Annotated in this window: 61 protein-coding genes (1 of these 61 running past the window's edge); 20 read left to right on the top strand and 41 right to left on the bottom strand. The window is 32.9% G+C overall.

Annotated elements, in window-relative coordinates; translation table 11 throughout:
- Window positions 1-1,166, top strand: the 3' portion of a protein-coding gene (locus B3C18_RS10085; protein WP_291146253.1) for a GH3 auxin-responsive promoter family protein. The gene continues 343 nt to the left of window position 1, outside the view; 1,166 of the gene's 1,509 nt are visible here — the last part of the coding sequence; the start codon falls outside the window, past its left edge; its stop codon occupies window positions 1,164-1,166.
- 548 nt (window positions 1,167-1,714) lie between these two features.
- Here B3C18_RS10085 and serB read toward each other — a convergent pair.
- The 7 genes from serB to B3C18_RS10050 form a co-directional block, all read right to left on the bottom strand.
- Window positions 1,715-2,944, bottom strand: coding sequence for a phosphoserine phosphatase SerB (serB, locus tag B3C18_RS10080; protein ID WP_291146251.1), 1,230 nt, complete (start codon window positions 2,942-2,944; stop codon window positions 1,715-1,717).
- Window positions 2,945-3,102: 158 nt separating this feature from the next.
- Entirely contained in the window at window positions 3,103-3,540 is a 438-nt protein-coding gene (locus B3C18_RS10075) for a VOC family protein (protein ID WP_291146249.1), read from the bottom strand.
- 105 nt (window positions 3,541-3,645) lie between these two features.
- Complete coding sequence (locus B3C18_RS10070; protein ID WP_291146247.1) at window positions 3,646-4,089, bottom strand: SRPBCC domain-containing protein; 444 nt, start codon at window positions 4,087-4,089, stop codon at window positions 3,646-3,648.
- A gap of 2 nt (window positions 4,090-4,091) precedes the next feature.
- On the bottom strand, window positions 4,092-4,499 hold the full coding sequence (locus B3C18_RS10065) for a VOC family protein (RefSeq protein WP_053471608.1): 408 nt from the start codon (window positions 4,497-4,499) through the stop codon (window positions 4,092-4,094).
- 117 nt (window positions 4,500-4,616) lie between these two features.
- The gene (locus B3C18_RS10060) at window positions 4,617-5,021 is read right to left on the bottom strand and encodes an SRPBCC family protein (RefSeq protein ID WP_291146244.1); all 405 of its coding nucleotides are present in this window, start codon (window positions 5,019-5,021) and stop codon (window positions 4,617-4,619) included.
- Window positions 5,022-5,046: 25 nt separating this feature from the next.
- Window positions 5,047-5,454 carry an SRPBCC domain-containing protein gene (locus B3C18_RS10055; protein WP_291146242.1) on the bottom strand — a complete coding sequence of 136 codons (408 nt, stop codon included), beginning with the start codon at window positions 5,452-5,454 and terminating at the stop codon, window positions 5,047-5,049.
- 13 nt (window positions 5,455-5,467) lie between these two features.
- Entirely contained in the window at window positions 5,468-5,878 is a 411-nt protein-coding gene (locus tag B3C18_RS10050) for a VOC family protein (protein WP_291146240.1), read from the bottom strand.
- Between the two features lie 143 nt (window positions 5,879-6,021).
- On the opposite strand from B3C18_RS10050, the gene B3C18_RS10045 reads away from it, so the two are divergent.
- Window positions 6,022-6,987, top strand: coding sequence for a GlxA family transcriptional regulator (locus tag B3C18_RS10045; protein ID WP_291146238.1), 966 nt, complete (start codon window positions 6,022-6,024; stop codon window positions 6,985-6,987).
- A 152-nt stretch (window positions 6,988-7,139) separates the two neighbouring features.
- On the opposite strand, the gene B3C18_RS10040 is transcribed toward B3C18_RS10045, so the two are convergent.
- The 7 genes from B3C18_RS10040 to B3C18_RS10010 all read right to left on the bottom strand — a co-directional run bounded on the left by B3C18_RS10040 (window position 7,140) and on the right by B3C18_RS10010 (window position 13,945).
- Complete coding sequence (locus B3C18_RS10040) at window positions 7,140-7,793, bottom strand: murein L,D-transpeptidase catalytic domain-containing protein (protein ID WP_291146236.1); 654 nt, start codon at window positions 7,791-7,793, stop codon at window positions 7,140-7,142.
- Between the two features lie 132 nt (window positions 7,794-7,925).
- Window positions 7,926-9,158, bottom strand: a complete 1,233-nt coding sequence (clpX, locus tag B3C18_RS10035) for an ATP-dependent Clp protease ATP-binding subunit ClpX (RefSeq protein ID WP_073489066.1) — start codon at window positions 9,156-9,158, stop codon at window positions 7,926-7,928.
- Between the two features lie 170 nt (window positions 9,159-9,328).
- Entirely contained in the window at window positions 9,329-10,003 is a 675-nt protein-coding gene (gene clpP, locus B3C18_RS10030) for an ATP-dependent Clp endopeptidase proteolytic subunit ClpP (RefSeq protein WP_291146232.1), read from the bottom strand.
- 227 nt (window positions 10,004-10,230) lie between these two features.
- Window positions 10,231-11,553 carry a trigger factor gene (locus B3C18_RS10025; protein WP_291146230.1) on the bottom strand — a complete coding sequence of 441 codons (1,323 nt, stop codon included), beginning with the start codon at window positions 11,551-11,553 and terminating at the stop codon, window positions 10,231-10,233.
- Between the two features lie 116 nt (window positions 11,554-11,669).
- The gene (locus tag B3C18_RS10020) at window positions 11,670-12,014 is read right to left on the bottom strand and encodes a phage holin family protein (protein WP_291146227.1); all 345 of its coding nucleotides are present in this window, start codon (window positions 12,012-12,014) and stop codon (window positions 11,670-11,672) included.
- 90 nt (window positions 12,015-12,104) lie between these two features.
- Window positions 12,105-13,034, bottom strand: a complete 930-nt coding sequence (locus B3C18_RS10015; protein ID WP_291146225.1) for a sterol desaturase family protein — start codon at window positions 13,032-13,034, stop codon at window positions 12,105-12,107.
- Window positions 13,035-13,180: 146 nt separating this feature from the next.
- On the bottom strand, window positions 13,181-13,945 hold the full coding sequence (locus B3C18_RS10010) for an alpha/beta fold hydrolase (RefSeq protein WP_291146223.1): 765 nt from the start codon (window positions 13,943-13,945) through the stop codon (window positions 13,181-13,183).
- 220 nt (window positions 13,946-14,165) lie between these two features.
- Between B3C18_RS10010 and B3C18_RS10005 the strand changes: the two genes are divergently transcribed.
- Window positions 14,166-15,521 carry a hypothetical protein gene (locus tag B3C18_RS10005; RefSeq protein WP_291146221.1) on the top strand — a complete coding sequence of 452 codons (1,356 nt, stop codon included), beginning with the start codon at window positions 14,166-14,168 and terminating at the stop codon, window positions 15,519-15,521.
- A gap of 48 nt (window positions 15,522-15,569) precedes the next feature.
- Here the strand turns inward: B3C18_RS10005 and B3C18_RS10000 are convergent, their stop codons facing one another.
- From B3C18_RS10000 to B3C18_RS09990, 3 genes are all read right to left on the bottom strand, one after another.
- A complete protein-coding gene (locus tag B3C18_RS10000; RefSeq protein WP_291146219.1) occupies window positions 15,570-16,424 on the bottom strand; it encodes a DUF4249 domain-containing protein in 855 nt (284 codons plus the stop codon).
- A 2-nt stretch (window positions 16,425-16,426) separates the two neighbouring features.
- Window positions 16,427-18,700 carry a TonB-dependent receptor plug domain-containing protein gene (locus tag B3C18_RS09995; RefSeq protein WP_291146217.1) on the bottom strand — a complete coding sequence of 758 codons (2,274 nt, stop codon included), beginning with the start codon at window positions 18,698-18,700 and terminating at the stop codon, window positions 16,427-16,429.
- A gap of 78 nt (window positions 18,701-18,778) precedes the next feature.
- Window positions 18,779-19,492, bottom strand: coding sequence for a pyridoxine 5'-phosphate synthase (locus B3C18_RS09990; RefSeq protein ID WP_053471624.1), 714 nt, complete (start codon window positions 19,490-19,492; stop codon window positions 18,779-18,781).
- Window positions 19,493-19,608: 116 nt separating this feature from the next.
- Between B3C18_RS09990 and B3C18_RS09985 the strand changes: the two genes are divergently transcribed.
- The 8 genes from B3C18_RS09985 (at window position 19,609) to murI (ending at window position 28,069) form a co-directional block, all read left to right on the top strand.
- The gene (locus B3C18_RS09985) at window positions 19,609-20,268 is read left to right on the top strand and encodes a CBS domain-containing protein (RefSeq protein ID WP_056204554.1); all 660 of its coding nucleotides are present in this window, start codon (window positions 19,609-19,611) and stop codon (window positions 20,266-20,268) included.
- 91 nt (window positions 20,269-20,359) lie between these two features.
- Complete coding sequence (locus B3C18_RS09980) at window positions 20,360-21,244, top strand: NAD kinase (RefSeq protein ID WP_291146213.1); 885 nt, start codon at window positions 20,360-20,362, stop codon at window positions 21,242-21,244.
- A gap of 173 nt (window positions 21,245-21,417) precedes the next feature.
- Window positions 21,418-22,107, top strand: coding sequence for a DUF6089 family protein (locus B3C18_RS09975; RefSeq protein ID WP_291146211.1), 690 nt, complete (start codon window positions 21,418-21,420; stop codon window positions 22,105-22,107).
- A 5-nt stretch (window positions 22,108-22,112) separates the two neighbouring features.
- Entirely contained in the window at window positions 22,113-22,853 is a 741-nt protein-coding gene (locus B3C18_RS09970; RefSeq protein ID WP_053471628.1) for an isoprenyl transferase, read from the top strand.
- A complete protein-coding gene (locus B3C18_RS09965; protein WP_291146209.1) occupies window positions 22,786-25,542 on the top strand; it encodes a BamA/OMP85 family outer membrane protein in 2,757 nt (918 codons plus the stop codon). The genes B3C18_RS09970 and B3C18_RS09965 overlap by 68 nt, the downstream gene beginning before the upstream one ends.
- A gap of 59 nt (window positions 25,543-25,601) precedes the next feature.
- Window positions 25,602-26,627 carry an OmpH family outer membrane protein gene (locus tag B3C18_RS09960; protein WP_291146207.1) on the top strand — a complete coding sequence of 342 codons (1,026 nt, stop codon included), beginning with the start codon at window positions 25,602-25,604 and terminating at the stop codon, window positions 26,625-26,627.
- A gap of 13 nt (window positions 26,628-26,640) precedes the next feature.
- Window positions 26,641-27,144: an OmpH family outer membrane protein gene (locus tag B3C18_RS09955; protein ID WP_177178064.1), complete on the top strand. Its 504-nt coding sequence runs from the start codon at window positions 26,641-26,643 to the stop codon at window positions 27,142-27,144.
- A gap of 148 nt (window positions 27,145-27,292) precedes the next feature.
- A complete protein-coding gene (murI, locus tag B3C18_RS09950; RefSeq protein WP_291146204.1) occupies window positions 27,293-28,069 on the top strand; it encodes a glutamate racemase in 777 nt (258 codons plus the stop codon).
- On the opposite strand, the gene B3C18_RS09945 is transcribed toward murI, so the two are convergent.
- On the bottom strand, window positions 28,070-29,308 hold the full coding sequence (locus tag B3C18_RS09945; protein WP_291146202.1) for an aromatic hydrocarbon degradation protein: 1,239 nt from the start codon (window positions 29,306-29,308) through the stop codon (window positions 28,070-28,072).
- A complete protein-coding gene (locus B3C18_RS09940) occupies window positions 29,309-30,637 on the bottom strand; it encodes a DUF4270 family protein (protein WP_291146200.1) in 1,329 nt (442 codons plus the stop codon).
- Between the two features lie 281 nt (window positions 30,638-30,918).
- On the opposite strand from B3C18_RS09940, the gene B3C18_RS09935 reads away from it, so the two are divergent.
- The 5 genes from B3C18_RS09935 (at window position 30,919) to B3C18_RS09915 (ending at window position 34,979) form a co-directional block, all read left to right on the top strand.
- The gene (locus B3C18_RS09935) at window positions 30,919-31,710 is read left to right on the top strand and encodes a DUF6268 family outer membrane beta-barrel protein (protein ID WP_291146198.1); all 792 of its coding nucleotides are present in this window, start codon (window positions 30,919-30,921) and stop codon (window positions 31,708-31,710) included.
- Between the two features lie 16 nt (window positions 31,711-31,726).
- A complete protein-coding gene (locus B3C18_RS09930; RefSeq protein WP_053471635.1) occupies window positions 31,727-32,734 on the top strand; it encodes a Kelch repeat-containing protein in 1,008 nt (335 codons plus the stop codon).
- On the top strand, window positions 32,724-33,053 hold the full coding sequence (locus tag B3C18_RS09925) for a DUF4907 domain-containing protein (protein ID WP_291146195.1): 330 nt from the start codon (window positions 32,724-32,726) through the stop codon (window positions 33,051-33,053). The genes B3C18_RS09930 and B3C18_RS09925 overlap by 11 nt, the downstream gene beginning before the upstream one ends.
- Window positions 33,054-34,145: a sensor histidine kinase gene (locus B3C18_RS09920; protein WP_053471637.1), complete on the top strand. Its 1,092-nt coding sequence runs from the start codon at window positions 33,054-33,056 to the stop codon at window positions 34,143-34,145. It begins immediately after the preceding gene.
- 117 nt (window positions 34,146-34,262) lie between these two features.
- Entirely contained in the window at window positions 34,263-34,979 is a 717-nt protein-coding gene (locus tag B3C18_RS09915) for a LytR/AlgR family response regulator transcription factor (protein ID WP_291146191.1), read from the top strand.
- Between the two features lie 108 nt (window positions 34,980-35,087).
- Here B3C18_RS09915 and B3C18_RS09910 read toward each other — a convergent pair whose 3' ends face one another.
- Window positions 35,088-35,600, bottom strand: coding sequence for a gamma carbonic anhydrase family protein (locus tag B3C18_RS09910; protein WP_056204513.1), 513 nt, complete (start codon window positions 35,598-35,600; stop codon window positions 35,088-35,090).
- 9 nt (window positions 35,601-35,609) lie between these two features.
- Window positions 35,610-36,599, bottom strand: a complete 990-nt coding sequence (locus tag B3C18_RS09905; protein WP_291146188.1) for a PorP/SprF family type IX secretion system membrane protein — start codon at window positions 36,597-36,599, stop codon at window positions 35,610-35,612.
- A gap of 143 nt (window positions 36,600-36,742) precedes the next feature.
- On the opposite strand from B3C18_RS09905, the gene B3C18_RS09900 reads away from it, so the two are divergent.
- The 3 genes from B3C18_RS09900 (at window position 36,743) to B3C18_RS09890 (ending at window position 39,008) form a co-directional block, all read left to right on the top strand.
- Complete coding sequence (locus B3C18_RS09900) at window positions 36,743-37,642, top strand: NifU family protein (protein WP_291146186.1); 900 nt, start codon at window positions 36,743-36,745, stop codon at window positions 37,640-37,642.
- 134 nt (window positions 37,643-37,776) lie between these two features.
- Complete coding sequence (locus B3C18_RS09895; protein WP_291146184.1) at window positions 37,777-38,103, top strand: YtxH domain-containing protein; 327 nt, start codon at window positions 37,777-37,779, stop codon at window positions 38,101-38,103.
- A gap of 92 nt (window positions 38,104-38,195) precedes the next feature.
- Window positions 38,196-39,008 (top strand): mechanosensitive ion channel family protein, encoded by an 813-nt coding sequence (locus B3C18_RS09890; protein ID WP_073489015.1) that lies wholly within the window; start codon window positions 38,196-38,198, stop codon window positions 39,006-39,008.
- A gap of 8 nt (window positions 39,009-39,016) precedes the next feature.
- Here B3C18_RS09890 and tsaB read toward each other — a convergent pair whose 3' ends face one another.
- From tsaB to B3C18_RS09850, 8 genes are all read right to left on the bottom strand, one after another.
- Window positions 39,017-39,691, bottom strand: a complete 675-nt coding sequence (tsaB, locus tag B3C18_RS09885) for a tRNA (adenosine(37)-N6)-threonylcarbamoyltransferase complex dimerization subunit type 1 TsaB (protein ID WP_291146181.1) — start codon at window positions 39,689-39,691, stop codon at window positions 39,017-39,019.
- Between the two features lie 25 nt (window positions 39,692-39,716).
- Entirely contained in the window at window positions 39,717-39,971 is a 255-nt protein-coding gene (locus B3C18_RS09880; protein WP_291146179.1) for a hypothetical protein, read from the bottom strand.
- 9 nt (window positions 39,972-39,980) lie between these two features.
- Window positions 39,981-41,270: an efflux RND transporter periplasmic adaptor subunit gene (locus tag B3C18_RS09875; protein ID WP_291146177.1), complete on the bottom strand. Its 1,290-nt coding sequence runs from the start codon at window positions 41,268-41,270 to the stop codon at window positions 39,981-39,983.
- A 6-nt stretch (window positions 41,271-41,276) separates the two neighbouring features.
- Entirely contained in the window at window positions 41,277-42,665 is a 1,389-nt protein-coding gene (locus tag B3C18_RS09870) for a TolC family protein (protein WP_291146175.1), read from the bottom strand.
- A gap of 81 nt (window positions 42,666-42,746) precedes the next feature.
- Window positions 42,747-43,865: an efflux RND transporter periplasmic adaptor subunit gene (locus B3C18_RS09865; protein WP_291146173.1), complete on the bottom strand. Its 1,119-nt coding sequence runs from the start codon at window positions 43,863-43,865 to the stop codon at window positions 42,747-42,749.
- Window positions 43,866-43,907: 42 nt separating this feature from the next.
- The gene (locus B3C18_RS09860; RefSeq protein ID WP_291146171.1) at window positions 43,908-45,173 is read right to left on the bottom strand and encodes an ABC transporter permease; all 1,266 of its coding nucleotides are present in this window, start codon (window positions 45,171-45,173) and stop codon (window positions 43,908-43,910) included.
- Window positions 45,174-45,175: 2 nt separating this feature from the next.
- The gene (locus B3C18_RS09855) at window positions 45,176-46,420 is read right to left on the bottom strand and encodes an ABC transporter permease (RefSeq protein ID WP_291146169.1); all 1,245 of its coding nucleotides are present in this window, start codon (window positions 46,418-46,420) and stop codon (window positions 45,176-45,178) included.
- A complete protein-coding gene (locus B3C18_RS09850; protein ID WP_053471651.1) occupies window positions 46,413-47,114 on the bottom strand; it encodes an ABC transporter ATP-binding protein in 702 nt (233 codons plus the stop codon). The genes B3C18_RS09855 and B3C18_RS09850 overlap by 8 nt, the downstream gene beginning before the upstream one ends.
- A gap of 178 nt (window positions 47,115-47,292) precedes the next feature.
- Here B3C18_RS09850 and B3C18_RS09845 point away from each other — a divergent pair, with 178 nt between their 5' ends.
- Complete coding sequence (locus tag B3C18_RS09845; protein ID WP_291146166.1) at window positions 47,293-48,699, top strand: DUF4403 family protein; 1,407 nt, start codon at window positions 47,293-47,295, stop codon at window positions 48,697-48,699.
- A gap of 28 nt (window positions 48,700-48,727) precedes the next feature.
- Here B3C18_RS09845 and B3C18_RS09840 read toward each other — a convergent pair whose 3' ends face one another.
- The 12 genes from B3C18_RS09840 to B3C18_RS09785 form a co-directional block, all read right to left on the bottom strand.
- Window positions 48,728-48,967 carry a hypothetical protein gene (locus B3C18_RS09840; RefSeq protein ID WP_349680571.1) on the bottom strand — a complete coding sequence of 80 codons (240 nt, stop codon included), beginning with the start codon at window positions 48,965-48,967 and terminating at the stop codon, window positions 48,728-48,730.
- Window positions 48,968-49,022: 55 nt separating this feature from the next.
- The gene (locus B3C18_RS09835) at window positions 49,023-49,604 is read right to left on the bottom strand and encodes a DUF420 domain-containing protein (RefSeq protein WP_291146162.1); all 582 of its coding nucleotides are present in this window, start codon (window positions 49,602-49,604) and stop codon (window positions 49,023-49,025) included.
- A gap of 3 nt (window positions 49,605-49,607) precedes the next feature.
- The gene (locus tag B3C18_RS09830) at window positions 49,608-50,294 is read right to left on the bottom strand and encodes an SCO family protein (RefSeq protein ID WP_291146160.1); all 687 of its coding nucleotides are present in this window, start codon (window positions 50,292-50,294) and stop codon (window positions 49,608-49,610) included.
- Between the two features lie 11 nt (window positions 50,295-50,305).
- Window positions 50,306-50,965, bottom strand: coding sequence for a hypothetical protein (locus B3C18_RS09825; protein ID WP_291146158.1), 660 nt, complete (start codon window positions 50,963-50,965; stop codon window positions 50,306-50,308).
- A 78-nt stretch (window positions 50,966-51,043) separates the two neighbouring features.
- A complete protein-coding gene (locus tag B3C18_RS09820) occupies window positions 51,044-51,394 on the bottom strand; it encodes a cytochrome C oxidase subunit IV family protein (protein WP_291146156.1) in 351 nt (116 codons plus the stop codon).
- Between the two features lie 18 nt (window positions 51,395-51,412).
- Entirely contained in the window at window positions 51,413-52,399 is a 987-nt protein-coding gene (locus tag B3C18_RS09815) for a cytochrome c oxidase subunit 3 (RefSeq protein WP_073488986.1), read from the bottom strand.
- 42 nt (window positions 52,400-52,441) lie between these two features.
- Window positions 52,442-53,029, bottom strand: coding sequence for a cytochrome c oxidase subunit 3 (locus B3C18_RS09810; RefSeq protein WP_291146153.1), 588 nt, complete (start codon window positions 53,027-53,029; stop codon window positions 52,442-52,444).
- Between the two features lie 2 nt (window positions 53,030-53,031).
- Window positions 53,032-53,934: a heme o synthase gene (cyoE, locus tag B3C18_RS09805; protein ID WP_291146150.1), complete on the bottom strand. Its 903-nt coding sequence runs from the start codon at window positions 53,932-53,934 to the stop codon at window positions 53,032-53,034.
- A gap of 158 nt (window positions 53,935-54,092) precedes the next feature.
- Window positions 54,093-56,207, bottom strand: coding sequence for an energy transducer TonB (locus B3C18_RS09800; protein WP_291146147.1), 2,115 nt, complete (start codon window positions 56,205-56,207; stop codon window positions 54,093-54,095).
- A gap of 19 nt (window positions 56,208-56,226) precedes the next feature.
- Window positions 56,227-56,970: a deoxyribose-phosphate aldolase gene (gene deoC / locus B3C18_RS09795; protein ID WP_291146144.1), complete on the bottom strand. Its 744-nt coding sequence runs from the start codon at window positions 56,968-56,970 to the stop codon at window positions 56,227-56,229.
- Between the two features lie 114 nt (window positions 56,971-57,084).
- Complete coding sequence (locus tag B3C18_RS09790; RefSeq protein ID WP_291146140.1) at window positions 57,085-57,468, bottom strand: VanZ family protein; 384 nt, start codon at window positions 57,466-57,468, stop codon at window positions 57,085-57,087.
- Window positions 57,461-57,671, bottom strand: a 211-nt coding sequence (locus B3C18_RS09785) for a glycine cleavage system protein H (RefSeq protein ID WP_414655346.1), incomplete at its 5' end; no start/stop codon positions are given. The genes B3C18_RS09790 and B3C18_RS09785, both read right to left, overlap by 8 nt.

The following is a 57,671-nucleotide window of genomic DNA, read 5'->3' as shown; positions in this document are numbered from 1 at the left end:
GCAGCGAAGCTCTTGAAGATTGCCATTATAAGGGAAGTAAGGATTTACTTTGTTTGTATTTGAATAATAATGAAGATTCTGAATTGTTTTTAGGTAAGAGTTTACGCTTAGGCGGAAGTTCTCAGATTTACGAAAACAACAATACTTTTTTTGGCGATTTGTCGGCAATTTTAATTGAGAATATGCCTATTTGGGCCGAATTCAGCAGTACGCCAAGCAGTAAAACTTCGTTAATGAGCGAATGGGAAACTAAAATCGCTGCGATTATTAATGAAACCAAAAATGAAAATGTAACGAGTTTTGCCGGAGTTCCGTCATGGATGCTGGTTTTAATGAATAAAGTTCTGGAAAATACGGGTAAACAAAGTTTATTAGAACTTTGGCCAAACCTTGAAGTTTATTTTCACGGCGGTGTGAGTTTTTCTCCTTATAAAGAACAATACAAGAAAATTTTACCAAGCAAAGATTTTAAATACTACGAAATCTATAATGCGTCTGAAGGCTTTTTTGCGATTCAGGATTTAAACAATTCAAGTGATTTATTGCTGATGCTGGATTACGGAATTTTCTATGAATTTATTCCGATGGATACTTTTGGAGCTGCAGATCAAAAAGTGATTCGTTTGGCCGACGTTGAATTGAATAAAAACTATGCAATTGTAATTACCACAAATTCTGGTTTATGGCGTTATTTAATTGGCGATACGGTTCGTTTTACCTCATTGAATCCCTATAGAATTAGAGTTACGGGAAGAACCAAACATCATATTAATGTTTTTGGGGAAGAATTAATGGTCGAAAACACAGATCAGGCCATTGCGAAAGCCTGCCAAATTACTCAAACCGAAGTTATCGATTATACGGTTGCTCCTATTTTTATGCAGGATAAAGAAAAAGGTGCGCACGAATGGATGATCGAATTTAAGCAAAAACCTGCCGATGTTGGTCTTTTCCAAAAGGTTCTGGATGAAACCTTGCAGACTTTAAATTCTGATTATGAAGCGAAACGTTACAACAATATGACTTTAAATCCTTTGGTGATTAACGTAGCGCGCGAGAACTTGTTTTATGATTGGTTGAAAGAAAGAGATAAATTGGGCGGACAGCATAAAATTCCTAGGCTTTCTAATCAGAGGGATTATTTGGAGCAGTTGAAGGAGATGTAAATTTAAAAAAATTGGCACACAGATGACGCGGATTCACTTTGTGAAAACACGGATTGGCACGAATTTCAATATAGATTCTACAAATTTTCAATAGCCCCTAGCTTTAGCTAGGGGTTTATAATTTATACCAAAGCCAGGCTTTAGCCGAATTCTACGTTATAAATAATTTGGCTAAAGCCTTACTCTTTGTCAATTCTTATTCCTCCAGCTAAAGCTGGAGGCAATTGATCTTAATTTATTTTCTCTTTAAAAATGTTTTTTCTGCTGAGTTGCATGAGGGATAGAAGTGGAAATCCTTTTTGTTTTTTCTTTAAAAACAAAAAGATTGGAACGGATAGCCCGACCCGGAGGGGCATGCCATTATTAAGACTCTAAGGTTTTCCCAATATACTCACTATAGACGAAGTGTAAAAGCACGCAGATTAAACGGATTCGCTTTGCGAAAACGCAGATTTACACAGATTTTTTTCATTTTGTCAGGCTGAGCGAAGTCGAAGCCCTTTTCGACATGAAAGCCCTTAGACTTCGCTCAGGGTGACAAACTAGTATTACATCATATCGATATATCTGTCGTGGTATCCTAGTAAATATAAAACACCATCAAGTCCTAAACTTGAAATTGAGGTTGAAGCACTTTCTTTTACTTTTGGTTTTGCGTGGAAAGCGATTCCTAGACCTGCTAAGTTTAACATTGGTAAATCGTTTGCTCCGTCACCAACTGCAATAGTTTGGTTAATGTGAATTCCTTCTTTTTCAGCAATTGCTTTTAAGTATTCTGCTTTCTTTTGTCCGTCTACGATATCGCCTAGATATTTTCCGGTTAATTTACCGTCTTTGATTTCTAATTGATTGGCGTGAACGTAATCGATACCCAATTCTTTTTGAAGATAATCTCCAAAATAGGTAAATCCTCCTGAAAGAATTGCGGTTTTATATCCGTAATATTTTAAGGCCTTCATTAAACGATGCGCACCTTGTGTAATTGGTAAATTTTTGGCAACATTTTGTAAAACGTCTTCGCTCAAACCTTCCAGCAAAGCCATACGCTGTTTGAAGCTTTCGTTGAAATCAATTTCACCATTCATCGCCGATTCTGTAATAGCTCTTACCTGAGGCCCTACTCCGTTTAGTTCTGCCAATTCGTCGATAACTTCGGTTTGGATTAAAGTAGAGTCCATATCGAAGCAAACTAAACGACGGTTTCTTCTGTAAATATTATCTTCCTGAAAAGAAATATCAACGTCTAAGGTTCTTGAAATTTCCATAAAACTTGCCGTCATGACAATTTTATTTACAATTTCGCCTGTTACAGATAACTGAATACATGAACGTGGATATTCTTCTTTTTCTACAATTGAAGTTCTTCCCGTTAAACGTATAATAGAATCGATATTCAAATTTTGATCTGACATTATTTTAGTAACTGCCGCTAATTGAGAAGCCGCCAGTTTTTCGCCTAAAATATTGATGATGTATCGCTGTTTAGATTGTGATTTTACCCATTTCTCATAATCTTCGATAGAGATTGGAATAAACTTTACCTTAATTTCTAATTCATACGCTTTAAACAGCAAATCTTTTAAAACTGGTCCTGAAGATGAACCCGCTTCGATTTCGAATAAAATACCTAAAGATAATGTATCATGAATGTCGGCCTGGCCAATATCTAAAATATTAGCATCGTATGCCGCCAAAACAGCTGTTAATCCTGCTGTCACCCCTATTTTATCGTGTCCTGAAACTTTTAATAAAATAATCTCTTTATCTTCTATTGCCATTTTATCTTTATTATTTAACGAGCGACAAAAATCGGCAATCTCTTGGTGATAAAAAAGAATAATCATTGTTTTTTTTGCAAAGAAAAAGCGCATATTCATGCGCTTTCCTAAGTAATTTAACAATTATGCTCCGCTATTAGAATAACGTAACTTTTTAATTATTTGTTTTGCATATTTTCATCAAAATTTACCATCCAGTTTATACCGAATTTATCTTTGAACATTCCGAAATAAGCACCCCAAAAAGTTTTATTTAAAGGCATTTCGATTTTACCTCCAGCCGAAAGTCCGTTAAAAATTCGGTCTGCTTCTTCTGTACTATCTGTATTAATTGAAACTGAAAAATTTTCTCCAAAAGGTAAATCTCCAAATCTTGTAGAACTGTCACTTCCCATTAAAATCGTATTTCCAATTGGAAGGGAAACGTGCATAATTCTCTCTGCATCTTCTGCCGTAACTTCGTCACAGCCTTCTTCTTTTGGCATTTCTTTAAATTTTCCGATATAAGGAAATTCTCCGCCAAAAACGGATTTATAAAATAGGAATGCTTCTTCGCAATTTCCGTTAAATAATAAATAAGGGTTTACTGTTGCCATGATATTTTTTTAATTGTGAGTTGTTAATTAATAAATTTTTAATGTCTTCTCTTTGTTTTTTTGTTTGTTTCTATTCTCTTTCTTCTATAATCTTTTTTCTTTCTTCTATTTCCCTTCTTCCGAAAGTTCTTTTACTACTTCAAGACCTCTAGGAAAAACATCTTTAAAATAGTCAACATATTTTTCGCCCGAATCGTTACGAGCAATCAAATCTGTAAATTCACCATCTGGAATTAATCGATAGGTTTCCATTGCACCGCTCCATTTTTTTGTTTCTTCATCGAGAGGCAGTTCTTTAAAGTCTTTTATCTCGCCTAGATGTTTAAAAGCCATATACTCGTTTGGCGTTTTTGTTTCAATTATACTATACATTCCTTCTCCGCTTGGTGTCATAAAATGTATTTTATCACCTTCATTCCAAGTACTTATGGTATGAGATCCTTCGCAAAAAACACTTGTCCATTTTCTATAGGTTTCGTCCTCCCATAAAACATCCCAAACTTTTTGAGCCGGGGCTTTAATTCTAATTTTAAATTCTAAAGTTTCCATAATTAAGATAGTTTAGTAAAATCCATAAATAAAACATTCCAGCGATGTCCGTCTATATCGGCAAAACCAAAGCCGTACATCCATCCCTGACTTTCGGCTGGAGAAGAAAAAATAGTTCCTCCTGCATCCTGAACTTTTTGAGCCAGTTCATCAACTTCTTCTTTACTTTCGGCATCAATCGAAATTAAAATTTCAGAGCTTGCTTTTGTGTCGGTAATTTTGTTTTGCGAAAAACCTTCAAAAAGTGATTCTTCAAACAGCATTACTACAAAATGTGATTCACCCACAACCATGCAGGTTGAACTTGGTGTATCGTGCTGCTCATTAAAAGAGAAGCCTATTTTCCAGAAAAAATCTTTTGCTTTTGCCACGCTTTTCACCGGCAGATTTAACCATATTTGTTTCGTCATTCTTTGATATTTTCGTTAAACATTTTTTTAAAGTTGCTAAGGTTCTGAGTTTCTAAGATGCTAAGATTTTTTTACTTTGAACCTATGTTGCTTTGAACCTCTGTACCTAATAAAGAATCAATTATTCTCTACATAATTTTTAAAGTTGTCCAAAATTGCCTGCCAGCCTCCGCGCTGCATTTCTTCTGGATTTTGAGTTTCCGGGTCGAAGCTTTCTGTTACTTCTACTCCATCTAAAGTTTCTTTGAAGGTAATTTCAACTTTTCTTCCGTCGGCCATAACATATTTTATCGTTTTGTTTGGTTCTACGAAAGTATATTCTCCTTCAAAATCAAAACTCATGCTTCCGTCTTTTGCGGCCATTGTTGATTTGAATTTTCCGCCTTGCTTTACATCATTTTCAGCATAAGGCGTATGCCAGTCCGGAGAAGCAAAACTCCATTTTGTAATATGTTCCGGTAGTGTCCAAAAATCCCAAACTTTATTTATTGGCGCTTTGATTGTATTCTGTACTGTTATCATTATTTATATATTTAAAAATTATACTTTATTCAACACTTTCAACATATTTTTTAAAATTGTCAATTACGTTCTGACACCATTGTTTCTGCATACTTTCAGAATCTTCTTTATTTGGTTCAAATACTTCTGCAATTTTTATTTTATCACCTTGTTCTTCAAAATGAATACTTCCGGTTCTGTTATCCAAAAGCTTATATTCTATTAATCGAAACTTTTCTATTTTGGTATATTCTCCTTCAAAATCAAAACCTGCACTTTTATCTTTAGCAGCCATTTCATATTTAAATTTACCATTTACCTGTAAATCATTTTCTGCATAAGGCGTGTGCCATTCATCAAAAGCATAATTCCAGTTTTGAATATGTTTTGGAGAAATCCAGAAATCCCAGACTTTATCTATAGAGGCGTTAATTGTATTTTGAACTGTAATCATTTTTCTTTACTAATTACATCTGATCCGGAATCTGACTTTCATCCATATAGAAAACTTCCCAATGATGTCCGTCTAAGTCCAGAAAAGTTTTTTGGTACATCCATCCATAATCCTGTTCTCTTTTATAATCAGTTCCACCGGCTTTAACTGCTTTCTCAATCATTTCATCAACTTCTTTTCGTGATTCTAAAGAAATAGAAATAAGGGCTTCGCTGGTTGTATGAGAATTGCAAATCTTTTTATCTGTAAAAGTTTGATAAAACTCTTCTACCAAAATCATGAGATAGATATTTTTACCAATAATTATACAAGCTCCTTTATCATTTGTAAATTTCGGATTCGTAGGAAAACCTAATTCATTATAAAATTTTATCGCTTTATCTAGCTCTTTTACAGCCAGATTTAAATACATTTTCGTTTCCATAATATATAAAGTTACAATTTATTTAAAACAAATTTAGAATTTTAGAATGGCCTTTATGATACATTAAAAGTCAACTTTAGGGGCATTTAAGACATTTTTATTACTTTTGTTGTAAAGCCAATCCTCCAAAAAACCACAAAATCATGAGCAAGAAAGTAGGTTTGATCGTTCCTCACGACTATAAATTATTAAGTATAGCCGCAATTTTAGAAGTTTTTGAAACCGCAAATAAATTAAGTCCGACAACTGACAAACCATTTGAAATTATGGTTTTTCAATTGGCAGAACAAATCAATCAGGAACGTTTGTTTGGATATGAAGTTAATACAATCGAAAATTCTGATATCCTTTTAGAGCTCATTTTGATTCCGGCTTTTACGACAGATAATATGAGTGAAATGATTGCGAAGAATAAAAATTTTATTCCGTGGTTACAGAAACAACATCAGGCAGGAGCCGAATTGGCAAGTTTTTGTACGGGAGCATTTTTGTTTGCTGCTTCGGGATTATTGAATGAAAAACTGGCAACAACCCATGTCGATGCTTGCAGCGCTTTTACCAAAGCTTTCCCTATGGTGAAATTAAAACCCGAGGAAACTTTAACAGCTGACGGAAGTTTGTATACCAGTGGCGGATCGACCTCAACGTTTCATTTATTGATTCTTTTGGTTCAGAAATATTGCGGCAACGAAATTGCAGTACAAATTGCCAAGATTTTCTCAATTGATTTAAACCGATACAAACAGAGTTATTTTAGCACTTTTAGACCGAATCATTTGCATAATGATACTTTGGTTGCGATGTTACAGCAAAAAATTGAAAGTCAATATCACAGCATCGAAAAACTGGAAGAAATTACCAAAGATATTCCAACGAGTGCTAGAAACATGACACGTCGTTTTAAACAAGTAACGGGGATTCCTCCAATTGAATATCTACAGAATATTAGGGTTGAGAGTTCAAAGAAATATTTGGAACAAACACAGCTTTCGATTTCAGAAATCATCGAAAAAACCGGATATAACGATCCAAAAGCTTTTAGAAAAGTGTTTTATAAAATGGTGGGCATGAAACCTATTGAATATCGAGAGAAGTTTAGGGTGCAGTAGTTTTAGAAGCAGAAATTTCGTTTTTCAAAATAACCTTCAGTCCTGCTCTACACTCTATCTTTTGTGGTGAACCCCACCACAAAAGGATGCCGTTTCGATCAGGGCTATTTATAACATTTTTATTTTCATTAGAAAAAATGTCTTTTTGAAAACTACGATTTAATAATCCACATCAGGACTTTTTTATTCGTTTTTAGAAGTTCGTCGATTTCTTTCATGCTTTCGTTTGAAACTGCTGGACAGCCCCAGCCTTCCGGCGTTCCTTCGGGATAAACTTCGTTTTCAGGAACTGCTTCCCAGGAATGTAAAACTATGGCACGGTTTCTAGCATTTGAATTCGTTTTGTCTTTTCCTTGTAAAATATAATTGACTTTTATTCCCCATTGACTTACTCCTCGGTCTAAAATGACATATTTACCCAGCGAGGAACAATGCGAATCGAATTCATTACTAATCTGCGGTTTTTCTTTAGTTACTGTTCCGCCCCATCTATTATCGCCGCAGCCGTGACTTACCATAGATGATTTTACAACTAGGTTTTTCTTGAAATCATAAATAAAGAATCTCTTTAAACCTGAATGCAATCCTAGATCGATTAGAATAAATTTATCTTTATTCAAGTTATTTTGAAGGCAATATTGTTTTGCTTCTTTATAAAATTTGCTGTAATCAACTTCAACACGAGGTTTCTCTTTTTCAATTACTTCTATTTTGTTTTCTTTTTCAGAAACCAACATTTCTTTTTTATCTTTTTGATTACAAGATAAAATCAAAGCCAAACCAATTACAAAAATCATATTTTTCATGCTCACAATTTACACAAAATCCGAAACGGAAATCTTACTTTAAAAGTATAAAAAAACCTGCTCAAATAAATGAACAGGTTTAAAAGTGAAACTTTGTCAAAGTTTTGAACTTTGACAAAGTTATTTGGAGGTTTAAGAAGCAATTTCCATTCGCTTCAATAAGTTTTTGCTTAAAGTATGTTCTGCATAATCCTTGTCGATTAATAAAACTTTATCGTCAGAACTTGGCAGTTCGTACATTGCATCTGTCAAGATTGCTTCACAAAGTGAACGTAATCCACGTGCTCCTAATTTGTATTCTAATGCTTTGTCTACAATAAAGTCTAAAGCTTCATCTGTAATTGTAAACTCAACTTCATCCATTAAGAATAATTTCTGATATTGTTTTACCAATGCATTTTTAGGCTGCGTCAAAATAGCACGAAGTGTTTCTTTATCTAAAGGATCCATGTGTGTTAATACCGGTAAACGACCAATGATCTCCGGAATCAAACCAAAATCTTTAATGTCTTTTGGAATAATATATTGAAGCAAGTTATTTTTATCGATATTATCTACATTTTTAGAAGTAGAATATCCAACAGCCTGACGGTTTAAACGTTTAGAAATAATACGTTCTACTCCATCAAAAGCTCCTCCTGCAATAAACAGGATGTTTTGTGTATTTACCTCAACAAATTTTTGGTCCGGGTGTTTACGTCCTCCTTTTGGCGGTACGTTTACAACTGTTCCTTCTAATAATTTTAATAAAGCCTGTTGTACACCTTCACCAGAAACGTCACGTGTTATGGATGGATTATCGCTCTTACGGGCAATTTTATCAATTTCATCAATAAATACGATTCCTCTTTCTGCTTTGGTTACATCATAATCGGCAGCTTGTAAAAGACGTGTTAAAATACTTTCAACATCCTCTCCTACATAACCAGCTTCTGTTAATACTGTTGCATCAACAATAGCCAAAGGAACGTCTAACATTTTTGCGATTGTTTTAGCAACCAATGTTTTTCCTGTTCCGGTTTGACCCACCATAATGATGTTACTTTTTTCAATCTCTACTTCATCGTCTAATTGCTGCTGCATTAAACGTTTGTAGTGATTGTAAACCGCAACCGACATTACTTTTTTTGTCTGGTCCTGACCAATAACGTATTGATCCAGGAAAGCTCTGATTTCTTTTGGTTTCTTTAAAATTAAATCGCCAACAAGTTTCGCGCTTCCACTTGATTTTAATTCTTCTAGAACAATTCCGTGTGCCTGTTCAATACACTTATCGCAAATATGTGCATTAATACCAGCAATTAATAAATTAGTTTCTGGCTTTTTTCTTCCACAAAACGAACATTCTAATACTACTTTTGCCATTCTTTATTTAAGTTACTAAGCTGCAAAGATACTAAGTTTCTAAGCTTTTTTTATCTAAAACTTTAAAACTTAACGCCTTTACAGCTTAATATTTGATTTTTATTTTGATTTTAAATTACAAAGAACACTTAGATTATCAGCGTCTTAGCAACTTAGAAGCTTAAAAAAAATTAGCTTCTTCTTAATACTTCATCAATCATTCCGTATTCTTTTGCTTCTTCAGCGATCATCCAGTAATCACGCTCACTGTCTTTGTGAACTCTTTCGAAAGTCTGTCCTGAATGCTGAGAAATAATGTTGTATAATTCATCTTTTAATTTCAACATTTCACGTAAGTTGATTTCCATGTCTGTTGCAACACCTTGTGCTCCTCCAGATGGCTGGTGAATCATTACTCGTGAATGTGGCAAAGCCGAACGTTTTCCTGCTGCTCCTGCACATAATAAAACTGCGCCCATAGAAGCTGCCATTCCTGTACAAATTGTAGCTACGTCTGGTTTAATAAATTGCATTGTGTCATAAATTCCCAATCCCGCGTAAACGCTTCCTCCTGGAGAATTTAAATAAATCTGGATATCTTTTGATGCATCAGCACTTTCTAAAAATAATAACTGAGCCTGAACGATATTAGCGATTTGGTCGTCGATACCAGTTCCTAAAAAGATAATTCTGTCCATCATTAATCTTGAAAAAACGTCTAATTGAGAAATGTTCAACTGACGTTCTTCAATAATATATGGAGTCATATTCGTTGGGTTCATCGCAGCTATGATTTTGTCATAGTACATAGCGTTTACTCCTTGGTGCTTTGTAGCAAATTTTTTGAATTCTTTACCGTAGTTCATATGTATCTGTTCTAAGTTTACTTTATTTAATATATTATTCTCCATCAAAGGTTGTACCTATTTCTAAAGAATGTCAATTTGTCTTCTTTTTGTTTTGTTTCATGTTTCAAGTTAATTTAGTTTCAAGTTCTGCGGCTAACATGAAACCTGAAACAAGATAAACCTGAAACAAAAAAAGAGCGTCGGCAGAAAACTGCCGACGCTCAAATATAATTATTTTTCAGAAATTATTCTCCGTAAGAAGCTGCAATAAATTCTTCGTAAGTAACTTCTTTAGTTGTTGGATTTGCTTTCTCTTTGAATAAATCTAACAATTTAGCTGCTACAACTTGCTCAGAAAGTCTTTTCACTTCTTCTTGGTTAGATAAAACTCTAGCCACGATTCCCTGAACTTCTTCATCAGTTGGGTTTGTTTGTCCAAATTGAGCCATTTGTTGTCTGATAGCACCTGTAGTAAACTCTTTCAAGTCTTCAAAAGTAATTTGAATGTTACTTTGAGCCATTGCTTTTCCTTCAATTAATTGAAAACGTAAACCTTTTTCAGATCTTGCGTATTCAACTTCAGCTTCTTCTGCAGAAAGTTTTTTCTCTCCAACAGTTTGTAACCATTTTTTAAGGAATTCAGAAGGTAAATCAAATTTTGTGTTTTCGATTAAGAAATCCTGAACGTCTAATAATAATTTTTGGTCAGCTTGCTGTGCGAATTGAGCTTCAGCATCTTCTTTAATTTTAGCTTTTAAGTCTTCTAAAGAAGCTACTTTTCCTTCACCAAAAAGTTTATCAAATAAATCTTGGTTTAATTCTGCTAATTCAGCACCGTTGATAGCCTCGATTGTAAAGTTTACTTCGATATCTAAACCGTGAACGTCATCATGAGATACTTTTAAGTAATCCATTAATTGGTGATCGTCTTCAAATAAACCTTTTGTACTTACTTTAACAACATCTCCAACTTTTTTACCGATGAATTTATCTCCAGCTTTTTTGTTGAATGTAGAAACAGAAATTGTAGTTGTATTGCTGATACCTTTTTCTTCGTTTGTAAAAGTTCCAGTTAAATCAGAGTCAGCATCTACTTTATCCTGAGGAATTGCTTTTCCAAATTGTTTTTGGATACGTTCTACTTGTCCGTCGATTAATTTATCATCAGCAGTAACGATATATTTTACGATATTGTTTTTAGCCTCTAAATCAATTTCGAAGTTTGGCACTAAACCAATTTCGTATTCAAAAGTTAATTCTTCTGCATCCCAGTCAAGGTTTTCGTTTTCTTTAGCAAGAGGAGTTCCTAAAAGGTTTAATCTTTCAGATTGAACAAAACGCTCTAAAGCCAAATCAACTACTTTTTTAATTTCTTCCTGCTTAATTGCTTTTCCGTATTGTTTTTCAACAAGATCTTTAGGAACTTGTCCTTTTCTAAAACCTTTTACGGTAGCCAATGGCATTTTTTCGTTTATTCTTTTTGCTACCTGACCTTTATAATCCATGTGAACAACTGTCAATACAATTGTTTCATTCACAGCGTCTGTTGCTACTCTTTTAATATCCATCTTCTTCTTTAATTTACATAATAAAATTGGGTTGCAAAATTATAAAATTTTTGCAACCCAACCAAGTTTTTAATCTATTGTATTTGAAGCAGTTTTAATGTGCTTTTAATTTTGATTTATTTATCGTCTCCTAATATTTTGTAAGTAATTGACTGAAGTATTGACAAAATAATACTGAAAAATAATGCTGTCCAAAATGATTCGACCTTAAAGCCTCCAACAATATAAGTACAAAATATAATAATTATGGCATTGATAACCAGTAAAAATAACCCCAGCGTAATAACTGTAACCGGCAGCGTTAGTACAACCAGAATTGGTTTTATAAAAAGATTTAATAATCCTAAAACCACTGCTACTATTACTGCTGTCCCAAAACTGGCAACATAAACTCCGGGTAAAAAATTTGCGATCAACAAGACTAAAGCTGCAGTGACAAGAAGTCTTAGTATTAATTTCATAACTTTTTCTTTTAAAATTTTAATAAAAGTAATGATTTTTTGTCTAACCATATATTTATTCAGAATGGTTTTCTGAATTGAAACTTCAGATTAGTTTAACATACTATTTTGCTTCAATTCATATTCTCTTTGATAATCTTTTACTGTTTTTCCTTGTCCGTTTGGTTTCCAGCCGGGAGCATAAAACATATACTTCAATCGGTTTTGCCAGCCGATGTTAGGCTGTTTTATATCTTTCCACATTTTTTTCCATTCGTAGAATAAAAGTTCAAAAGCACTATCTTCTTTTCGCTTTGGGTAAATTCCAAATTTTACGGGTATTTCTCGTTCTTCTTTCTGAAAAGTTCCAAATATTCTATCCCAAATTATTAATGCCATTCCCATGTTTTTGTCTAAGTATTTGATATTTCTGGCATGATGCACCCGATGATGTGATGGTGTCACTAAAACCCATTCTAAAATACCCATACTTTTTACACTTTGAGTATGTACCAAAGTTCCATAAACCTGAAACAATGCATAAGCCGCCATAATATGCCAAGGGTTAAAACCTAGAAAAGCCAAAGGAGAAAAATACAAATAACGATAAAGTGGCTGGAAAACAGGCGACCTGAATCCGGTAGAAATATTATAGTATTCTGAACTGTGATGCGTAATATGTACGGACCAAAAGAAACGGGATTTATGATCTACAACATGCAATACATAATATGCGAAATCCTGCAGTAAGAAAACAGCAGCCCAGTAATACCAAATGTGTATATTGCAAGAAAAAATACGGTGTTGAAAAAAGAAAAACATAACCCCAAAAGCAAATGATTTCATTATAAAATCTAATGCAAAATTAAGCACCGCAAATGTAACATTTACAAAAACGTCTTTTTTAGTATAAAGGTTCTTTTTACCAAAATGACTAAAGAGCATTTCGACAAAAATCAAAAGTGCAAAAAATGGAGAAGAATATAAATAAATTAACCCTAAACCACTTTCGTCAAATAAATTATAAAAATTGAAATCCATTAAATTATAAACATTAAAATTCAAAATGCAAATTTATGAATTTTAATGTTTATACGTAAGTTAATTCTTATTTTTTAACTTTATCTAACTATAATGTATCTTGTCAATTTACCTAATATTAATAAAAGTCTAAAACCTTATAACAATTACTCTTTCAAAAACTCGGTTGTCAGTTCAAAAAACATTTTAGGATTTTCGGCATGAAGCCAGTGTCCTGCGCCCGGAATAGTTTCTAGTTTAAAATTCGGAAACTGTTTTCTTATTTCATCTAAATCTGCATCTAAGATATATCCAGATTCTCCGCCTCTAATAAACAAGGTGGGATTATTAAAAACTAAATTTTCTGCCAAAGGTTTCCCAATAGCATCGAGGTTATTATTAAAAACTTCCAAATTAAAACGGAAAGCAAGTTGTCCCGGTTCTTTCCAATATAAATTTTTCAATAAAAACTGGCGTGTTCCAAAATCAGAAACATATTGAGCAACGATTGCTTCAACATCATTTCGGCTTGGTTTTACAGAAAAATCAACTGCATTTAAACCTGCTAAAATATCCTGATGGTGCTGTTTGTAAAATTTCGGACCAATATCTGCCACAATTAATTTATCTACAAGATCAGAATGTGTTGTTGCAAAAAGCATAGCCACTTTTCCACCCATTGAATGCCCCAGAATATCAATTCTTGTCAGATTATTTGCCTGGCAATATTCATATACATCCTGAACCATTGCTTCATAACTCCATTCGTCTGAATGAAAGCTTCGTCCGTGATTTCTTAAATCTAAAATATGAACCTGAAATCCGGCTTCGACATATTGTCCTGCCAGAGTTTTCCAATTATCAGACATTCCAAGAAATCCATGCATGATGATAAATGGTTTTCCTTCGCCTTCTATTTTTGAGTAAAGCATTAAATTTTTATTTTAAAATTCTTCTACAAATGTAAAAAACTTATCTATTAATCTGTAACAGAATGTGTTCTTCATGGTATTTTTTGCAAATAAATTAATAGAAAAAAGTTTACGTTTTTACGGTTTCCCGTAAGGATTAAATAAATCGAAAGTGTATATTCGCATTTTAAAAATCAAAACCAAAACATTGATTTAAATCCAATTAATTAATACCACCTTTATGATTAAAAAATTCCTTTTATTATCATTAGTTGCTTCGCAGCTTATGGTTTCATGTTCAAGCGACGAAAGCAATGATGAAGAAACTAAACCTGAAACAGAATTATCATTAGAAGAGCAAATTGCTGCAATTGTTAAACAGCCTTATTCTAAATTAACTCCTGGTGAGCAAAAATTAAAATTAGAAGCTGAAGCTAATCAAATGCTTACTGAACTAGACAAAACGAAAAGTTCTGGAGCTATTGAAGCATTAGAAAATTTATCAAGATTGTTAGGTGTTGATCAAATTGAGCTTTTTGATGGAAAAGATGATAATGGCATTGAAGACATTTTAACTGTTTCTGGTGTATATGGTGTTTATACATGGAATAATACCAACAAAAAGTGGGTAAAAACAGCTTCAACTACAGAGCTGAAATTTGTTTTCCCAGCTAAAGAATCTCAAACTGCAAACAATGCTGTTTTTACTTCTAAAAGTGTTTCATCTGACATAAAAGTAAAATTCGCCACTAATTATTATGACGGAGAAGAAATAACAGACCATTTCTTTCTTCCACTTTCTGCTGATGCAGTTTTAACAATTGACAATGCACAAGCGGCTGTATTTACACAAACTGCAAAATATGCAAACGGAAAAGAAATCCCTACTGATTTTGCATACAAAATGACTTTAAATGATGGTTACACTTGGGAAATGAGTGGTGTTAAAGCAGCACAAAATACCTCAAAAGCATCTCTTACTTACAACGGAAAAACTCTAATTAACTTTAATGCAGGAAGTAACGCTGAAATCGACAAATTACTTGCTAATGAAGAACTTACTCAATATAGAGGTAAAGCAAATGGTTTATTCCAATTAATGGATAATTTTCTTGTTGTTGCCGATATGGATTTAGTTACTGAAGCAGCAGATCAGGCAGCATTAGAAAAAAATGTAGTACACCCTGCTTATCCTGATTATCAAAACCCTAAAACTGATTTTAAAGCTTATTACGTAGCAAAAAATGTATATGAGAAAAAATACTCTGAAGGAAGTGCTGTCAATTTTAATAAAAATATAAAATTGGTTTTAGTTTCTAAAAAAGACGGAACTAAAATAGCGGATATTATACAACATTCTGCAGAGGATTACAGCTATTATGCTAACATACCTGTATGGACAGTTGACCAATGGAATCCTGACGGTCACTGGACTTATAACGAAGAGTTTAAAGTACAATACTATGGTGAAGCTTATTATTTAAAATTCAATGATAATACTGAAGTATCTATGAGTACTTACTTCTCTGAAGGATTTGACACATTCCAAACTAAATTTGAAGACTTTATTAGTGCTTTTAATAAAGAAGAAAAATAGTTTTAAAAAAATATAATTTAAAGCCGATTTGAAATATTCAAATCGGCTTTATTTTTTTGGAGATGTTCTGACTATGATGGTACTTTGTCCATATCCTGCCCAAATACCAATTCCACCTTTTATATTCGATTTTAAACTTGTGTTTGAGGGATAAATAGGATTTTTGCTGTTTACGATTTCGTTTTGCCAGCTGTTCCAGAAATCCAATGCTTCTTTGGTTTGAGTTCGTAGTTTTACATAAATAACATCTCCATCAGCAAAATAAGGGGTGAATTTTGTTTTAGGAAACAACAAAACCCCTCTGTTTATCTGAACAGAAACCGAAGAACTTTCGAAGTTTTTATCGTCTAAATTACCATAAAATGAAGGCACAAAAATAGGTTCTTCACCATCAATTTTTGTAGCGATTTGGTAATAGTTTTTTTCGGCTGACGGATCATCGAATTTTACAAAAATATAACCCGTTGTATCTATTGCATTCTTCTTTATATATTCTGCGCTTTTAAGCGGCACTGATTTTGGAATGGATGTTACAGCTTCGACAACACGATTTAGGTATTCAATTTTAATCGAATATTCTTTTCCTGCTTCTCCTTTTAATGTTGAACCGAAATATACAAATGGAGGAATTCTGTTTTTATCATTTTTTACCCTTAAAACTTCTGAATTCTGACCATCAGAAATTGTAATTTTTGCAGATCGAATTACATGATTTAAAACATTTGTAGAATCAATAACATCTGTAACCGGAATACTGCTCGACAGCAAAACATTGGCAAAATCACCTTCTTCAATCCAGCCTTCAACCACTATTTTTGATTCCAGGCTTTTTTGCTCACTAAAGTCATCTTTTGAACAACTTGTTAGTACTAAAACAAAAAGAAATAGTATATATTTTTTCATCTTTAAAATTTAAATCTCCAGCTAACAGAAGGAAGAATTCTATATAAAACCTTTTTTTCCTGTTTTACCACAACTTTGCTTTTATCTTCGTTTACTTCTACATCTAAAACAACATAAACCGGGTTTGATATATTGAATGCATTGTAAATAGAAAAGTTTAAAGCACTTTCTTTTTTAGCCGTTTTTATAAAATAATAATTGGCAGAAAGATCAGTTCTAATATAATCTGGCATTTGCGCATTATTATATCCTGAATATTCTTTAACAGGATTGTTGTTAATGAAGTACCATGAAGTTGGCATCGTGAATCGATTTCCGGAACCAAATATTTGAGTAACTCCAAAATTCCATTTTGAGTTTAAATCATACATTCCAACTACAGAAAGATTATGGCGTCTGTCATATTTCGCAAAATATGTTTTCCCATTATTCAATTCATCAAAATTTCGATCAGACCAACTTAATGTGTAGCTCAGCCAGCCCGTAAATTTTCCGTTGCTTTTTTTCAGCATCATTTCAAATCCGTACGCTTTTCCTTCTCCCACATACAAATCATTTTTCAACGTTGTAATTTCATTAAACTGCGTTATTCCATACGGATATTCAAGCAGATTTTTCATCGAACGATAAAATCCGCCAAATGAAGAAGAAAAATTTCTGGTAATATTTTGATTGGAACCAACAGCAAATTCATTAGACGATTGCGGTTTTATTCCATCAGAACTCGCAATCCAAAAATCAGTTGGAATTCCTACGCTTGAAGTTGTTATCAAACTCAAATATTGATATTGTCGATTATATGAAGCATAAAATGAATATTTTTCATTCGCATAATAATTCAACACAGCGCGGGGTTGAAAATGTAAATAAGAGTCTGACCCAGAAGTATAATAATTAATTCGAAGTCCTAAATCGGCCGTTACGTTTTCAAATAACTTAGGTTTTGCGTTTACAAAAATCGCTGCTTCATTGGCATTAATTATTCTTTGGGAATAATTATCAAGTGTTGTCAGGTTTTCTACGTTCACTTTTTGAGGCTGCAAATTGTGATAAACATATTGCAATCCTGACTCAAATGGAACATTATGAATTGAAAATCGTACGGCATTTGTAAACCCAAAATCTTTTACAAAAGAAGAAACTCCAAATTGAATTGTCGCCTGTTCCATACTTAAATCATTAGAATAATGACTAAAATAAACGGAATTAGACATGCTTACTTTTGAAGAAAATGTTGTGGTTAAAGATGGGGAAACTGTAAAATTGCTCCATTTTAAATTCGTGTGCAGTGCCAGATTCTCATCTTTTATTTTCAATTCATCTCCGCTAAAAAAAGCGTCTAATGAAAATAGGTTCTTTTTAGAAATTTGAGATACAAAAGTAAAATTCGCATCAGAGAAACCATATTTCATATCCTGAACATCATTGCTATCTGAACCAGATTTTAATATTGGGCCTACAACTTCATCTATATAAGTTTTTCTTCCAGAGATATAAAATCCTGTTTTATCATTTAAAGGAACTGCCAATGTTACTTGCGATGCCAAAATTCCGGCATTTCCCTGAATAGAAAATTCTGACGGTAATTTTTTATTAGTATTTAAAACTGTTGTCGAACTCAATCGTCCGCCATATTTTGCATTCGAACTTGATTTGTCAAATTCTACATCCTTAATATGATCTGCGTTGTAAAAAGGAAAAATCCCAAGTAAATGAGACATTCCATAAATGGGTGCTTCGTTATATAAAATGGCATTATGTCCGGGATCACCACCGCGAACATATAAATAACCATTTGCATCTCCAGAATTTTGTACTCCCGGTGTCAGCTGCAAAAGTTTTATAATATCTGTAGTTCCTAAAAGTGTTGGAACAGCGTTTAATTCTTTTAAATTAAAAGAAAGTTTGCCGCCAGATAAAGTTTTGATTCCGCTTTTTTTATCATTTGAAATAATTACTTCTTTTAAAAGCGAAATATCTTTTTCTAAAACAATAGAAAATGTGGTGTCTTTTTGAAGATTGCAATAAATAGTTTTTGGCGTAAAATCTTGATGGCTAATTTTTATAACCAAATTTCCTGAAGGAATATTTTCTGAAAAATTACCTAAAGTATCTGTAATAGTCTGCAGCTGTTTTTTGTTTATCTCAAAAGAGATATTTGCACCAATTAAGTTTTGGTTTTCGGATGATTTTACATTTCCTGATATCCTAACATTTGACTGTGCAAAAAGGTTGGAAAAGGATAATAGTAAAAAAAGAATAATAGATTTCGACACTTAATTTTAATAAGAAAAGTGCGAAAATAAACAATTATAACCCAATTACATCAGGTTATAATTGTTTTAATTTTAATCTTACTTCAATTTATTCAAATACATATTCACAACATTATCTAAACCAAGATAAAGTGCTTCTGAAATTAAAGCGTGACCAATAGAAACCTCTAATAATCCCGGAATATTTTGTTTAAAAAACTGAATATTATCTAAACTCAAATCGTGTCCCGCATTAATTCCCAAACCTAATTCGTTTGCTAATTCTGCAGCTTTTACATACGGATCGATTCCGTTTTTGTTTCCCAAATCATATTGATGCGCAAAAGCTTCAGTATACAATTCGATTCTGTCCGTTCCTGTTTTTTTAGCTCCTTCGATAATTTCTAAAACCGGATCAACAAAAATGGATGTTCTGATTCCGTTTCTTTGAAATTCCTGAATAACTTCGGTTAAATAATCTTGATTTTTAATGGTATCCCAACCTGCAGAAGATGTAATAGCACCAATTGCATCTGGAACTAAAGTAACCTGATCTGGTTTGCATTCTAAAACTAAATCAATAAAATTATGCTGCGGATTTCCTTCAATATTATATTCGGTAGTAACAATTGCTTTTAAATCGCGCGCATCCTGATAGCGAATATGGCGCTCATCCGGACGAGGATGTATGGTAATTCCCTGCCCTCCAAAACGCTGAATATCGACAGCAACTTTTAATAAATCAGGTACATTTCCGCCTCTTGCATTTCGCAGCGTTGCAATTTTATTGATATTAACACTTAACTTTGTCATATAAATAGATAATTAATTCAAGTAACACTATATTTGTTACGACAAAAATACAAAGTAAAACGCAGCAGTTTTTGGTATTTTTTGATTATTTTGCATCAAATATCTTCGATTGATTTATGACAGAAATTACAAACTATATCACAAATGATTTCAGAGCGATTGATAGTCAGGAAACGATAGCCTCGATTCAGGACTTTTTTATCGATGTAAATTTTTCTCATTTCCCGATTTTAGAAGATGGGATTTTCATTGGAAGTATTTCTTCTGATGATGTTGAAACGTTTGATACCGATAAAAAAGCTATTGACTACAAATATACTTTAGAACGTTTTTTTGCCAGAAAATCAATGATCTGGCTGGATGTTCTGGAAGTCTTCGCAAAAAATCACACTAATATTATTCCAATTCTTGATGAGAATAATAGTTACATAGGCTATTATGAAATGGAAGATATTATGAAGTTTTTTCAGGAAACGCCATTTTTAAAGGAACAAGGAGGAATTATTATTGTTCAAAAAGGACTGCTGGATTATTCGATGAGCGAAGTAACGCAAATTGTAGAAAGCAATAATGGTAAAATTTTAGGCTGTTTTGTTTCTGAAGCTGATATCGAAAATGTTCAAATTACTATCAAAATAGGTTTGGGAGCCATGAATGAAATTATTCAGACGTATAGAAGATATGGTTATGAAATTATTTCAGAGCATCAGGAAGATACCTATATTAATAGCTTAAAAGAACGCTCTGATTATTTAGACAAGTATCTTAATATTTAAATTAGAAAATTGATCAATGAGAAAATTAGAAAATGTTCTCAACTAATAAATTATCAAATTAACACATTTCCTCATTATCTAATTAAGAAGAATGAAAATAGCCATTTACGGACAATATTATCAAAACAGTACCGAACCTATTATAAAAGACATTTTCTCGTTTTTCAATTCCAATAATGTAGAAATGGTAATTGAAGAAAATTTTCTGGATATGCTTTACGATAAGCAGCTTGTAAAAAAGGAATATCAAACTTTTTCTCCAAGTACTACTTTAGATAATAGTTTTGAAATGCTTATTAGTATTGGAGGAGATGGAACAATTTTGAGAGCTGCGGCTTTTGTTCGTAATTCAGGTATTCCTTTATTAGGTATAAATGCAGGAAGATTAGGATTTCTTGCCAAAGTTCAAAAAGAAAATATTGACAGTTTATTGCAATTTGTCATCGATCAAAACTATACAACTTCTGAAAGAACTTTACTGGGTATATCCTGCGAACCTAAAAATGATGCATTCGCAGAACTTAATTTTGCTATGAACGAGGTTACAGTGAGCAGAAAAGATACCACTTCGATGATTACTGTTGATACTTATTTAAACAATGAATATTTAAATTCTTACTGGGCAGATGGTTTGATCATTTCTACTCCAACAGGATCTACAGGATATTCATTAAGCTGCGGAGGACCTATTTTAACTCCAGATGTAAAAAGTTTAGTAATTACGCCAATTGCTCCCCATAATTTAACCGCCAGACCACTTGTTATACCAGACGATACTGAAATTACTTTGCGCGTAACAGGAAGAGAAGACCAATATTTGGTTTCCTTAGATTCCAGAATTTCTTCGGTAAAAAACGAATCGGTTCTTAAGATTAAAAAAACAGATTATAAAATAAAAATGGTTGAAATACCGGGCGAAACTTTCTTAAAAACCTTAAGAAACAAACTGCTCTGGGGAGAAGACAAGAGAAATTAAACTCTTTTCTCCTTCATCACTATACGATAATACCACATTTTCTCGTTCTGCATATAGCGAATCATCATTAAATTGCTCAAAATCATAATGTAAATTGAAAAAAAAGCACATTTATCTAAAGGAACTTTGATTCGTATTGATAATTATTATATTTGCACGCAATTTTGAATTAAATGAAGAAAATTTTTAATTTATTGTTATGTTTTTTCCCTTTTATTACACTTAATGCTCAAATCAATGAGCTTGGTGTTTTTATTGGCGGAAGTAACTTTGTTGGTGATGTTGGAAGTACAACTTACATTAACCCAAATAAACCGGCTTTTGGTATTTTGTACAAATGGAACAAAAGTCCAAGACATTCTTATCGTTTCTCTTATACACAATCTAATATTCTTGGAAATGATGCAGATTCAGACGAAACAAGCCGCAGCAACAGAGGATATCGTTTTGAAAACGAGGTAAAAGAATTTTCTGCTGGTTTAGAATTTAATTTTTTCGATTTTAATCTTCATGATTATCACACAAAAATTACTCCTTATATATATTCAGGTTTAAGCTTTTTTATTTATGATGGCTTATACCGTAATATCAACAGCATTAATACAACGCAAAAGATCAATTCAAATTCATTTGCAATACCCATAACACTCGGAATCAAATCAAATGTAACTCCTCATTTTATTATAGGTGCCGAAGTTGGAGCTCGATATACTTTTACCGACAATATTGACGGCAGTAATCCTGATACCAGCAATGAAAACATTTTAAAATTCGGAAATTTAAATAATAAAGACTGGTATGTCTTTTCAGGTATTACTTTAACTTATACCTTTGGACAAAAACCTTGCTACTGCGCAGAATAATAAAAATGAATTTACTAGACTCTATAGATCAATCAAACTTACCAAAACATCTGGCCATTATTATGGACGGAAACGGGCGCTGGGCTAAACAACAAGGCTTTTTAAGAGCTTTTGGACATGAAAACGGCACCAAATCTGTAAAAAAAACAATTACAACTTGTGCCAAACTAGGTATTGAGTACTTAACCTTGTATGCTTTTTCTACAGAAAACTGGAATCGTCCTAAACTTGAAGTTGAGGCGTTAATGAAAATATTGATCAATTCCTTAAAAAAAGAGCTAGTTACACTTCAAGAAAACAATATCAGACTTAATGCTATTGGAAATCTTGATAAATTACCAAAATCGGCACAAAAGGAACTTTTAGACGTAATTGAGAAGACCAAAAACAACACCAGACTAACGTTAACCCTTGCTTTAAGCTATGGTTCCAGAGAGGAATTGGTAAATGCTGTTAGAGTGATTAGTGATAAAGTTAAAAATAATATAATTTCAATAGACACTATTGACGATTCAATTATAAATGAGCATCTTTACACGCAAAATTTACCTGACGTAGATTTATTAATACGAACAAGTGGAGAACATAGAATAAGTAATTTTCTGTTGTGGCAGATTGCCTATGCTGAATTATATTTTACTAATGTCTTGTGGCCAGACTTTAAAGATCAAGATTTATATGAGGCTATTATTAGTTATCAAAAAAGAGAACGTAGATTTGGAAAAACCAGTGAACAAATTAAATAATTTTTTAGTGTTACAAAAAAGAATACCACAAATAATCTGTACCCTTTTACTATTGGGTAGTTTTTCACAAGTTAAAGCTCAAGATAGAGTTCCTTTTGACCAAGGAAAAAAATATATTCTGGCTAAAGTTTCTGTTGTTGGTAAAATAAGCTTCAATGAGCAGACTGTTGTTACTTTCTCAGGCCTTCAGGTAGGTCATGAAATAACAGTTCCCGGTGAAGAAATCACTGGCGCTATCAAAAAATTAGGTAAACTAGGTCTTTTCGACGAGATCTCTTTTTATATTAATAAGGTACAAAATGACAGTATTTATTTAGATTTAAATATTGTTGAACTTCCAAAATTAAATGAAGTTAAAATCACCGGCGTTAAGAAAAGTAAAATCGAAGGATTAATTAAGGATAACAATTTAACTAAAAATAAAATTGTAAACGAAAACTTAATTACGACTACAAAAAATTACATCGAAAACAAGTATAAAAAAGACGGCTTTTACAATACAAAAGTTACCATTACTACCACTCCTGACAGTACTGCAGGAAATCAGGTAAACATGCTTGTTAGAGTAGATAAAGGAGATAAAGTTAAAATCAAAAGTATTGATTTTACAGGAAATCAACAGCTTAGCGATACAAAACTAAGAGCTGCCATGAAGGATACGAAACAGAAAAACCTGCTTCGTGTTTTCAAAGCGTCTAAATTTATTCCTGAAAAATACAAAACTGACTTAGAAAAAGTTATCGCTACTTACAAAGAAAAAGGATATCGTGATGCACGTATTATTTATGACTCTGTTACTTATATCAAAGACAAAAATATGCTTGCGATAAAAATTAATGTAGAAGAAGGAAATAAATATTACTTCGGAAATATTAAGTTTTTAGGTAATACCGTTTATTCAGATCAGCAGTTAAACCGTTATTTAGGTATCAAAAAAGGGGAAACTTATAATGGTGTTTTACTAGAAAAAAGAATCGCTGATAACACAAAACCTGACGGAGAAGATATCACGAACTTATACCAAAACAACGGTTATTTATTTTCTAAGATTAATGCTGTAGAGGTAAAAACTGTAAACGATACAATTGATTTTGAGATTAGAATTACAGAAGGTCCTATCGCTTATTTCAATAAAATATATGTTACTGGAAATGACAAAACAAATGACCACGTTATTTACCGTGAGTTAAGAACTAAGCCAGGAAACAAATACAGCAAAGAAGAATTAGTTAGAACTATTCGTGAAATTGGTCAATTAGGTTTCTTTGATCCGGAGGCTATTAAACCAGAATTTAGAAACGTTGATCCTGCCGCAGGAACTGTTGATATCGAATACCAATTAGTAGAAAAAGGATCTAGCCAGGTTGAGCTTCAAGGAGGTTACGGCGGAGGAGGTTTCATTGGAACTTTAGGTTTATCTTTCAACAACTTCTCGGCAAGAAAATTATTTGATAAAGATGCTTACAAACCACTTCCTATGGGAGACGGGCAAAAAGTAGCACTTCGTTTACAAGGAAGTACTTATTTCCAAACGTACAGTTTATCATTCTCTGAACCATGGTTTGGAGGTAAAAAACCAGTACAGTTTAGTTCTTCTATTTCATACAGTAAACAGTTCAATAACAATTATGTAACCAGAACTGTAGATAGAAGCCAAAGTTTTAATATTTTTACAGTACAAGTTGGTTTAGCGAAGCGTTTAACGGTGCCGGATGATTATTTCGTTCTTTCACAATCTGTAAGTTATCAGCATTATGACTTAAACAATTACTATACAGGGTTGTTTACATTTGGTAACGGAGCATCAAGAAACCTTGCTTATACTATAGGACTTTCAAGAAGTAATAAAGGGGTTAACCCAATATTCCCAACTTATGGTTCTGAATTTAGTATCTCTGCAAAAGTTACACCTCCTTATTCATTATTTAACGGGGTTAATTACGGAGATTTAGGAAATCAAAAAGAATATAAAGTACAATATACCGGAGAGGCAAAAACTGGTCCAGACGGACAGCCTATAAATCCTGGTGATTATATGAAAGCTGAAACTATCAACGGATCTTCTCAATATGTGAGTGTAGGATCTGATTATAAGAGCGCTGACACTGATGCTGCAAAGGTCGATCAAAAGAAATATAACTGGTTAGAATACTATAAAGTAAAATTTAAAGCGGACTGGTATACTAAAGTGTATGGAAAATTAGTTTTAAGAACATTAACAGAATTTGGTTTCTTAGGAGCTTATGATCAATCAAGAGGTGTTGTTCCGTTTGAGCGTTTCTATTTAGGAGGAGATGGAATGGCAAACTATTCTATGGATGGTAGAGAAACAATACAATTAAGAGGTTATCCGAACAACTCGCTGACACCTGTTAATTCATTAGGACAACAGATTGGAGCTACTGTTTATAACAAATTCTCGATGGAATTACGTTATCCTATTACATTAAAATCGTCTGCATCGATTTATGCATTGACGTTTTTAGAAGCAGGTTCGTCTTATCCAACGTTTAGAGATTATAACCCGTTTGATTTAAATCGTTCTGCTGGTGCTGGTTTACGTGTATTCATGCCTGCATTTGGATTATTAGGAATTGATTTCGGTTACGGTTTTGATGCTCTTCCAGGGTCTGTTACAAACAAGGCAAATGGCTGGGAAACACATTTTATTATTGGTCAACAATTTTAGTGCGGGTTTTAGTACAAATTTTAATACCTTTGGCTAAAAATTCAAAATAAAGTAATGTTATGAAACAACGGTTTTTATTTATATTTTTAGTCTTGATTGCAGTAAATACAAGTCAGGCTCAAGGTAAGACGACTAGAATCGGCTACATTGATATGGAATATATTTTGGAAAATGTTTCTGATTACAAAGAAGCAAAATCACAATTAGAGCTAAAAGCTCAAAAGTGGAAACAAGAAATAGAAGCCAAAAAATTAAACATCAATACGCTTAAAGAAAATCTTAAGGCTGAAAAAGCTTTATTAACTAAAGAGTTAATTGATGAAAGAGAAACTGAAATTAAATTTCAGGAAAACGAAATGCTGGAGTATCAACAAAAGCAATTTGGCGCTGACGGAAATTTAATGAGACAGAAATCAGCTTTAGCAAAACCAATTCAGGATCAGGTTTTTACAGCCGTTCAGGATATTGCAGAAGCTAAAAATTATGATTTCATTTTTGATAAATCGTCAGATTTGACAATGCTTTTTAGCAATAAAAGGTTCGATATTAGTGATCAGGTACTGCGTATTTTAAACAGAACTGAGAAAAGAGAACAATTGACTAAAAAACAATTGAAAGATCAGGAAGCTAAGGAAAGTAAAGAAAACGCAATTGATGAAAATCCGGCAATGGCAGATCGTCAAAAAGCCTTGGATGAAAAGAAAACTGCGAGAGAAAAACTGATTGAAGACAGAAGACTTGAGCAGGAAGCTAAGAAAAAAGAATACGACGACAGAAGAAAAGCAATTCAGGCAGAGCGAGAAGCTAAAAAAAATGGCACGGTTTCTGAACCAGCAAAAACAACCGAAGCAGCAAAAACAACTGAAACGGCTAAACCTGGAGAAACAGCTAAACCTGCTGCAACAACAACTACTGACCCAGCAGCTACAGAGCCGGCAGTAGATAAAGCGGCAGAAAGACAAAAGCTTTACGAACAGCGTAAAAAAGAATTAGAAGAGAGAAGAAAAAAAATACTCGAAGAACGAGAAGCGGCTAAAAAAGCAAAAGAGGCCGAAACACAAAAAACAAATACGACCAATAATTAATTAATTTTTTAAAATGATGAAACAAATCAAAACTTTACTAATTGCTGCAATACTTATTTTAGGAGCAAGTAATACAATGAACGCACAGGCGAAGGTTGCCCATGTTGATGTTAGCGAGATTATGTCGAAAATGCCTGCTATGTTAGATGCTCAAAATCAACTGCAAAAATTAAGTGGGACATATGATGCTGAATACAAAAAAATGGTTGACGAATACCAAACTAAAATTAAAAAGTACGAAGCTGAAGCTGCAACTGTAACTGAAGCTGTAAACGGAGATCGTTCTAAAGAAGTTCAGGATATGCAAAAAAGAATTGTTGATTACAGAGACAATGCTCAAAAAGAACTTCAACAAAAAGAAACTGATATCGTAAAACCTTTAATGGAAAAAGTAAGAGCTTCTATCCAAAAAGTTGGTAAAGCTAAAGGTTTCCAATATGTTTTAGATGGTTCTACTCTTTTATTAGCTGATGGTCCAAACATTACTGCTGACGTGAAAAAAGACTTAGGATTCTAATAAACGAATTCCTTTAATTAAACTGCTTAAATTTTTAAAATTTAAGCAGTTTTTTTTTACATTTATTTAAAATTAAAATTCATTAATATTTCCAGATTTCTACTAAATTGGAATATATTTTTATTTCAAAAAATACTAATTTTGTATTATGACAAACAATAATCCTATAGGCGTTTTCGACTCTGGTATTGGAGGAACTTCAATCTGGAAAGAAATTCACGATTTACTTCCAAACGAAAAAACAATTTATTTAGCCGATAGCAAAAATGCTCCCTACGGCCAAAAAACAAAAGAAGAGATTGTTGCCTTAAGTAAAAAAAATGTAGAGTTTTTACTTGAAAATAATTGCAAATTAATTGTCGTTGCGTGTAATACTGCAACAACAAATGCAATTTGGGAACTTCGTAATGATTATGATGTACCGTTTATAGGAATTGAACCTGCAATAAAACCTGCTGCCAATAATTCTAAAACACAAGTTATTGGAATTCTGGCTACAAAAGGAACCTTAAACAGTGAACTGTTTAATAAAACGGCAGAGATGTTTCAGCATACTACAATTATTGAGCAGGTTGGTTACGGTCTGGTTAAATTAATTGAAGATGGTAATTTATATTCTCCGGAAATGACTCAGTTATTAGAGGAATATTTACAGCCTATGATCGATGCCAATATTGATTATCTTGTTTTAGGCTGCAGTCATTATCCTTATTTAATTCCGCAGATTAAAAAGATACTTCCTGACCACATTCAAATCATAGATTCTGGAGAGGCAGTAGCAAGACAAACACAAAATATTTTGCGTGAAAAAGTCGGTTTTACTGACACTCCAAAAAGCGAACCTATATTTTATGTCAATTCAAATCCTGCAGTTTTAAAATCTATTTTAGAAGATAAATATCCGGTAATTGAAAAAGAATTTTAATTAATCAAACTTTCGTTTCACAAACCAAATTCCATCTAAAGATAAATTAAGGGTTATCTTATGATAATTTTCTTTTATAAGATTCTCTGATACTCTACCTCTTTGCCCATAGGAATATGAAATATTTAAAGCAGAAGAAGTGTTTTCGATTGGCAGATTAATTCCGACTGATATTGAGGCATTGTTAACTCTTTTTCCGTCAACTTCAAGATAACCGGTATCAAAATTTGCTCCAGCAGAATAGGTTATCCTATCCCAATATTTCCGCATATTTCTATTGGCATTAAAATAAGAAAATCCAAGGGCAAATCTGTCCTGATTTACAAAATCTCCATAAAGATCAGACTGTCTGGTATCATTCCACAAACTTTTTTCGTAATCCAAAGTCATGTTCAAAACATTCTTAAATCGTTTGCTAATCCCTACTCCTATTTCTAAAGGCATATAATAATCATCCACATCCGAAGCTGCTTCAGACTCAATAACATTAATAACTCCATCTGTAGACGTTTGAACAGATTGAACTTTTGAGCCTTTAATTTGTGCCGGAAGTTTAAAAGTTGTTCCAATTGTCAATGTGGAATCGATTTTATACTGCGTTCCTAAAGTAGCACGAAATCCGTTGTAATCTGTTTTTTTATGAACATTAGTAATTGAATTCAAAATCGTAAAGGTACGGTCGTCTGTAATATTTCCAAATAACAAAGCGGCAGTAGCTCCAACCGTCAGTTTTTTACCAAAACGATATCCATACGAGAAATCGAAGTCATTTAGTCCTCCAGAACCCGTGGCGGATAAATTATACGATTCCTGGCTATCGGCAATAGGCAGTAAAAGATTTGAAATTTTATACGTAGAACTCGAATACGGTTTAAGCGCAATACTAAACCCAGAATTCTTAGTTACCGGAAAAGCAAAAGCCAAATGCGAAAACTGAAAATTATTTCGTTTCTCTGTTTTGGTTTTACTCTGATAAGTTGTTCCAATGGCTTTTCCTCCAACATCAAGCATAAAATGATTTAAAGACATAAAACCTAAAGACGCCGGATTTAGATTATTGATAAAACCTTCTGATGGCAAAGCAATTCCGGAAGATCCAATCAATGAAATCGCACCAAAATCGGCATCATACACACTTCCTAAACCATACAATGAATAGGGAGAACTCGAAATACTTTGAGAAAATGAAGTCAGCGCCATTAAAATGAAGCAGCTTACAAAAATTATTTTCTTTTTCATTTAATAGGAGAGGTAATAAATTTTTATTAGAATTTTATTTTCGGGATGTTTTTGATCTCCTAAAACAAGTCGGTTAACTGATTTAGAAATTCCGGGCAATGTTAATATCAGGGATGATCTTGAATCTGATGCTTTTAGCATTTCTTTCTGAAGAAAACTGCCTAGTGGAATGGTATAACCTATATTTTCATTAAACTCATCGCTTTTCTGGCTCAAAGTTCCATAAACTGCAGTTCCTGCAGCATTAAGCAAACTGCCGCTAATTCTGTTTAAATTATCGCCTACATATACTTTTAAAGAATCCGCCAGAGGGTATTTATCAGAATAAGAATTGTTTACAGGTTTTATAAACATTTGAGCGTCGACAATGGCTCCGTTACTTGAAATATTTTTAAGCTGTTTTATATTCGGGAAATCAATGCGGCAGGCAACTCCGGTTCCGGACTGAATAAAACCTTGTTTGTTGGTTAAGGAACTTGAAAGTTTACTGGTCGAAATGGGGAGATTTTGAATTATAGTTCCTGTTTTATCGAGCGATATAGAATTAAACTGTGTGGAAGTATTTGACATCAAAAAATCGATAAAAAAAGAATCGGCATCGGCGTCGCCCTGGTATTTTGAATAATACAATCGAACTTTGCTGGTAGTAGTGTGAAAACCTATTACACTTGATGAATTAGAACTTGAAGGAACAAGCACTAATCCTTTTAAGTATTCAGTAAGATTATCCAAACCAGTGATTTCTCTCTTTTTAATTTTTTGAAAAAAGGCTTCTCCAAAATCCTTATTCATTTTAATATTAATAGAATCTTTTTCTATTGGGCGGGGTTTGTACGAAACAGTGCCCAGACTTTCGTCGCTGTAAGTTAAGGTTGAATTATTATAAAAACTATCATCGTCTTTATTTGGTTTTACTTTTTGGGTTAATCGATGAATATCAAATTTTTGAACCTGAGTAGTATCTCCGTAATAATAGTTATCATATTTTAAAATCATGGAGATAGAATCAAAAACAAAATTTACAGTCTCTGTATCTGAACCTGAATTATTCAAGGCATAAGAACTTGCAGAAAGCTGGAAATAACTGTTTGATTTTACTTTTCCTAAAATAGGATCATCATAATTCCCAATTAAAATACGGCTTTGTCCCGAAGTAATAAGCGAATCGAAATTTATGGTAGACATTTCGACCGTGAGCGTGTCGATCATCACCACTTTATTATTTATAGCCAAATAATCTGAACCTACAACAAAGTTTCCTGCATCAGTATCTGTACCGCAGGAAAATATAGTAAAAGCAAAAACCAACATTAATAAAAACTTGCCCATAATCAATTTTTTGAGCAAATATAAAATGCAGTCTTCTGCACCACACTATAACATATACAGTCACGTGTTTTTAGACTATCAACGGCGAAAAAACATCTACAATGGAATATCGCAAATAAATATTTCATTCGACCTTAAAAAAGGCTGTTTTGTCTATCAAAAAGAGTCATACATATATCTTCTTTTTTTTAAAACCTTCTCCAACCTACTTTTGAACCAATAAATAAGTAATGAAAATAAGGTTTATAATTTGTTCGGTTTTTTTAGTGTCATTTCTAAATATGAATGCGCAGGAAAATTTTTCGGTGCACCTGAATTTAAAAACAGAGCCTACTGACAAAATTGATTTTACTGAAACAAGTATTGGTGTTTCGTTCAGCAAAAAAATAAGTTCAAAAAGCCTGATTACAAATACGCTGGAATATTCGAATTTGAATGTAAACTATGATTTAGGTCATTATGAATCTTTTGAAGATTTAGACAAGCTGCAGCTGATTAAGAACGAATTTGAATTTTCGCAGGAAATTTCAAATTCAACAAAACTGAATTTTTCGGTTACGCCAACATTCAGTTTTCAAGAAAATTTAGGTTTTTCTGATTTTACACTTTTAGGAAGTTTTGAAATAAAACAGGAATTAAATTCAAAAATGACTTTAAGCGTTGGAGCGGCCCGAACTAGTGTTTTTGGAAATCCAAAATTTCTGCCTTCAGCATCTTTAAATTATAAAGTAAATGACAACGCTAATGTGCTGATTGGTTTTCCGGATTCAAGGATTTCGTATTCGAATAACATACGCAACAAGTTTAGTTTAAGTAACAGCTTCAACGGAAGTTTTTACAATTTAAATGTTCAGAATGAAATAGATAAAAATGCTGCAAAAGCAACTTTATCACAAATGACAACCTCATTTGAATATGAGAGAAATGTCGATAAAAACTGGTTTTTAAATTTTAAAGCCGGATATGATTTTGACAAAAAATACAAATTAACCGACGGTGATAATCATACTGTTTATGATTTCAACATAAGTAACGGTTACATTTTAGGAATTGGGATCAAATACAAACAATAAATAAATTTTAAACACTATGAATAATCTAAAAAAAGGAATATTATTCGCAACCCTGCTTTCGAGCCTCTTTTTTATAAGCTGCAGCAATGATGACGATGATGATGATTTAGTAGGTAACTGGATTAAAAAATCAGCGTTTGACGGTCCTGCAAGATCTAGTGCAACAAGTTTTGTAATTGGAGATTTTGCTTATGTAGCAACGGGTTATACCGGAGATGAATATTTAAAAGATTTATGGGCTTACAACTCAACTGGAGATTACTGGGAGCAAAAAGCTAATTTCGGAGGTGTTGCCAGAAGTTCGGCATCAAGTTTTACGCTAAATAATAAAGGTTATGTGGGACTTGGTTATGATGGAACTAATAAACTAAAGGATTTCTATCAATATGATCCATCAAGCAACAGCTGGACTCAAAAAGCTGATTTTGCAGGAACAGGACGTTATGCTGCCGTTGGTTTTCAGGCTGGCGGAAAAGCTTATTTTGGAACTGGTTATGATGGAAATTATTTAAAAGATTTTTATCAATATGATGATCAGGCCAATACGTGGACACTTGTAAACGGATTTAGTGGTAATAAAAGACGTAACGCAACTGTGTTTGTAATTTCAGATAAAGCTTATTTGGTTACCGGAGTTAACAATGGTGTTTATCAGGAAGATTTTTGGGAATTTGATCCTGCAACTGATGTATGGACAAGAAAAAGAGATATCGATAAAGATACTGATGATGATTACACTTGGAATGATGAATATGCTATTACAAGATCTAATGCTTCTAGTTTTTCAATGAACGGTTTAGGATATGTTGTGGGCGGTGAAAACATCAAAACGGTTTGGGAATACAATCCTTCAACAGATCTTTGGGAAGAAAGAACAGCTATGGAAGGTGCTACAAGAACTGATGCTGTTGGCTTTACAATTAACAATCGCGGTTTTTATATGTTAGGAAGAGTGGGTTCTACTTACTTTGACGATGCATGGGAATTTAGACCTCAAGATGAACAAAGCGACGATGACAATTAATACTAAACAATTCTTCTGGAGTAAAATCCAGAAGAATTTATTGCTTTTGATTCTGCTTTTACAAATTGTTTCCTGTACAAAAAAGGAAGTTTTTAAAACCGAATCATTTAAAACAAATACAGGCTGGGGATATTCGATTTCTTATAAAGATAAAATCATAATTAAACAATCTATCATTCCTGTAATAAATGATAATAAAAGTTTTTCAACAGAAAAAGATGCCTTAAAAACAGCCCATTTTGTGGTTGAAAAACTCAAACAAAACTTATCTCCAACGGTAACCAAAAATGAATTAATTTTATTAAAAATAAAATTATAAATGACACTAGATACCATTAAAAATACAAATTCAAATAAAATACTATTCCATTTTATGATTTGGATTTTCTTTATTCTAACATCGCTGATTCAATTTTATGAAAGTCCCTTTAGAATCAATAATGATTTCTATGTACAATGGGCTACGGGAATTTTGTTATTTTATCTGAACTATTTTTACTTGGTACCTGCCCTTCTTTTACAAAAAAAGTATTGGAAATATTTTCTGTTCATTTTTATTCTTATTGCTGTCTTCATGATTATCAGGATTCATTATTTTATTCCTGAGTTCAGACATATGAGAACAAGAATGATTCCGCCCGAAGCAATTAACCTGTATAAGCAAAGAGGCAGAGTAATGATGGCACCGGCGAGACAGCCGTTGTTTTTTAAAATTGGCCCATCTTTTTTCTATATTCTAATTATTACCATAAGCGCCGTTATTAGAACACTGACAGAGTTTTATAATAATCAGCAAAACAAATTAATCGCCGAAACACACAGAACGAATACAGAATTGATATATCTGCGTAAGCAAACCAATCCGCATTTTTTATTCAATTCCTTAAACAGTATTTATTCTCTGGCACATAAGAAATCTGATTTGGTCCCTGATGCCATCGTAACCTTATCTGAATTAATGCGCTATATGCTCTACGAAACAGATAACAAAACGGTGGCTTTAGAAAAAGAAATCAATTACATCCAGAATTATATTGAACTGCAAAAACTCAGACTGAATAATATTGAAGACATTGTAATAAATGTTCACGGCAATACTAAAAACAAGTTTATTGAACCTTTGCTTTTAATTTCTTTTGTAGAAAATGCTTTTAAGTACGGAACCGATTACAAAGGGGCTACGCATGTAAAGATTAAGATATTCATTTCTGAAAATGATCTGGATTTTTGGATTGAAAATACTATTGAAAATTATGAAAAAGATCCTGACAATTCTGGTATCGGACTTATAAATATTCAAAGCCGATTAGATTTACTTTATCCAAACGCACACGAACTAACTATTAATCAGGACAATCATTTTTACAGAGTTCATTTAAGTCTAAAATTAGACGAAATAAAAACCACATAAACGTTAAATTGATACTGGGATTAATTCCGTATTTTTATGATAATTTTAAAACTTAATTCATTGGTTTAAAACTACTTTTGACTGCCAAAACAAATTTAAAAACTTAATTTTCAACAGATGAAATGTGTAATTATAGATGATGAACCTTTAGCAGTTGAACTATTAGAAGATTTTGTCAAGAAGGTAGATTCGCTTGAATTGGTCAGCACTTTTAATAATGCGATCGATGCCGTTTCGTTTATCAATCAAAATAATATTGATTTGATTTTTCTTGATATTCAAATGCCGCATTTCTCCGGAATTGACTTTTTAAATACAATCGAAAAAAAGCCTTTGGTAATTTTTACAACCGCTTATTCAGATTATGCCGTTGAAGGATTTAATCTTGGTGCGGTTGATTATTTGGTAAAACCAATTCCGTTTCATCGTTTTTTAAAATCTGTGGTTAGAGCGCAGCAAATCAGTAATCCTGCAGCGGCTGTTCACCCAATTTCTGAAAGCATCGCCGCTTCGGAAGTAGAACAGGATTTTATGTTTGTGAGAGCTGAATATGAAAATGTAAAAATGAATTTTTCAGATATTCTTTTTATCGAAGGTTTGAAAGATTATGTGAAAATTTACACGACAGACAATAAATTCACGCTGACTTTAATTAGTTTAATAAAATTAGAAAACCTGCTTTCAAGCAAAGGATTTTCGCGAATTCACCGATCTTATATTATCAATATAAAACACGTAAAATCAATACAAAAAAATAAAGTTTTGATTAGCGATAAGCGAATTCCAATAAGCGAAAGTTATAAAAATGCTTTCTTTGAAAAGATCAATCTGTAAATAAAATTCCAAAATAAAAAATTCCAAATTCCAATGAAGTGTCAATAACTATTGGAATTTGGAATTTTTTATTATTTGGAATTTTTTATTATTTGGAATTTCTTGAATTTATTCTTTAAACCAGCCAGAATACATTACGTAGTTGTTTGAAATACGTTCTATTTCGCCTGCAAAGTCAGATTGATCTATATCTTTTACTTTTTTGGCAGGAACACCAGCAAAAATAGTTCCTGAAGGAACAACCGTATTTTGGGTTAAAACCGCTCCGGCCGCCACGATCGAATTACTTTCGACAACACAGTTATCCATTACAATAGCGCCCATTCCTATTAAAACATTGTCGTGAATTGTACAACCATGAACAATAGCGTTGTGTCCTATAGAAACATTATTTCCTATAATTGTTGGGTGTTTTTGATAGGTGCAGTGAATTATTGCTCCATCCTGAATATTTACTTTATTTCCTATTTTAATAAAGTGAACATCGCCGCGAACAACTGCATTAAACCAAACACTGCAAGATTCACCAAAAGAAACATCGCCAACTATAGTTGCATTTTCAGCAACGTAACAATCTTCTGGAATTGCAGGTGATTTTCCGTTTACAGATTTAATAAGCATAATAAAATTTTAATTAATTGCCGGACAGTTACAATCGTAACGTTCCTTTCTACAAAATATATTAACTCCTAAAGTAATCTGGTGGTATCCGCCAGTATCAAATTTTACATCGCCTGTAACCTGAGAATAGGTGTAAGCAAACATAAAGTTCTTAAAATTCACGCCCACAATTGGGGTAAAATATTGTAGTTTTTGATTGGAAACTCCGTTTCCTGAGCTAAATTGAGCTCCGTCAAAACTTCTTCTATACGATAAAGCCGCCCATAAACTTCCAAAATCTAAATTCTTGTAAGCTTTCAAGTTCAAGTCAATTGATTTTTCTTTTGTCTGATCAAACAATTGAAATAAAATAGAAGGTTCCCAGGTAATATTATCTCTTTTTCCAAATACATAACCCGCGCTAAAAAGAAACTTTCTTAAATTATCACTTTCATAATCGGTATACAATTCTCTTCTCGTTTCAAGAACTCCCTGAACTGTTGCGTGCGCATAAAAATCTAAATAGTTATAAGAAGCTCCAAAATCTACATTAAAGTAAGAGTCTTTTTGAATCGAACCAAAAACAATTGGATCAAAAGTACCGCCAAATTTTGTTTCATCTAATTGATTCTGAATTAGTCCACCGCTAATACCAAAAGAAAGCTGATTTAAATCAACTTCATCTCTTGAAAACATAATATGATGCGCATAGGTAAGCTTTACCCCTTTTTCAGAATGGTATCCGTTTTTATCATTAAAAACAATAATTCCGGCACCAGAACGCTCTCCTACTCTTCCATTAATACTTAAAGTTTGAAGTGTTGGCGCATCTTCCTGACCAAACCATTGTTTTCTGGCTGTTAATCTCACTTTTGCACAATTAGCAGCTCCGGCCATCGAAGGATGAATCAAGTAGTAATTATCTGATAAATAATCAGAATAAACAGGAATTCCTTCTTGAGAATAAGTATAAAAAGTCGTTATTAAAAAAACAATTAATAACTTGATTTTTAATTTCATAATGGCTGGCTAGTTAGTCTAATTTTTACACTCTTCATAATTTCGTACGAATTATTTGAGGAGAGTCTTAATTATTTTATTAAAAAATCAAATATAGGTAATAGTAGAAAATAACTTTAGTAAATTTGCAAAAAATTACTACCATGACAAAAATCACTATAAAAGAGACTCAAAATTCTACTATCCTAAAATTCGAATTTGAAGATTTCATTACTCAAAATCAAAACTTTGAGTTCAAAAATATTGACGAAGCCCAAGCTTCGCCTTTAGCACAGCAATTGTTCTATCTGCCGTTTGTAAAAACAGTTTATATTTCAGGAAATTTTATTGCCATCGAAAGATACAGCATTGTAGAATGGAGCGATGTTCAGGACGATGTTGCAGAGCAAATTGCGGCATTTGTGGACAAAGGCGGCGTTATCATCAAAGTTGACGAAAACAAGGCAAAAAAACAGCCTATTACGGTTTATGGAGAAACAACTCCAAATCCTTCTGCCCTTAAATTTGTGGTAAGCAGAATGTTGACTAGAAACGCAGTTGAATACAAAAATATTGACCAGACTGCTTCTTCTCCATTAGCGCAGGAATTATTCAAATTTCCTTATGTAAAAGAGGTTTTTATTGATGAGAATTATATTTCTGTTACTAAATACGAAATCAACGACTGGGCTGAAATTACTTTAGAAGTAAGAACGTTCATTAAACAATTTATTGAAAACGGAGGAACTGTTTTAGATGAAAGTTTAATCCAGACTACGACTAAAAATGATGTTACAAAAGATGAAGCATTTGACAAATTAGATGTTACGTCTCAGCAAATTATCAATATTTTAGAAGAATACGTAAAACCAGCGGTTGCGGCCGATGGTGGAAATATTGCTTTTGATTCATATAATGAAGAGGATAAAACTGTAAAAGTGATTTTACAAGGTGCGTGCAGCGGTTGCCCATCTTCTACTTTTACTTTAAAAAGCGGTATCGAAAATATGCTGAAAAGTATGTTGAATGATGAAGCTATTAAGGTTGAAGCTTTAAATGCATAAAAATTTCAATTATCTATAATTGTAAGCGTCTCATTTGAGGCGCTTTTTTTATTTCATAATTAATTAAACGAAAAATAAATTGTTTTTCTCCAAAAATAATTAATATTGTAACCTTAACTAATCATTTTAAAACCATGGGATTATCATCATTTTTCAGCAATTTGTTTGGCTCGGCAAAAGAAACAGCAGTAGATTTTGCAGATCAGGCCGAAAATACTTTTGAAGAAGTTAAAGAAGCCTCAGAACCAATAATCGATTCTGCAGCAGAATATCTGGAACATACTAAAGATGCTGTTAGTGACTATGTTGAAAAAGCATCTGACTCTATACACGATGTGATTGATTCTATCAAAGAAGTAATTACTGAAACTGTCAATGAGGATTATAAATTAGTTACAGAAACTGTAGTTGATGTGAGCGAAGACGCAGTAACTGATTCAGACTCTGAAGAAGAGAAGTAATGGAAAGTATTTTCATATAAAAACAAAATATAGCTATATTTGCAAAATCAATTCACCTTCTCTTTTGAGAAGGTTTTTTTATTCAAAATAATATGTACATCAATCCTGAACAGTTTAGCGGTTACGCTACAAAATTCATCAATATTTTAATCGATTATTCTCCAAAATTAATCTCGGCACTGCTGATTTTATTTGTTGGTTTATATGCCATTCGATTAATCAACAGAATAATTAGAAAAGTAATGGTTAAGAGAAATCTTGACCCAACATTGACCAAATTCCTTGCTGACATTTTATTGTGGGCGCTTCGTGTTTTATTGTTTGTTACTTTTATTTCAAAACTCGGAATCGAGACTTCTTCGTTTGTAGCTATTCTGGGTGCAATGGGGCTTGCAATTGGTTTATCACTTCAGGGTTCGCTTTCGAATTTTGCGGGCGGAATGCTGATTATCGTTTTCAAACCTTTTAAAGTTGGAGATACAATCGAAGCTCAGGGAGTTATTGCAACGGTTTTAGAGATTCAGATTTTTGTCACTAAAATGTTGACCGGAAATAATCAAACGGTTTTTGTTCCGAATGGTGCTTTGTCAAACGGAACTATTATTAATTATTCGATGCAGGGAGAAAGAAGAGCCGATTTGACTTTTTCTGTTTCTTATGATTCTGACATTAAAAAGGCGAAAGAAGTTTTATTGGATGTTTTAAATAAAAATCCAAAAGTGCTTAAAAAGCCGGCACCTGAGGTTTTCGTAAAAAATTTATCAGCAAGTTCTGTGGATTTTGCAGTTCGTCCGTGGGCAAAAAACATTAATTACGGAGCTGTTTTTTCTGATACTTTAGAAAATTGCAAAACAGCTTTAGACGAAGCAGGAATTTCTGTTCAGCCGTTTACAGTTCAAAAATAAAAATTAGATTATTGCTTTTTTGATGGCAGTGTCATCATAAAATCTTTTAAATAATAAGGTTCAAAATAAGCGACATCAACAGTGTCGCTTTTTTGATATTTATTAAAACTGATTTTACTCATTTCTCTTGCCGAAGGGTATTTGATTTCTTCTAAAAACACAAAGTTTTCTTTAGTTAAAACTGGTTTGCATTTCTCGGCACAATCTCCAACGAAATAAAGTTTTTCTGTATAGGCTGCAAAAGATTCTTCTGTAATAATCTCAGCTTGAATTCCTCTTTCAACTTCTAAATCAGCAGTAAAAATTTCGCTGTACACTTCCATTCTTCTGGCGTCCAGCATCGGAATAATTTTTCCGTCAGAAACATTAGCTTTTGACGCTAAAGTCTGCAAAGTATCTACAGCAATTAACGGAATATTTAATGCAAAACACAATCCTTTTGCCGCCGAAACCCCAATTCGTAAACCGGTATAAGAACCTGGTCCCTGACTTACTGCAATCGCTTTTAAATCCTGAACTGAAATACCGGATTCTGCAATAACTTCTTCAATAAAAACATGAAGTTTTTCAGCATGCGAATATCCTTCTTCAGCAATTTCTTTACAGAGAATGGTTTCTCCATTTTTTGCAATTGAGACTGAACAGTTTTTGGTAGCGGTTTCGATATTGAGAATGAAAGACAATGTAGTACGTGTTTTTATTAAAAAATCATCTGAAAATTGTAGCTGCAAAAATAAAGGTTAATAACCAAAATAACAGAAATGCAACACCTAAATTTGCTAATAAAAAGCCTAAATATAGGATCAGTCTTTTTTCTACTGAAAAATATTTAAATTCATCATTATAATATTTCGTTTTATAGACGCTGTAATGCACCCATATCAAATATATAATTACAGCAATAAAGGCACCCAATAAACTGAAAATCATTTCTGCCGGAATTCCATGCAATGCAATAATCATATTATTGATTTACTTTTTTGGAGCATCCGCTTTTTTAATTTTTACTTTATCACCAGAATTTAGTTCTTTAGAAACTGTTGTGTACGGTCCAGTAATGACTACATCACCCGGTTTCAAACCAGACATTACTTCGATATTTGTATCGTCCTGAATTCCTGTTTTAATGATTCTGATTTTAGCTTTGTCTCCTACTTTTACAAAAACACATTCGAATTTCTTGTCGCTTTTTGGAGCTACTTTTTTCTCATTTGGATCTTCTACTTTAAAGTCAGTAACGGCTGTTGTATCCGATTTTACTACAACAGAACTAATTGGCACTGCCAAAACATTGTTTTTAGTTGTTGTAATAATATCAACAGTAGCCGTCATTCCAGGTCTAAAAGGCGAATACGCTGCTGGTTTTCCTTCTAATAAATCCTGATATGAATCTTTTAAAATACGAACTTTAACTTTGAAATTGGTAACCTGATCTGAAGTTAATGTTGTACTTGCAGAATTTGAAATACTGGTTACAACACCTTTAAATTTCTTTTTTAAATAGGCATCGACTTCAACATTTGCTTCGTCCCCTATTTTAATTTTTACAATATCATTTTCGTTTACGTCAACTTCAACTTCCATGTTATTAAGGTTCGCAACTCTTAAAAGTTCTGTTCCTGCCATTTGCTGCGTTCCTAAAACACGTTCTCCCAACTCAACATTTAGTACCGAAATTGTACCATCTGCAGGAGCATAGATTGTTGTACGTCCTAAGTTGTCTCTGGCTTCTGTAACAGAAGCCGAAGCACTTTGAACATTATAGTAAGAAGATTGTTTTGTTGCTTTTGCAACTTCATAAGTTGAAATAGCTTTATCCCAATCTGATTTTGAAATTACACCTTTATCATAAAGCGTTTTGTTACGCTCATAATTTGCTTTTGCCTCTTTAAAACTAGCTTCAGACTGCACTAAACCGGCTTTAGTTCCAGATAAATTTGCTACTGATCTTTCTAAACCTGAAGTATACAAATCAGGGTTTATTTTTACCAGTAAATCGCCTTTTTTTACAACTTGGCCTTCTTTTACATTTAATGCAATAATTTCACCGGAAACCATTGATGAAAGTTTTACTTCAATTTCCGGCTGGATTTTTCCTGTTGCCGAAACTGTTTCTACAATTGTTGAAGCGTTTACTTTTGACGTTTCAACTTCTTTTCCTTCATCTTTGTTTCCTATTACTCCTGCTTTGGAAAGCCCTATTAATGCTATGATAATAATTACAGCTCCGCCAACTAAGAAGTAAATTGTTTTTTTTGACATAATAAATTATTTTGTAATAATTGGAACAATTGGAATTCCGAAATAGAACTCAAGTATTTTTATTTTGAACATGTAATCGTATTTCGTTCTGATCACATCAGATTGTGCATTTGTCAGCAAAGTTTGGGCTTGCGTAAAATCAAATGAATTCATTAAACCAACATCGTACTTTTCTTTTGCATAGTTATATGCCTGCTGTCTAGCTTCTAAAGTAATCGTTGAAGATTCATAAGTATTTAAAGCGCCTTTTGCATCAGTAAATGCTGTATAAACGTTACGTTGCAAATCTAAACTTTTTTGCTCTAAATCTATTTTAGATTTCTCTAAACTTACTTTGTTTCTTTCAACATTGTTTTTTACAGAGAAGCCATTAAATATTGGTACACTTAATTGAAAACCAAAATTGTGTCCTTTATTATCACTAAACTGATCTAAAACTGGATTTGGAGCTGCGTAAACTGGATCTCCTGTAACAGGATCAGTTCCAATTAGTCGATCACTGTAACTTGCACTAGTACTAAATTGGTAAAAACCTCTTAATGTTGGCTGATATGCTCCTTTTGCAATTGCAACGTTCTTTTCGGCGATTTCAAGATTAGTCTGAGCTAATTTTAGTTCTGTTCTTGTTTCTTTTGCTTTATTGTAAATATCAATTGGGTTTTGCGCCATGATATTATTTTCATCTTTAGCATTGGTATCATCAATTACATCAAAATCTGCAAATTCTTTTAATTGTAAAAGCTGAGCTAAACTTAATTTCGAAATCAATAAATTGTTTTCAGAAACGGTAATATTTTGTTTATCTGTAGCTACAGTTGCTTTTAAATCAAATAAATCTCCACGCGGAATTGTTCCGGCATTTACCATTTCTTCAGAACGAGAATAACGTTTTTCGTCGATCGCTAATTGTTCTTTCTTTATTTTTAAATCTTCTTTGTTAGATAAAATTTGAAGAAAAGCATTTGCAACATTCAACGAAATATCTTCCTGCATTTTCAGCAACTGATATTTTGATGCTATAATAGAAAGAGAAGCTCTTCTATATGCATTTTGATTTTGCAGACCTTTGTAAATATCAACATTTGCATTTACACCTAATGAAGAATACTGCGTTGTTTGTGTAGTCGCAATATTGGTAACAGGGTTAACGTTCAAACCGATATTCCATGAATGTGAAGCATTTCCATTTACAGTTGGAAGATAACTTCCTAATGCTCCTCTTTTGTCAATAGTTGCCGTTTTGACATCCAGTTCAGATAATTTAATTGTAATGTTATTATCTAATGCGTATCTCACGCATTCTTCCAGTGTCCATTGTTTTGATTGCGCGTGTCCGGCTAATCCAAACCCAAACAACATGGCAAAAACAAGACTATTATATTTATTTATTTTCATATATTTTGAATGAAAGCGCAGTAAACCAAACTACGCAAATTTAACATTTTTTAAAACCAAAAAACTCTTTACAGCTTCAAATTACTTTTTCTCTTCTTTCTCGTCAATTAAACCCTGATTCCAGATTTTAATTTTATCCGTGTTTTTGATTCCGCTTTTAACCTGAACATAGATTCCGTCGCTCACACCCAAAACTAAATCTCTTCTTTCAAATTTTTGAGGTGCTGTTTCAACTTCTACATATGGTTTTTGAGTTTTTTTGTCAAATTGAACTAATGATTCTTTTATAGCCAGAACTTTATCTGCTTTTTCAAGAATAATAGATGCATTTGCACTTAAACCGGCTCTAATAAATGTATCATCTCTATTTTCTAATCTTGCTTTTATTTCAAACTGAATTGCTCCGTTTTCTACAACTCCTTTTGGTGCAATATCAGTTAAAACTGCTTCGAATTTTTTATTTTCAATTGCTCCAACAGTGATTTCAATTGCCATTTTTTCTTTGATTTTTCCAACCTCAGATTCATCAATTTTTCCAATAAAAATCATTCTTCCAACATCGGCAACACTTGCAATTGTAGTTCCTTCGTTGAAATTATTACTTTCAATAACCTGATTTCCTACTTTTACCGGAACCTGTAAAACCATTCCGTTTACTGTTGAACGAATTAAGGTATTAGCATAATTCCCTAACGAAGTCGTTGTACCTGTTTTAACGATATCTAAGTTTTGTTTTGCAGCCAGATATGTTTGTTTTGCTTGTTTGTAAGCTACTTGCGCCGCATCAAAATCATTGGCAGAAATTACATCTTTATCAAAAAGTGTTTTTTGTCTTTGAAAGATTTTCTCCTGATTATCTAAAGCAATTTTAGCAGTCTGAACCTGATTTTGAGTACTGCTTACATTCGAAACGTTAGCAACCACTCTAATTTTAGCAATCATATCTCCTGCTTTGATTTTTTCTCCTGCTTTGATATAAACTTCTTCAATAATACCTGAAATATTTGGTTTGATTAATACCTCTTCATCAGGCTGAATATTACCAGTCGCAATTGTATTTTTTACGATGGTTTTAATCTCTGCTTTTTCCGTTTTAAAAACAATTGGCGATTCTTGATTCTTTGCGTACAAATAGTAAAGCGCGCCAAAAAAGACTACTGCAATTAAAATTAAAATGGTTACGGTTACTCCTTTTTTCATTTTGTTTTTTAGTTTAATCGATTATTTTTTTGATTGATAATTTTATTCTGTTCGTAAAGCATCTACAGGCTTTACATTAATTGCGGTCTGCGCCGGAATAAATCCTGCCAGCAAACCAGATCCTACTAATATTATTAAGGCAACAAATACAACTCCTAAGTCAACACTCGGGTTTGAAAACATGGTATCGTTGCCGGGGGGCATGGAATCTAATGCCAAATTTAAGAGGGCAATAATTCCCGTTGCGACGGCAATACCAAACATTCCTGAAATGATCGTTAAAAATATAGATTCTGATAAAATCTGACTGCGAATTGCTCCCGGCGTTGCGCCTAAAGCCCTTCTAATTCCTATTTCTTTTGTACGTTCCTTAACTACGATCAACATAATATTTGAGATTCCAATAACACCCGAAATCAAAACTAATGTCCCAACAAAATAGGCAATGATTTTCAGGATATTAAATAAACTCTGCACCTTATTGAATTGCTCGTACAAATCAAAATTTCCTACTGCCCTGTCATCTGTAGGATTTATGGAATGAAGCCCTTTTATTATTTCTAAAATTTTAGGTTTTAAGTCGGTAATCGATGTTTCATCTTTTGCCGTAAGTGCCATCCACCCTACTTTATCTCCATAATTAAAAGCCTGTTGAAAAGTCGTAAACGGAATAAAAATATTCTTTTGTTCCTGTTCTGCATTTCCACCTTGCTGTTTCGATTTATAAACGCCAACAACCATAAAGTTGATGCCGTTAACTTTGATATATGTTCCAACAGCTTCTTCTTCTTTTCCGTAAAGTTCGCTGATAACCCCTTTTCCAATTACGGCAATTTTTCTTTTATCCAGAATATCCTGTTGGTTTATAAATCGGCCTTTTATGATATCCATAGGCTGTTGCTTAATCAACTCCGGATAATCTCCATAAATGGTAAAAGCAGAAGTTTTTGTACCACGAACCACATTGTTTGTTCCGTTAAAATCTCCTAACTGATTTCTTGGCGAAACATATAATAAATCCGGTAAAGCCGCTTTTAAAGCTGCAACATCACTATTTCTAAAATCATAACGACGTGTTTTTGGCAGCCCCTTATAGGCTTTAGAAGTTGTCTGGCTCCACATAAACATCGTATTTGTGGCAATTCCGTCAAATCCTTTTTTAATTCCGTTTTCCAGACCATTACCGGCTGCAAGCAAAATCACCAAAATAAAAATTCCCCAAAATACACCAAAAGCAGTCAGAATAGTTCTGAAGGGATTCGCCGTTAAGGCCTGTAAAATTTCATCCCAATTATCTTTTTTAAACATGATTATTCGTCTCTAAGTGCTACAATAGGTCTAATTTTGGCTGCTCTGTATGCTGGAAAAAACCCTGCAACGGCGCCTGCAAATACAAGTAAAAATAATGTTGTTAAAGCCACACTAAAATCTACTTCGGGATTTCTGAAATATTCACTCTGAACCATCGGCCCAACAAATTCTAACAACAATAAACTCGCTAAAAGCCCAGTAAAACCTGCTATTGTTGTAATAAAAATGGATTCATGAAGTATCATCGAAATAATAGAAAATGGCGATGCGCCTAAAGCTTTTCTAATTCCAATTTCTTTGGTTCTTTCTTTTACAATAATCAACATGATATTACTTACACCCACAACTCCGGCGATAATAGTACAAATACCAACCCACCAGAAAAATAGTCTGATATATAAATTTAAATCGTAAAACTGTTTAGCATCTTTAACTGAGTTATAGGCATTTATTCCGCCGTCATCATCCGGAGCTACAACATTTTTACTTTTCAATAATTCCTTTAATTCTTTAGTAAACTTTTCAGATTGTGCTAAAGCTTCATCATAATTATCCGTCTTTTTTAAAGTAAAAAACAAATTGCTGATTTTGTCACCGGCACCAAAAGTTCTTTGTACAGTTGTCAAGGGCAAATAAGCTCTTGCTTCCTCACGTTCTCCTCCCGGGTCTGTAAAAATTCCAATTACTTTAAAATTGATATTATTAATTTGAATTTCTTTTCCCAGAGCTTCTTTATCCTTAAACAAATCGGTTTTTATTTTCATCCCGATTGTTGCCACTTTTTCGTTATTTTCTAAATCTTTACTATTTACATATCGTCCCTGAACTATCGTAAGGTTTTCAATTCCGCCATAATCAGGATTAACACCTCTGTATTGATAATTTCCATTTTCTTTACCGTAAGCAAATTGCGCTCCCCAATAATTTTGTGTCGAAGCTCTTAAATCTAATTTGTCCTCAAATTTTTGAACCGATTGATTGTAATCGCTATTTCTAAACTGAATCTGTCTTCCTGGATTCAGTCCTTTATACTCTTTTGTGGTCGTACCAGACCAAACCTCAATAATTCCAGCAGCATCGCGCTCGAATTGTTTTTCAATACCGTTTTGAAGCCCTTTTCCCGCTCCAAGCAAAATCACCAAAATAAAAATCCCCGACGCTACCGAAACTCCTGTTAGGAATGTTCGGAGTCGGTTTTTGGAAATTGCATCAAATATTTCCTGCCAACGCTCAATATTAAACATAAGATGAAGCTCTAACTTGTTCTACTAATTTATCATCGATAATTAATCCATCTTTCAGGACCACATTTCTTTTGCACATTGCGGCAATATCAGGTTCGTGTGTAACGATTAAAATTGTTTTTCCTTCATCGTTAATTCCTTGAATAAGCTCCATAACTTCATACGAAGTTTTGGTATCTAAAGCTCCCGTTGGCTCATCGGCAAGTAAAACTTTAGGGTTCGAAGCCAGTGCTCTTGCAATTGCAACACGCTGTTTCTGCCCTCCCGAAAGTTCGTTTGGTAAGTGATGAGAATGTGAACCCAAACCTACTTTTTCAAGATATTTCATTGCAATATCGTAACGCTCTTTTCTTTTTACACCTTGATAATACAAGGGCATAGCAACGTTATCTAATGCTGATTTATAATTGATCAAATTAAAAGACTGAAAAACAAAACCTAAAAACTTGTTTCTGTATTTTGAAGCCAGGGTTTCGTTTAATTTTTTAATTGGCGTATTGTCTAAAATATAACTACCAGAATCGGCTTCATCCAGAATTCCTAAAATATTAAGAAGAGTCGATTTTCCAGATCCTGATGATCCCATAATCGCTACTAATTCTCCTTCGGCAATATTAAAATTTATTCCTTTCAACACATGCAGTTCCGAACTTCCCATTTTATAGGATTTATGCAAATCTTTAATTTCGATCATGGTATTGTTAAATTTTTAAAACAATAATAATATATTTTATAAGTAAATTATGATAATAAAACGTTAATAATTGTGTTTCATTATCTAAATAAGACGGCAGTTGTTATCAAATGTTACACTTTATCAAGATAATTTAATAGTTTTCTTAATTTTGCTTCACTTAAAAAAATCATTAATTATGAAATTTTTTTCCATAATCTCAGTGTTTGCGGTAACTGCCACATTCTTTAGCTGCTCAACTTCTCAAAAATTAGAAACTTTAAAACCAGAACCAGATGACGCAAGTCCGCTAATTTATGATGCCAATCCTTCCTTTATAAATCTGCCTATTACTGTTAAGCTGAATGATATTGAAAATCAAACCAATACGCTATTAAACGGATTGATTTATGAAGATAATAATATCGAAGATGACGATATCGAAATGAAAATTTGGAAACAGGCTCCAATAAAAATTCAAAACGATCCTGCAAATCCGGATAAAAAAATAAAAACGATTCTTCCGTTAAAAGCGACTATTAAATACCGAATTGGAACAAAAAAAATGGGTATTGAACTTTACGATACGAGAGAATTTAATTTAAATGGTGTTATTACATTATCCAGCGATGTTGCTTTAACGAACTGGAAATTAAACACTAAAACTGAATTTAGATCTTTAGACTGGAACGAAAGTCCAACGATGACTGTTTTTGGAAAAAATATGCCAATTACTTATTTGATTAATCCGGCAATTTCCATTTTTAAATCTAAACTGGAACATAAAATTGATGAGGCAATCGAAAAATCAATGGATTTTAAACCGAATGTTTTATCGGCTTTAGAAAAAATCTGTACGCCTTTTCAAATGAGCGATACTTATGAAAGCTGGTTAAGAATTGTTCCTGTTGAAGTTTATTCAACCAATGCAAAACTGAAAAATGATTCTTTTTTACTCGAAATGGGAATGAAATGCAATATGGAAACTATTGTAGGCAAACAGCCTGAATCTAAGTTTAATGCGAGTAAAATTGTTTTGAAACCGGTTACCAAAATTCCAAATCAGATATCGGCAAATATTGCGGCGATTTCAAGTTATATGGATGCTTCAAAAATTATGACGAAGAATTTTGCCGGGCAGGAATTTGGTTCTGGAAGCAAAAAAGTAACGGTAAAAAATGTTTCAATCTGGCACAAAAACGGAAAAATGATTATTGCTCTTGATGTTCTGGGTTCTATTGACGGAACGCTTTATTTAAACGGAATTCCGCAATATAATGCGCAGACAAAAGAAATTTATTTCGACAAACTGGATTATGTTTTAGATACCAAAAGCAAACTAATGCGAACTGCAAACTGGCTTGCACAAGGTTTTGTTTTAAGAAAAATGGAAGAAAGCTGCAGATATTCGATACAGCCTAATTTAGAAGAAGGCAAAAAGAGTATGGCTGCTTATCTTAAAAATTATTCGCCAATGCCTGGCGTTTTTGTAAACGGAAAAATGGATGATATTCAGTTTGATAAAATTCAATTAACGAATCAAGCGATTATCGCTTTTATCAAAATAAACGGAACTGTGAATGTCTCCGTTAACGGATTAAAATAAACGAATTGAAATAAAAAATGCAGTATAATTATACTGCATTTTTCTTTTTAGATCGGTACATCTTATAAATAAGAAAACCAATTATGGCTACAAGTAAATACGGGATTATCATTAAAAAAACGATTCCGTCATTTACAGCTTCTGCTTTTTTTATGTTAGAATCTCCTGCAAGTGCTGCACGGCACATCGCACATTGGGCGTTCGCACTCAGAGAACAGAATATAGAGAATAGAATATAGATATACTTTGGCGAAAAAAAGTTTCTCATATTATTGCTATTTTCTTGAATTCTATTTTCTTTATTCTTTGTTCTATTTTCTAATTTATGCATAATAAGGAGAAATCATTAAATAAACTACAACACCTGTTACCGCAACATATAACCAAAGCGGGAATGTTATTTTAGCTATTTTTTTGTGTTTATCAAAACGCTTTGCAAGTGCTCGTACATATGTTACCAATACAAACGGAATAATGATAATCGATAAAAGAATATGTGTGATTAAAATAAAAGCATAGATATATCTAACAGCACCAATTTTAGCTTTTTCTACTGCATCTAAAATCCCGTCATGATTTACATCACCAAATTTAGTGGAGTCAGCAGTCATGTGATACGCAACATACATGGCCAAAAAAGCCAATGATAAAGCAATAGCAAAAGTCATTAAACGTTCGTGCAGTTTAAGTTTTCCGTTTTTAACGGCAATTACCGCTGCAACTAAAACAATCGCTGTAAGACCATTTGTAGAAGCATAAATTGGAGGTAAAAAGGAAAGCGGCTCTACATTGATTCCAAAATCTTTTAATTTGATTGCAAAAAGAATTCCTACCAGTACCGGTATAACAATTGAAACCGCAATGATGTATTTATTGTATTTTTTTTCTAATGAATGATCTTCCATTTTTTATTCTTCTAATAGTATTTTAATATCTTCCTGAATCTCTCTAACGCCTTTTTTATCTAAACCGTCGTAATAAATATTTGGGTTTCCAAATTCATCTTTTCGGCAGCGAATGTTTCCATCTTTGTCAATTAAAGCAAATAACCCAGAATGTTCAAATCCTCCGCTTACTTTTGAGTTTTCTCCTGCATAAAGATTAAAACCTTTGTTAGACAAATCCATAATTGTAGCTCTGTCTCCGGTTAAAAAATTCCAGTTAGAAGATTTTACTCCTAATAATTTTGCATGATCTTTTAAAACCTGTGGTGTATCATGAGTTGGGTCAATTGTAATGGAAACTATTCCGAAGTTAGGATTGCCAAAAAATGTTTTTTCGATTTCCAGCATGCTCAAATTCATCTTTGGGCAGATTGACGGACAAGTTGTGAAGAAAAATTCTAAAACATATACTTTTCCTTTATAGGTTGCATTAGATACTTTAACGTTATCCTGATTTGTCAATTCAAATTTTGGAGCTGCACCAATTGTTATTAATTTTGCGTCTTTAGAACTTTTAGAACCAACATTATCTAAACGATTTCCTTTTACAACATCACCATTTTTAATTCTGTCAACAATTTTTGGTACTGCATAGATTCCGAAAATCAAGATAATAAACGAAATCCCTATGTAAGATTTATTTTTGAACATTATATGTGTATTTAAAGTTGTTTTGTGGCGTTATGGTTCTTTTTAAGAGCGGCACGATATTCATACAAAATGATTTTAAAGTCATCAAGCATTTCATTACTCAATTCAGATGGATGAAAAGTATCGTATCCTTCTTTATACTCGTCATCTTTTTCGTTTTTATTTCCGCCTTTGCGGCCTCTTAAGTTTCTTTCTTTATCTACAATGAAAACATTTGATGTACCTAGTTTATCATCCAGTTTTCCTTTTAAATGTAATTGATTATAAAAAGCCTGAATATCATCAGGTGAAGCAAAAACAAATTCCCATCCAGAAACATCTGTAAAAGGTTTAATCGCATCAACAAGCTTTCGAGCTTCAGTTTCTGTCCCAAGCGGGCAGATTACTACAAATTGAAGATCTTCGAAACCGTGGTAGCGTTTGTAGATTTTTTCGTTAAGGTTAAAGTAGTTTCCTCTGTTACTTAAAATATCAGAACCGGAAAAACCTAAAACGGTAATTTTTTTATCTAAAGAAACTTTTTTGCCGTCAAGAGATTTCCAGTTTCCAAAGTCGGCAATTTTTGGGGTAATTATGGGAAGTTTTGTAAAACTATTTACACCTGAAGCGAAAAACAAATAGGCTACAATGGGTAAAACAAAAAGCACAAAAAGAACTATATTTTTTTTCATTGTTTTAACGGAAGTTATTGAGGTACAAAAATAAAAAAAGCTCCGTTAAACGGAGCTTCTTTTCGAATTAATATCATGTTAAAAATTCCATTTAATAGTAGAATCTTTAAAAACCCCATAAATATAGTGTCCTTCTGTCAACAAGATGAACAATAAATATAATACTAGGAAAATAACTGGTGATACAACAGACCATCTAAGGCTGCTTTTTTCACCTTCCATGTGCATGAATGCCCATACAATATAATAAGCTTTGAATATTGTTAAGATATAAAATATCCAGTTTAACAAATTCAAACCAACAAAATGATTAAACTCTAATACTCCCGGTTTGTAAATACCAAGGATAACTTCTACTGTAGTTACAACTGATAGTAATATAAAAACAAACCAGATTCTTTTTGTATTTGATACGTGTTCGTGTGACATAATAATTAAAATCTAAAATTAAACTAAGTAGAAAACTGTAAATACAAATACCCAAACTAAATCTACAAAGTGCCAGTATAAACCAACTTTCTCTACCATTTCGTAGCTTCTTCTTTTCTCGTAAGTTCCTAATAATACATTAAAGAAAATAATGATATTAATGATAACTCCAGAAAATACGTGGAATCCGTGGAATCCTGTGATGAAGAAGAAGAAATCAGCGAATAGTTTACTTCCGTATTCATTTCTAGTTAAGTTTGCTCCTTCTACTACATATTTTGCGTCAACTAAACGAGCTTCAGATTCTGCTCTAGTTAAAACAGTTTTTTTCTTTTCAGCAGTAAGTTTTTCAGTTCTGATTAATACATCAGGGTGTGCTTTAAAACCTGCCTGAATTTCAGCAACAGTATAAGTTGGCTGAGTTTCTGCATCCTGAACAAACCAAGTTGCATGGCTTCTTGTTAATTCTTCTCTTTGTTCTGGCAATTTCACCGCAAAATCTGCAAGAGCAACTCTTGTTCCATCTGCTTTAACAAACTGCAATAAACTTCCACCTTTAGTTTCAACTGCTCCGTATTCTCCTTTAATGAAGTTTTTCCACTCCCAAGCTTGAGAACCAACGAAAATTAAACCTCCAATAATAGTTAAGAACATGTAAACAGCAACTTTTGTTTTCTTTAATTGGTGACCTGCATCAACAGCCAAAACCATTGTTACAGATGAGAAAATCAAGATAAAAGTCATTAAGGCTACATAATACATAGGAGCCGAAACACCATGCATAAAAGGAAAGTGAGTAAACACTTCGTCAGCCAATGGCCATGTTTCAATAAATTTAAATCTAGAAAAACCGTAAGCACCTAAAAATCCAGAGAATGTCAAGGCATCCGATACGATAAAAAACCACATCATCATTTTACCATAACTTGCTCCTAGTGGCTGGCTATGCTCTCCGCCTCCCCAAGTTTTTTCGTCGTTATTTGCAGTAGTAACTGTCGCTTCCATAAAAGATATTCGTTAAAAAGTTCCCAAATTTACGTTTTTTTCTTATTTAAAGAAATATAAAAATAAAAATAATAATACCCATAATAAATCCAAAAAGTGCCAATACATCGCACCTAGTTCTATACCAAGAGTTTGAGTCGGATTGTATTTTTGTTTAAAATGATTATAAATTATAATTAAAAGCGAAATTAATCCGCCCGCCAAGTGCAATAGGTGTGTAAACGCAATTACATAAAGGAAAGTTGTAGTAATTGAGCTACCTTGTCCTGTCATATAATACCCGCTTTCTACAATTTGCCCAAAACCTCTGAATTGTAAAATTACAAACAGAATCCCTAAAGCAAATGTCCCTAAAAGAAACGCAGAAGTAGCACTTCTGTTTCCTTTTTCAATTGCTTTTTTTGCTAAATAAAAAGTAACACTGCAGGCAATAATAACTGCTGTACTAAAATAAAACGCAGTTGGTATTTGAAAATTCGTCAACCAGTCTGCTCTTGATTTACTTACCACAAACGCACTTGCAAGTCCTGCAAACATCATGGTCATACTTACCATTGCGAATAACAAAATCAGTTTGGCTGATTTTGATTTCTGCACCTGCTCTTCACTTACTTTAATTGTCATTTCCATAACTATCTTAAAAATTTATCTACTATAAATACAATCTGCAGTAACGAAATATACGATACGCTTACCAGCATTAATGTTCTTGCAGCTTTTGGTGTTCTTAATTGGTACAAACGCACCGCATAAAACAACATCCATAAACCTAATAAAAACACTAAAACCGCTGCGATTGGCGAAATAAACAACTGCCCTGTATATCCTAAAACAGGTAATAAAGAAGCAATAATTAACCAAATCGTATATAAAATAACCTGCAAAGCTGTTTTTCTATCTTTATTTCCGGTTGGAAGCATGAAAATACCTGCTTTTGCATAATCATCATACAAAAACCATCCAATGGCCCAAAAATGAGGAAACTGCCAGAAAAACTGAATTAAAAATAATGTTCCGGCTTCGATACCAAATTCTCCGGTTGCCGCAACCCATCCTAACATAAATGGAATTGCTCCAGGAAATGCACCAACAAAAACTGACAATGAAGTTACGGTTTTTAATGGTGTATATATGCTTGTATATAAAAATATTGAAATTGCGGCAAACATTGCCGACTTTGCATTGATCGTGTACAACAATGCTATACCTATTATAGTAAGCAGACTTGCAACAATTAATGCTGTTACGGGAGACATTCTTCCGGAAGGAACCGGACGATTTTTTGTTCGATCCATTAACGAATCGATATCTTTTTCAATTACCTGATTAAAAGCGTTTGAAGCCCCAACCATGCAATAGCCGCCAATTGACAAAATAATCAAAACACTCCATTTAAAAGGATGTTCGTCATTAACTCCTAATAAATATCCGGCGATTGAAGAAAACAAAACACTAATAGCCAAGCCAGCCTTAGTTATCTCTTTGAAATCCAGAAATATTGATTTTATTGAAATTGTATTTTTAGCAGCGTTCAATACCGTAGTCTTTGTATATTTTTTTTGAGTGGTGCAAATGTACAAATTAGATTATAGAATTTAGAACTTTAAAATTAGATTTTTTCCAATAAAACCTCTACAAAACAAGAACTTTCCAATCTTTAACACTATTATTTCGAAAAATCTTATTAAAAATTCTAGTAATCAAAATACCAGTTAAAGATATCAGAACGTAAACCAATAGTAAACCAGGTCGTACTTTGTTTAAATGTTGTTGCCGTTTCCTGAGTTGGATCAAAATTTCTGTAAATGAAACTTCCGAATAATTTTAAATTTGTGATCGGATTTATCAAATATCCTCCTTGAACATCGGCAATAAAAATACTGGTTTTATTTCCCTGCCCCACTTTTACACCTGTATCATAAGGACGGTTTAAATCATAATCTTTATAGATATTTCCTCCGTAATTATAACTGTTTTCTGCGGTATCAAAATCTAAACCTCTTTTACCCACTGTAAATTTAGCATCTGCAAAAAGACGTCCTTTATGGTAACGACCAATTGCGATAAATTCTTCAAAATTTCCTCCCCATTGATGTCCGATACTTTGATTATTATGACCATAATTCGTAATTGGATCACTATGAGAATACACATAAGGACGAACGTGATTGTATTCTAATTGCAAAAGCAAATCTTTTACATGAAAAGCATTGTAATATTTAGCACCTAACTGGTAACCAAATTTATTTTTCCAGCTTTGATCTCCAGATTTCATATCACCAATCGAGAATTCGTCTAATAAAAACTGAGCATATAAATTTACATTGTTATTCCATTTGTATTTAGATGTCATTCCTAAAAGTGCATTTCCGCTTCGAGATGATGAAGCGAATTCAACAGAACGGTAAAAAATAATAGGATTTACAAAGTTAACATCAAATCCTCTGTTGTTGGTATCTGTCCAAACTACAGATTCAAAGAAACCAAAATTCAGTTTATTCGAAACATTCCAGCTTAAATAATGATTCGCCATATATTTGCTTGCATACGTTCTGTCCACCGTTACGTCTGGACGAACATCTTTAAGCCACATATAAGTATTGGTATATTTAATTTTCCAGAAAGTCGTATTGATTTTAAAATAAGGATAAGGGCTTGCACCATCAGTTTCAAGCAACGAACGATATCCATCTCCAATAAAATTTCTTCCGTAACCTAATTGTAAGTCAAATATTTTACTTGGCGCAAAAGTAATATTGGCTTCCGCCAAAGGAAAATCGTAAGCATCTGTTTTAAATCTCTTAGCAATTCCCATTCCCGGAATAATTGCCGGATTTCCTCCAGAAGGCTTTAATGTTTCTGCATAATCATTGTAATAACCCGCAAATCTTCCCTGACTCTCAAAAATGGTTGTGGTAAAATTAATCTGTTTTCCTAAACCTCCTCTAAAATTAAGTCCACGGGTATTTACATATGAATAAGAAGCATCAAGATCTGAAGCTTTTCCCATTTGCAAATCAAGAATTGGGTTTAATGCCAGCCAGTAATCTTCACCCTGAATCTGAACCAGGTTTTCATTCCAAAGTTTTCTTCCCCACCAGCCTGAAACTTTTTTCTGAAGCGATTCGTTTACTGCTTTTAAATTATAATATTTTGAAACCTCAGCATAAGTATACGGTTTTGAAGCGGTATGATTATTACTTCCCACCTGGTTCATTGCACCATCAAACTGCGCATAATAACTATGAGAAAATGGTATATTTAAATGACTTTCAAATTCAGGCATATTGTATTTTTTGTATACAATACTGTCTAATTCTGTCATTGGTTTTTCAATTGGCTTTTCAATTTCGGATGCTGCCAAAGCTTCTGCCGCAATCTGATCTGCACTTTTTAAAGGAATATCAATTGAAATCGTATATTTTGAATAAGTCGGTTTTCCGTTATAAGTCGAAGGTTTTATTTTCGGAAATTTTCCAAAAACACGTTTTGCTTCTTCAACTAGTAAATCATCTGCTGCATTTACATAAATTACTTTAAATTCACCGTTTGCATCCACTTCAAAAAGTACTTTTACTTCTCCTTTGTAATTATTTTGTTTTAAGTTTTCAGGAATTTGAAAATTATCATACACAAAATTCTGCACTTCTCTGTAAAAACAGTTTTCTAAATTTTTAGCCTGAAGATTTTCGCAATGCGGAAAAATAGGAAACTGCTCTGAAGTAAAATCAGGTTTTACATTAGTCTGCTGTGCAAAACCAAGTAAGGTAAATAGGGTGATAACAAAAGATAAAAAAAACTTATTCACGTAGATTGGGGCTTATGATTTAATATTGATTTGTGGTATTTTTTCCGTCTGCGATCGCTTTTGCTGCCGAAGTTCCAATGCGTTTAACTCCTAAACGAATCATTTCTACTGCATCTTCATAAGAGCGAACGCCGCCGGCAGCTTTTACCGGCAAAGGCGATGCATTTTCGAGCATCATTATAATGGTAGGAATTGTGGCTCCGTTTGGCAGATCATTTTCGGTTTTATAAAAACCTGTTGATGATTTTACAAAAACAGAAGCATAATCTTCTTCTTTAAAATTCGATATAACAACATTTTTTATTAAAGCCGAAAGCTGAATAATTTCTTTATCCGTTAATGCTGCAACTTCAATAATCCATTTTACTGTTTTATTATTGGCTAATCCTATTTGGCTTCCTATTAGAATTTCTTCTTTTATTAATGAAGCGTCTCCATTTTTAAAAGCTTCATAATTGCAGACAAAATCTAAATCATCGGCACCATTTTCAATCGCTTCGTTTGCTTCCTTGATCTTAGATTCTAAACTTGAATTTCCTTTTGGAAAATCTATTACGGTTCCAACCAGTAAATTCGAATTTTCTTTTAAGATCATTTCTTTCGCCAGACTTACATATTCTGACCGAATCATGATGAGCTTAAACTTTTCCTGAATCGCTTCTGCAATTGCATTTTTAACTACAATACTATTATCCTCTTCCGAAATTCCGGCTTGAGCAGCAGTTTTTAAATAAGTAGAATCTAAGTATTGCTTAACATTCATAATATTGAAGTTAGATCGAATGGAGCAAAAATACATTTAAATTCAGAAAAAATACTGTTTTAAAAGCTTGATTTTATGCCAATAAAAAACCCACCGAAGTGGGTAATTATATTCTTATATTTTATCGATTTGTTTTTTAAAAGCTATCGCCGAAAAAACGCCTACGAATGCACCTAATGCATTTGCTAAAACATCTGTTACATCTGATGCTCTAGTTATTGTCATTACACCTTGTAAAATTTCAATAGTTATTCCGAAGAAAACAGAAAAAATAAACGAAATCAAATACGCTTTGTAATCGTTAGCATCTTTTCCTTTAAGTTCTTTCTTAAAGAATAGGATCCAGGAAATCGTAAAGCCAAAGTGAAAACAAAAATGCACAATTTTGTCAATACTCGGAAAATTTACCTGCGGAATATTGCTTGAATCTATTAAACAAAAATACGCAATGATTCCAGAGCAGATAATTGCCCAGATTAACAATAATTGTTTAGGCACCGATAAGTTCTTTATAAGCTTCGTCAGATAATAAACTATCTATTTCTGATGCATCAGCAATTTTAATTTTAATCATCCATCCAGCTCCGTAAGGATCAGAATTTACAGTTTCAGGAGCGCTTTCTAAATCTTCATTAAAAGCAATAATTTCTCCAGTTAAAGGCAAGAACAAATCAGAAACTGTTTTTACAGCTTCAACTGTT

The organism is Flavobacterium sp. UBA7680 (assembly GCF_002482975.1).
GTDB lineage: Bacteria > Bacteroidota > Bacteroidia > Flavobacteriales > Flavobacteriaceae > Flavobacterium.
The sequence above is the reverse complement of the archived record's forward strand: the minus strand, read 5'-3'. Positions and strand labels throughout refer to the sequence as shown.

What these genes read in the sequence shown, in the direction of transcription:
- B3C18_RS09890 (WP_073489015.1), top strand. Translation starts at nt 38,196, where the DNA reads ATGTACATCAATCCTGAACAGTTTAGCGGTTACGCTACAAAATTCATC.
- B3C18_RS09975 (WP_291146211.1), top strand. Translation starts at nt 21,418, where the DNA reads ATGAAGAAAATTTTTAATTTATTGTTATGTTTTTTCCCTTTTATTACA.
- B3C18_RS10075 (WP_291146249.1), bottom strand. Translation starts at nt 3,540, where the DNA reads ATGGCAACAGTAAACCCTTATTTATTATTTAACGGAAATTGCGAAGAA.
- B3C18_RS09900 (WP_291146186.1), top strand. Translation starts at nt 36,743, where the DNA reads ATGACAAAAATCACTATAAAAGAGACTCAAAATTCTACTATCCTAAAA.
- B3C18_RS09880 (WP_291146179.1), bottom strand. Translation starts at nt 39,971, where the DNA reads ATGATTATTGCATTGCATGGAATTCCGGCAGAAATGATTTTCAGTTTA.
- B3C18_RS09840 (WP_349680571.1), bottom strand. Translation starts at nt 48,967, where the DNA reads ATGAGAAACTTTTTTTCGCCAAAGTATATCTATATTCTATTCTCTATA.
- B3C18_RS09990 (WP_053471624.1), bottom strand. Translation starts at nt 19,492, where the DNA reads ATGACAAAGTTAAGTGTTAATATCAATAAAATTGCAACGCTGCGAAAT.
- B3C18_RS09985 (WP_056204554.1), top strand. Translation starts at nt 19,609, where the DNA reads ATGACAGAAATTACAAACTATATCACAAATGATTTCAGAGCGATTGAT.
- B3C18_RS09980 (WP_291146213.1), top strand. Translation starts at nt 20,360, where the DNA reads ATGAAAATAGCCATTTACGGACAATATTATCAAAACAGTACCGAACCT.
- B3C18_RS09815 (WP_073488986.1), bottom strand. Translation starts at nt 52,399, where the DNA reads ATGGAAGCGACAGTTACTACTGCAAATAACGACGAAAAAACTTGGGGA.
- B3C18_RS10000 (WP_291146219.1), bottom strand. Translation starts at nt 16,424, where the DNA reads ATGAAAAAATATATACTATTTCTTTTTGTTTTAGTACTAACAAGTTGT.
- B3C18_RS10010 (WP_291146223.1), bottom strand. Translation starts at nt 13,945, where the DNA reads ATGCTTTACTCAAAAATAGAAGGCGAAGGAAAACCATTTATCATCATG.
- B3C18_RS10050 (WP_291146240.1), bottom strand. Translation starts at nt 5,878, where the DNA reads ATGGAAACGAAAATGTATTTAAATCTGGCTGTAAAAGAGCTAGATAAA.
- B3C18_RS10005 (WP_291146221.1), top strand. Translation starts at nt 14,166, where the DNA reads ATGATTAAAAAATTCCTTTTATTATCATTAGTTGCTTCGCAGCTTATG.
- B3C18_RS09820 (WP_291146156.1), bottom strand. Translation starts at nt 51,394, where the DNA reads ATGTCACACGAACACGTATCAAATACAAAAAGAATCTGGTTTGTTTTT.
- B3C18_RS09875 (WP_291146177.1), bottom strand. Translation starts at nt 41,270, where the DNA reads ATGTCAAAAAAAACAATTTACTTCTTAGTTGGCGGAGCTGTAATTATT.
- B3C18_RS10020 (WP_291146227.1), bottom strand. Translation starts at nt 12,014, where the DNA reads ATGAAATTAATACTAAGACTTCTTGTCACTGCAGCTTTAGTCTTGTTG.
- B3C18_RS09845 (WP_291146166.1), top strand. Translation starts at nt 47,293, where the DNA reads ATGAAATTTTTTTCCATAATCTCAGTGTTTGCGGTAACTGCCACATTC.
- B3C18_RS09925 (WP_291146195.1), top strand. Translation starts at nt 32,724, where the DNA reads ATGACAATTAATACTAAACAATTCTTCTGGAGTAAAATCCAGAAGAAT.
- B3C18_RS09960 (WP_291146207.1), top strand. Translation starts at nt 25,602, where the DNA reads ATGAAACAACGGTTTTTATTTATATTTTTAGTCTTGATTGCAGTAAAT.
- B3C18_RS09910 (WP_056204513.1), bottom strand. Translation starts at nt 35,600, where the DNA reads ATGCTTATTAAATCTGTAAACGGAAAATCACCTGCAATTCCAGAAGAT.
- B3C18_RS09850 (WP_053471651.1), bottom strand. Translation starts at nt 47,114, where the DNA reads ATGATCGAAATTAAAGATTTGCATAAATCCTATAAAATGGGAAGTTCG.
- B3C18_RS09935 (WP_291146198.1), top strand. Translation starts at nt 30,919, where the DNA reads ATGAATGCGCAGGAAAATTTTTCGGTGCACCTGAATTTAAAAACAGAG.
- B3C18_RS10045 (WP_291146238.1), top strand. Translation starts at nt 6,022, where the DNA reads ATGAGCAAGAAAGTAGGTTTGATCGTTCCTCACGACTATAAATTATTA.
- B3C18_RS10040 (WP_291146236.1), bottom strand. Translation starts at nt 7,793, where the DNA reads ATGAAAAATATGATTTTTGTAATTGGTTTGGCTTTGATTTTATCTTGT.
- B3C18_RS10055 (WP_291146242.1), bottom strand. Translation starts at nt 5,454, where the DNA reads ATGATTACAGTTCAAAATACAATTAACGCCTCTATAGATAAAGTCTGG.
- B3C18_RS09865 (WP_291146173.1), bottom strand. Translation starts at nt 43,865, where the DNA reads ATGAAAAAAGGAGTAACCGTAACCATTTTAATTTTAATTGCAGTAGTC.
- B3C18_RS09965 (WP_291146209.1), top strand. Translation starts at nt 22,786, where the DNA reads ATGAGGCTATTATTAGTTATCAAAAAAGAGAACGTAGATTTGGAAAAA.
- murI (WP_291146204.1), top strand. Translation starts at nt 27,293, where the DNA reads ATGACAAACAATAATCCTATAGGCGTTTTCGACTCTGGTATTGGAGGA.
- B3C18_RS09870 (WP_291146175.1), bottom strand. Translation starts at nt 42,665, where the DNA reads ATGAAAATAAATAAATATAATAGTCTTGTTTTTGCCATGTTGTTTGGG.
- B3C18_RS10025 (WP_291146230.1), bottom strand. Translation starts at nt 11,553, where the DNA reads ATGGATATTAAAAGAGTAGCAACAGACGCTGTGAATGAAACAATTGTA.
- B3C18_RS09920 (WP_053471637.1), top strand. Translation starts at nt 33,054, where the DNA reads ATGACACTAGATACCATTAAAAATACAAATTCAAATAAAATACTATTC.
- B3C18_RS09955 (WP_177178064.1), top strand. Translation starts at nt 26,641, where the DNA reads ATGATGAAACAAATCAAAACTTTACTAATTGCTGCAATACTTATTTTA.
- B3C18_RS09825 (WP_291146158.1), bottom strand. Translation starts at nt 50,965, where the DNA reads ATGAAAAAAAATATAGTTCTTTTTGTGCTTTTTGTTTTACCCATTGTA.
- B3C18_RS09940 (WP_291146200.1), bottom strand. Translation starts at nt 30,637, where the DNA reads ATGGGCAAGTTTTTATTAATGTTGGTTTTTGCTTTTACTATATTTTCC.
- B3C18_RS09930 (WP_053471635.1), top strand. Translation starts at nt 31,727, where the DNA reads ATGAATAATCTAAAAAAAGGAATATTATTCGCAACCCTGCTTTCGAGC.
- B3C18_RS09830 (WP_291146160.1), bottom strand. Translation starts at nt 50,294, where the DNA reads ATGTTCAAAAATAAATCTTACATAGGGATTTCGTTTATTATCTTGATT.
- serB (WP_291146251.1), bottom strand. Translation starts at nt 2,944, where the DNA reads ATGGCAATAGAAGATAAAGAGATTATTTTATTAAAAGTTTCAGGACAC.
- B3C18_RS09915 (WP_291146191.1), top strand. Translation starts at nt 34,263, where the DNA reads ATGAAATGTGTAATTATAGATGATGAACCTTTAGCAGTTGAACTATTA.
- B3C18_RS10015 (WP_291146225.1), bottom strand. Translation starts at nt 13,034, where the DNA reads ATGGATTTCAATTTTTATAATTTATTTGACGAAAGTGGTTTAGGGTTA.
- B3C18_RS09895 (WP_291146184.1), top strand. Translation starts at nt 37,777, where the DNA reads ATGGGATTATCATCATTTTTCAGCAATTTGTTTGGCTCGGCAAAAGAA.
- clpX (WP_073489066.1), bottom strand. Translation starts at nt 9,158, where the DNA reads ATGGCAAAAGTAGTATTAGAATGTTCGTTTTGTGGAAGAAAAAAGCCA.
- B3C18_RS10060 (WP_291146244.1), bottom strand. Translation starts at nt 5,021, where the DNA reads ATGATAACAGTACAGAATACAATCAAAGCGCCAATAAATAAAGTTTGG.
- B3C18_RS09945 (WP_291146202.1), bottom strand. Translation starts at nt 29,308, where the DNA reads ATGAAAAAGAAAATAATTTTTGTAAGCTGCTTCATTTTAATGGCGCTG.
- deoC (WP_291146144.1), bottom strand. Translation starts at nt 56,970, where the DNA reads ATGAATGTTAAGCAATACTTAGATTCTACTTATTTAAAAACTGCTGCT.
- B3C18_RS09860 (WP_291146171.1), bottom strand. Translation starts at nt 45,173, where the DNA reads ATGTTTAAAAAAGATAATTGGGATGAAATTTTACAGGCCTTAACGGCG.
- B3C18_RS09970 (WP_053471628.1), top strand. Translation starts at nt 22,113, where the DNA reads ATGAATTTACTAGACTCTATAGATCAATCAAACTTACCAAAACATCTG.
- B3C18_RS10070 (WP_291146247.1), bottom strand. Translation starts at nt 4,089, where the DNA reads ATGGAAACTTTAGAATTTAAAATTAGAATTAAAGCCCCGGCTCAAAAA.
- B3C18_RS09905 (WP_291146188.1), bottom strand. Translation starts at nt 36,599, where the DNA reads ATGAAATTAAAAATCAAGTTATTAATTGTTTTTTTAATAACGACTTTT.
- B3C18_RS10065 (WP_053471608.1), bottom strand. Translation starts at nt 4,499, where the DNA reads ATGACGAAACAAATATGGTTAAATCTGCCGGTGAAAAGCGTGGCAAAA.
- B3C18_RS09835 (WP_291146162.1), bottom strand. Translation starts at nt 49,604, where the DNA reads ATGGAAGATCATTCATTAGAAAAAAAATACAATAAATACATCATTGCG.
- clpP (WP_291146232.1), bottom strand. Translation starts at nt 10,003, where the DNA reads ATGAACTACGGTAAAGAATTCAAAAAATTTGCTACAAAGCACCAAGGA.
- B3C18_RS09855 (WP_291146169.1), bottom strand. Translation starts at nt 46,420, where the DNA reads ATGTTTAATATTGAGCGTTGGCAGGAAATATTTGATGCAATTTCCAAA.
- B3C18_RS09810 (WP_291146153.1), bottom strand. Translation starts at nt 53,029, where the DNA reads ATGGAAATGACAATTAAAGTAAGTGAAGAGCAGGTGCAGAAATCAAAA.